The organism is Bradyrhizobium sp. 613_E4_N2_2 (genome assembly GCF_052075995.1).
In the GTDB taxonomy this organism is placed as follows: domain Bacteria; phylum Pseudomonadota; class Alphaproteobacteria; order Rhizobiales; family Xanthobacteraceae; genus Bradyrhizobium; species Bradyrhizobium barranii.
The window spans coordinates 5,873,423-5,929,791 of record NZ_CP197234.1 but is presented as its reverse complement, the minus strand read 5'-3'; the positions used below and the strand labels follow the sequence as shown (position 1 = coordinate 5,929,791).

The 56,369-nt window shown below is 61.1% G+C and carries 53 protein-coding genes (2 of these 53 running past the window's edge); 36 read left to right on the top strand and 17 right to left on the bottom strand.

What is annotated here, in order from left to right; translation table 11 throughout:
• Positions 1 to 791, bottom strand: the 5' portion of a protein-coding gene (locus AB7290_RS28575; protein ID WP_244623229.1) for a helix-turn-helix transcriptional regulator. 160 nt of this gene lie to the left of the window's left edge; the window shows 791 of its 951 coding nt (coding positions 1-791); its start codon is at positions 789 to 791; the stop codon falls past the left edge of the window.
• A 52-nt stretch (positions 792 to 843) separates the two neighbouring features.
• Positions 844 to 1,797, bottom strand: a complete 954-nt coding sequence (locus AB7290_RS28570) for a helix-turn-helix domain-containing protein (protein ID WP_085401724.1) — start codon at positions 1,795 to 1,797, stop codon at positions 844 to 846.
• A 449-nt stretch (positions 1,798 to 2,246) separates the two neighbouring features.
• Here AB7290_RS28570 and AB7290_RS28565 point away from each other — a divergent pair, with 449 nt between their 5' ends.
• Positions 2,247 to 3,176 (top strand): helix-turn-helix domain-containing protein, encoded by a 930-nt coding sequence (locus AB7290_RS28565; protein WP_085401723.1) that lies wholly within the window; start codon positions 2,247 to 2,249, stop codon positions 3,174 to 3,176.
• Positions 3,177 to 3,184: 8 nt separating this feature from the next.
• Here the strand turns inward: AB7290_RS28565 and AB7290_RS28560 are convergent, their stop codons facing one another.
• Complete coding sequence (locus tag AB7290_RS28560; protein WP_085401722.1) at positions 3,185 to 4,108, bottom strand: catalase; 924 nt, start codon at positions 4,106 to 4,108, stop codon at positions 3,185 to 3,187.
• A gap of 445 nt (positions 4,109 to 4,553) precedes the next feature.
• Here AB7290_RS28560 and AB7290_RS28555 point away from each other — a divergent pair, with 445 nt between their 5' ends.
• Genes AB7290_RS28555 through AB7290_RS28535 form a run of 5 tightly spaced genes read left to right on the top strand, consistent with a single transcriptional unit; the run spans position 4,554 to position 9,690 of the window.
• On the top strand, positions 4,554 to 5,504 hold the full coding sequence (locus AB7290_RS28555) for a PDR/VanB family oxidoreductase (protein ID WP_085401721.1): 951 nt from the start codon (positions 4,554 to 4,556) through the stop codon (positions 5,502 to 5,504).
• Positions 5,505 to 5,521: 17 nt separating this feature from the next.
• Positions 5,522 to 6,862 (top strand): Rieske 2Fe-2S domain-containing protein, encoded by a 1,341-nt coding sequence (locus AB7290_RS28550; protein WP_085401720.1) that lies wholly within the window; start codon positions 5,522 to 5,524, stop codon positions 6,860 to 6,862.
• A complete protein-coding gene (locus AB7290_RS28545; RefSeq protein ID WP_085401719.1) occupies positions 6,859 to 7,335 on the top strand; it encodes an aromatic-ring-hydroxylating dioxygenase subunit beta in 477 nt (158 codons plus the stop codon). Before AB7290_RS28550 ends, AB7290_RS28545 begins: the two co-directional genes overlap by 4 nt.
• Before the next feature lie 7 nt (positions 7,336 to 7,342).
• Entirely contained in the window at positions 7,343 to 8,959 is a 1,617-nt protein-coding gene (locus AB7290_RS28540; RefSeq protein ID WP_167768111.1) for an ATP-dependent acyl-CoA ligase, read from the top strand.
• Positions 8,960 to 8,961: 2 nt separating this feature from the next.
• Positions 8,962 to 9,690, top strand: a complete 729-nt coding sequence (locus tag AB7290_RS28535) for an SDR family NAD(P)-dependent oxidoreductase (RefSeq protein ID WP_085401717.1) — start codon at positions 8,962 to 8,964, stop codon at positions 9,688 to 9,690.
• A gap of 79 nt (positions 9,691 to 9,769) precedes the next feature.
• Here the strand turns inward: AB7290_RS28535 and AB7290_RS28530 are convergent, their stop codons facing one another.
• From AB7290_RS28530 to AB7290_RS28515, 4 genes are all read right to left on the bottom strand, one after another.
• Positions 9,770 to 10,252, bottom strand: a complete 483-nt coding sequence (locus AB7290_RS28530) for a MarR family winged helix-turn-helix transcriptional regulator (protein ID WP_063984247.1) — start codon at positions 10,250 to 10,252, stop codon at positions 9,770 to 9,772.
• Positions 10,252 to 10,746 carry a MarR family winged helix-turn-helix transcriptional regulator gene (locus AB7290_RS28525; RefSeq protein ID WP_085401716.1) on the bottom strand — a complete coding sequence of 165 codons (495 nt, stop codon included), beginning with the start codon at positions 10,744 to 10,746 and terminating at the stop codon, positions 10,252 to 10,254. The genes AB7290_RS28530 and AB7290_RS28525 overlap by 1 nt, the downstream gene beginning before the upstream one ends.
• A 155-nt stretch (positions 10,747 to 10,901) precedes the next feature.
• Positions 10,902 to 12,467, bottom strand: coding sequence for an indolepyruvate oxidoreductase subunit beta family protein (locus AB7290_RS28520; RefSeq protein WP_085401715.1), 1,566 nt, complete (start codon positions 12,465 to 12,467; stop codon positions 10,902 to 10,904).
• On the bottom strand, positions 12,464 to 14,623 hold the full coding sequence (locus tag AB7290_RS28515; protein WP_085401714.1) for a thiamine pyrophosphate-dependent enzyme: 2,160 nt from the start codon (positions 14,621 to 14,623) through the stop codon (positions 12,464 to 12,466). Before AB7290_RS28515 ends, AB7290_RS28520 begins: the two co-directional genes overlap by 4 nt.
• A 127-nt stretch (positions 14,624 to 14,750) precedes the next feature.
• Here AB7290_RS28515 and AB7290_RS28510 point away from each other — a divergent pair, with 127 nt between their 5' ends.
• Genes AB7290_RS28510 through AB7290_RS28485 form a run of 6 tightly spaced genes read left to right on the top strand, consistent with a single transcriptional unit; the run spans position 14,751 to position 19,019 of the window.
• The gene (locus tag AB7290_RS28510; protein WP_441254220.1) at positions 14,751 to 15,605 is read left to right on the top strand and encodes a carbon-nitrogen hydrolase family protein; all 855 of its coding nucleotides are present in this window, start codon (positions 14,751 to 14,753) and stop codon (positions 15,603 to 15,605) included.
• A gap of 15 nt (positions 15,606 to 15,620) precedes the next feature.
• Positions 15,621 to 15,767, top strand: coding sequence for a hypothetical protein (locus tag AB7290_RS28505; protein ID WP_441254219.1), 147 nt, complete (start codon positions 15,621 to 15,623; stop codon positions 15,765 to 15,767).
• A gap of 52 nt (positions 15,768 to 15,819) precedes the next feature.
• Positions 15,820 to 16,926: a cupin domain-containing protein gene (locus AB7290_RS28500; protein WP_085401712.1), complete on the top strand. Its 1,107-nt coding sequence runs from the start codon at positions 15,820 to 15,822 to the stop codon at positions 16,924 to 16,926.
• A 43-nt stretch (positions 16,927 to 16,969) separates the two neighbouring features.
• Positions 16,970 to 17,878 (top strand): fumarylacetoacetate hydrolase family protein, encoded by a 909-nt coding sequence (locus AB7290_RS28495; protein WP_085401711.1) that lies wholly within the window; start codon positions 16,970 to 16,972, stop codon positions 17,876 to 17,878.
• Entirely contained in the window at positions 17,878 to 18,315 is a 438-nt protein-coding gene (locus AB7290_RS28490; RefSeq protein ID WP_085401710.1) for an acyl-CoA thioesterase, read from the top strand. Before AB7290_RS28495 ends, AB7290_RS28490 begins: the two co-directional genes overlap by 1 nt.
• Positions 18,312 to 19,019, top strand: a complete 708-nt coding sequence (locus AB7290_RS28485) for a hypothetical protein (protein ID WP_085401709.1) — start codon at positions 18,312 to 18,314, stop codon at positions 19,017 to 19,019. The genes AB7290_RS28490 and AB7290_RS28485 overlap by 4 nt, the downstream gene beginning before the upstream one ends.
• An 886-nt stretch (positions 19,020 to 19,905) precedes the next feature.
• Here AB7290_RS28485 and AB7290_RS28480 read toward each other — a convergent pair.
• Entirely contained in the window at positions 19,906 to 20,298 is a 393-nt protein-coding gene (locus AB7290_RS28480) for a hypothetical protein (protein WP_063984238.1), read from the bottom strand.
• Between the two features lie 271 nt (positions 20,299 to 20,569).
• On the opposite strand from AB7290_RS28480, the gene AB7290_RS28475 reads away from it, so the two are divergent.
• From AB7290_RS28475 to AB7290_RS28440, 8 genes are all read left to right on the top strand, one after another.
• The gene (locus AB7290_RS28475) at positions 20,570 to 20,785 is read left to right on the top strand and encodes a dodecin family protein (RefSeq protein ID WP_063986511.1); all 216 of its coding nucleotides are present in this window, start codon (positions 20,570 to 20,572) and stop codon (positions 20,783 to 20,785) included.
• 144 nt (positions 20,786 to 20,929) lie between these two features.
• Positions 20,930 to 21,235, top strand: a complete 306-nt coding sequence (locus tag AB7290_RS28470) for a hypothetical protein (protein WP_085401772.1) — start codon at positions 20,930 to 20,932, stop codon at positions 21,233 to 21,235.
• Between the two features lie 147 nt (positions 21,236 to 21,382).
• Positions 21,383 to 21,562, top strand: a complete 180-nt coding sequence (locus AB7290_RS28465) for a hypothetical protein (protein ID WP_085401708.1) — start codon at positions 21,383 to 21,385, stop codon at positions 21,560 to 21,562.
• 151 nt (positions 21,563 to 21,713) lie between these two features.
• Positions 21,714 to 22,355, top strand: coding sequence for a glutathione S-transferase family protein (locus AB7290_RS28460; protein WP_085401707.1), 642 nt, complete (start codon positions 21,714 to 21,716; stop codon positions 22,353 to 22,355).
• 83 nt (positions 22,356 to 22,438) lie between these two features.
• A complete protein-coding gene (locus AB7290_RS28455) occupies positions 22,439 to 22,768 on the top strand; it encodes a GcrA family cell cycle regulator (protein ID WP_085401706.1) in 330 nt (109 codons plus the stop codon).
• 655 nt (positions 22,769 to 23,423) lie between these two features.
• A complete protein-coding gene (locus tag AB7290_RS28450) occupies positions 23,424 to 23,621 on the top strand; it encodes a hypothetical protein (RefSeq protein ID WP_135217343.1) in 198 nt (65 codons plus the stop codon).
• Between the two features lie 17 nt (positions 23,622 to 23,638).
• Complete coding sequence (locus tag AB7290_RS28445; protein ID WP_085401704.1) at positions 23,639 to 25,108, top strand: DUF692 domain-containing protein; 1,470 nt, start codon at positions 23,639 to 23,641, stop codon at positions 25,106 to 25,108.
• A 34-nt stretch (positions 25,109 to 25,142) separates the two neighbouring features.
• Positions 25,143 to 25,475, top strand: coding sequence for a hypothetical protein (locus AB7290_RS28440; protein WP_144030760.1), 333 nt, complete (start codon positions 25,143 to 25,145; stop codon positions 25,473 to 25,475).
• A 116-nt stretch (positions 25,476 to 25,591) separates the two neighbouring features.
• Here the strand turns inward: AB7290_RS28440 and AB7290_RS28435 are convergent, their stop codons facing one another.
• A complete protein-coding gene (locus AB7290_RS28435; RefSeq protein ID WP_144030759.1) occupies positions 25,592 to 26,734 on the bottom strand; it encodes a hypothetical protein in 1,143 nt (380 codons plus the stop codon).
• 579 nt (positions 26,735 to 27,313) lie between these two features.
• Between AB7290_RS28435 and AB7290_RS28430 the strand changes: the two genes are divergently transcribed.
• Positions 27,314 to 27,727, top strand: coding sequence for a hypothetical protein (locus AB7290_RS28430; protein WP_245328455.1), 414 nt, complete (start codon positions 27,314 to 27,316; stop codon positions 27,725 to 27,727).
• 415 nt (positions 27,728 to 28,142) lie between these two features.
• On the opposite strand, the gene AB7290_RS28425 is transcribed toward AB7290_RS28430, so the two are convergent.
• The 3 genes from AB7290_RS28425 to AB7290_RS28415 form a co-directional block, all read right to left on the bottom strand.
• Positions 28,143 to 28,709, bottom strand: a complete 567-nt coding sequence (locus AB7290_RS28425) for a hypothetical protein (protein ID WP_085401701.1) — start codon at positions 28,707 to 28,709, stop codon at positions 28,143 to 28,145.
• A 27-nt stretch (positions 28,710 to 28,736) separates the two neighbouring features.
• Positions 28,737 to 29,105: a hypothetical protein gene (locus tag AB7290_RS28420; RefSeq protein WP_201266186.1), complete on the bottom strand. Its 369-nt coding sequence runs from the start codon at positions 29,103 to 29,105 to the stop codon at positions 28,737 to 28,739.
• Positions 29,106 to 29,270: 165 nt separating this feature from the next.
• A complete protein-coding gene (locus tag AB7290_RS28415) occupies positions 29,271 to 30,242 on the bottom strand; it encodes an alpha/beta hydrolase family protein (RefSeq protein ID WP_085401700.1) in 972 nt (323 codons plus the stop codon).
• 120 nt (positions 30,243 to 30,362) lie between these two features.
• Here AB7290_RS28415 and AB7290_RS28410 point away from each other — a divergent pair, with 120 nt between their 5' ends.
• The 4 genes from AB7290_RS28410 to AB7290_RS28395 all read left to right on the top strand — a co-directional run bounded on the left by AB7290_RS28410 (position 30,363) and on the right by AB7290_RS28395 (position 34,253).
• On the top strand, positions 30,363 to 31,172 hold the full coding sequence (locus AB7290_RS28410) for a LytTR family DNA-binding domain-containing protein (protein WP_161495844.1): 810 nt from the start codon (positions 30,363 to 30,365) through the stop codon (positions 31,170 to 31,172).
• A 180-nt stretch (positions 31,173 to 31,352) separates the two neighbouring features.
• Positions 31,353 to 32,312, top strand: coding sequence for a helix-turn-helix domain-containing protein (locus AB7290_RS28405; protein ID WP_245344104.1), 960 nt, complete (start codon positions 31,353 to 31,355; stop codon positions 32,310 to 32,312).
• Between the two features lie 137 nt (positions 32,313 to 32,449).
• Positions 32,450 to 33,163 carry an SDR family NAD(P)-dependent oxidoreductase gene (locus tag AB7290_RS28400; RefSeq protein WP_085401699.1) on the top strand — a complete coding sequence of 238 codons (714 nt, stop codon included), beginning with the start codon at positions 32,450 to 32,452 and terminating at the stop codon, positions 33,161 to 33,163.
• A 10-nt stretch (positions 33,164 to 33,173) separates the two neighbouring features.
• Positions 33,174 to 34,253 (top strand): NAD(P)H-dependent flavin oxidoreductase, encoded by a 1,080-nt coding sequence (locus tag AB7290_RS28395; RefSeq protein WP_085401769.1) that lies wholly within the window; start codon positions 33,174 to 33,176, stop codon positions 34,251 to 34,253.
• A 200-nt stretch (positions 34,254 to 34,453) separates the two neighbouring features.
• Here AB7290_RS28395 and AB7290_RS28390 read toward each other — a convergent pair whose 3' ends face one another.
• Entirely contained in the window at positions 34,454 to 34,876 is a 423-nt protein-coding gene (locus AB7290_RS28390; RefSeq protein WP_085401698.1) for a DUF805 domain-containing protein, read from the bottom strand.
• Positions 34,877 to 35,076: 200 nt separating this feature from the next.
• Between AB7290_RS28390 and AB7290_RS28385 the strand changes: the two genes are divergently transcribed.
• On the top strand, positions 35,077 to 35,880 hold the full coding sequence (locus AB7290_RS28385) for a ThuA domain-containing protein (RefSeq protein WP_244623528.1): 804 nt from the start codon (positions 35,077 to 35,079) through the stop codon (positions 35,878 to 35,880).
• 162 nt (positions 35,881 to 36,042) lie between these two features.
• On the opposite strand, the gene AB7290_RS28380 is transcribed toward AB7290_RS28385, so the two are convergent.
• On the bottom strand, positions 36,043 to 36,930 hold the full coding sequence (locus AB7290_RS28380) for a haloalkane dehalogenase (RefSeq protein WP_085401697.1): 888 nt from the start codon (positions 36,928 to 36,930) through the stop codon (positions 36,043 to 36,045).
• Positions 36,931 to 37,247: 317 nt separating this feature from the next.
• Between AB7290_RS28380 and AB7290_RS28375 the strand changes: the two genes are divergently transcribed.
• Positions 37,248 to 40,115, top strand: coding sequence for an ATP-binding protein (locus tag AB7290_RS28375; protein ID WP_135217211.1), 2,868 nt, complete (start codon positions 37,248 to 37,250; stop codon positions 40,113 to 40,115).
• 136 nt (positions 40,116 to 40,251) lie between these two features.
• Here the strand turns inward: AB7290_RS28375 and AB7290_RS28370 are convergent, their stop codons facing one another.
• Complete coding sequence (locus tag AB7290_RS28370; RefSeq protein WP_085401767.1) at positions 40,252 to 40,902, bottom strand: FMN-dependent NADH-azoreductase; 651 nt, start codon at positions 40,900 to 40,902, stop codon at positions 40,252 to 40,254.
• 203 nt (positions 40,903 to 41,105) lie between these two features.
• Here AB7290_RS28370 and pdxR point away from each other — a divergent pair, with 203 nt between their 5' ends.
• The 3 genes from pdxR (at position 41,106) to AB7290_RS28355 (ending at position 43,537) form a co-directional block, all read left to right on the top strand.
• The gene (gene pdxR, locus AB7290_RS28365; protein ID WP_085401766.1) at positions 41,106 to 42,527 is read left to right on the top strand and encodes a MocR-like pyridoxine biosynthesis transcription factor PdxR; all 1,422 of its coding nucleotides are present in this window, start codon (positions 41,106 to 41,108) and stop codon (positions 42,525 to 42,527) included.
• Between the two features lie 127 nt (positions 42,528 to 42,654).
• Positions 42,655 to 43,110 carry a carboxymuconolactone decarboxylase family protein gene (locus AB7290_RS28360; RefSeq protein WP_063984223.1) on the top strand — a complete coding sequence of 152 codons (456 nt, stop codon included), beginning with the start codon at positions 42,655 to 42,657 and terminating at the stop codon, positions 43,108 to 43,110.
• 106 nt (positions 43,111 to 43,216) lie between these two features.
• A complete protein-coding gene (locus AB7290_RS28355; protein ID WP_085401694.1) occupies positions 43,217 to 43,537 on the top strand; it encodes a DMT family transporter in 321 nt (106 codons plus the stop codon).
• A gap of 210 nt (positions 43,538 to 43,747) precedes the next feature.
• Here the strand turns inward: AB7290_RS28355 and AB7290_RS28350 are convergent, their stop codons facing one another.
• Positions 43,748 to 44,977, bottom strand: a complete 1,230-nt coding sequence (locus AB7290_RS28350) for a cupin domain-containing protein (protein WP_071915263.1) — start codon at positions 44,975 to 44,977, stop codon at positions 43,748 to 43,750.
• A 221-nt stretch (positions 44,978 to 45,198) separates the two neighbouring features.
• Here AB7290_RS28350 and AB7290_RS28345 point away from each other — a divergent pair, with 221 nt between their 5' ends.
• The 6 genes from AB7290_RS28345 (at position 45,199) to AB7290_RS28320 (ending at position 53,384) form a co-directional block, all read left to right on the top strand.
• A complete protein-coding gene (locus tag AB7290_RS28345; RefSeq protein ID WP_144030758.1) occupies positions 45,199 to 45,519 on the top strand; it encodes a hypothetical protein in 321 nt (106 codons plus the stop codon).
• A gap of 195 nt (positions 45,520 to 45,714) precedes the next feature.
• Positions 45,715 to 46,845: a murein L,D-transpeptidase family protein gene (locus AB7290_RS28340; RefSeq protein WP_354133603.1), complete on the top strand. Its 1,131-nt coding sequence runs from the start codon at positions 45,715 to 45,717 to the stop codon at positions 46,843 to 46,845.
• Between the two features lie 943 nt (positions 46,846 to 47,788).
• Positions 47,789 to 48,193 carry a nuclear transport factor 2 family protein gene (locus tag AB7290_RS28335; RefSeq protein ID WP_085398148.1) on the top strand — a complete coding sequence of 135 codons (405 nt, stop codon included), beginning with the start codon at positions 47,789 to 47,791 and terminating at the stop codon, positions 48,191 to 48,193.
• Between the two features lie 1,212 nt (positions 48,194 to 49,405).
• A complete protein-coding gene (locus AB7290_RS28330) occupies positions 49,406 to 49,624 on the top strand; it encodes a DUF1127 domain-containing protein (RefSeq protein WP_434057411.1) in 219 nt (72 codons plus the stop codon).
• A 995-nt stretch (positions 49,625 to 50,619) separates the two neighbouring features.
• Positions 50,620 to 51,696 (top strand): hypothetical protein, encoded by a 1,077-nt coding sequence (locus AB7290_RS28325; protein ID WP_441254218.1) that lies wholly within the window; start codon positions 50,620 to 50,622, stop codon positions 51,694 to 51,696.
• Positions 51,697 to 52,121: 425 nt separating this feature from the next.
• Positions 52,122 to 53,384, top strand: a complete 1,263-nt coding sequence (locus tag AB7290_RS28320; protein WP_071915260.1) for a patatin-like phospholipase family protein — start codon at positions 52,122 to 52,124, stop codon at positions 53,382 to 53,384.
• 63 nt (positions 53,385 to 53,447) lie between these two features.
• On the opposite strand, the gene AB7290_RS28315 is transcribed toward AB7290_RS28320, so the two are convergent.
• Positions 53,448 to 56,369, bottom strand: the 3' portion of a protein-coding gene (locus tag AB7290_RS28315; protein WP_441254217.1) for an adenylate/guanylate cyclase domain-containing protein. 438 nt of this gene lie beyond the right edge of the window; the window shows 2,922 of its 3,360 coding nt (coding positions 439-3,360); its start codon lies beyond the right edge, outside the window — the gene reads right to left on this strand; its stop codon occupies positions 53,448 to 53,450.

The following is a 56,369-nucleotide window of genomic DNA, read 5'->3' as shown; positions in this document are numbered from 1 at the left end:
TGGCGCAGCCAGCTATGCGGCGAAAGACCGGTGCTTTCCTTGAAAGCACGACAGAAGTGGAAGCGCGACAGGCCGGCGTCCGAAGCGAGCGCCGCAAGAGAGACGTCGGAATCGCTGTCCGAACGCAAGCGTTCGATCGCGCGTCGCAGAGCTTGGGGAGCCAGCCCGCCTATGATCGGCTCGATGGCGGTCGGCTCGCCGATGTGCGCGGCCAGGATGCGCGTGGCGATGATATCGGTCAGTCGCTGCCTGAAGAGTGCATCCAGAACCGCGTTGCCCTCCAACACATCCGCCCCGCTCATCAGCAGTCCGGATGTGACAGGGTCGAGATGCCCGGTTCGCTCCAGAAGATCACCGGGAATGGGCGCGTCGGCTTCGCGGGCGACGCGTTCGAGCGTTGCGTGCGGAAGATACAGCTGGACGACATCGACAGGACCGGGAATATCCCATCTGGCGCTCGAACCAGCCGGGATGATCGTCACGACTCCGGAACGGGCCGTTCCAATCGCAACCGATTTTCCGGCGCGTCGCTCCAGGCGCTGAACGCCTGTGGGGTACGTCATGATGACGTGGTCGGTCATGGGCTCGACGACGTCGTGCAGAGCGCCGTGCTTCCAATGCGCGATGCCGCCATTGGAGGGGTCCGAGGCCATCTGGAGCGGCGCGGTCTTCAGGATGCGCGCCATCTCCACATCGGCACGCCGCCGCTCGACGTTCGGCGAGTCGCTGTGGCGCGCAACGGGTGCGGCAAGCAGAGCCCCCAAAGGATCGTGCAGGATTGGCTTGTCCATGGAGTTAGTCTCGCGTTCGGAAGGCACTTCGGGACCCGCGGAGCGATTGCTGCTAACGCACGCGTCGTCGCCAATCGCTCGGCGTTTCGCCGTTCAATCGCTTGAACGCCGCGGCGAAGGCCGTTTGCGAGGCATAACCAAGCTCTGCCGCAACCAGGGCGATCGATGTGTCGGTATCGCGGAGCAGGTTCATGGCTTGCTCGAGCCGGTATTGGCGCAGCCAGGCGTGAGGCGAGAGCCCGGTGCTTTCCTTGAATGCGCGGCAGAAGTGGAAGCGCGACAGACCGGCATCGGAGGCGAGGGCATCGAGGGAGACGTCGGTATCGCTGTCCGAGCGCAAGCGTTCGATGGCACGGGCCAGGACCTTGGGCGAAAGCCCACCGATGGTCGGCTGGAATGGGGCTTGCGAGCCGGTATGGGCAACCAGGAGACGCATCGCCAGGAGGTCGATCAACTGATGCCTGAACAGCGTGTCCAGGGCCGCATTGCTCTCCAGCGTGTTGACCGCGCTCAGGATCAATCGGGACGTAATGGGATCAGGATGCGCCGTTCGCTCCAGGAGTTCGCTCGATGTGCCGCTCGCGGCTTCGTCGGCGACGCGTTTCAGCGTTGCGTGGGGGAGATAGAGCTGAACGACGTCGACAGGCTTCGGAATATCCCATCGGGAGCTCGATCCTTCGGGAATGATGATCACAGCCCCGCGACGAAACGTTCCAATCGCAACGGACCGTCCTGAGCGCCGCTCCATGTGCTGCACCGCTCCGTTATAGGCCATGATGACGTGATGGCTCATGGGCTCGACGACGTCGTGCAAGGGTTCGTGTTTCCAGTGGGCGATCCCGGCACCGGAGGAGTCCAATGCCACGCGAAATGGTTCGGTGTGGAGCACACGCGCCATCTCGGCGTCAGCGGCACGCCGCCCGGTCGCCGACGACTGGCCTTGGCTTGGCTCGGATGCGGCCGGAGGATTTTCACGCGCAGAATTGTGCGAGATCGGTTTGCTCATTGGACGTGCTCGTCTCAGGGGCCTTGCACTCGCGGCGCTGAGCGCGATTTGCGCGCCCGGCGTGAAGCCATCGCTTCTTTTGCGCCCGTACGGGTGCCGCAGCGCGCCGCGAGCGCTCGGTGTGGTTTTCTAGGCACGTGGGACTACGGGGTCTTTCCTGAAACCGCGGTGCTTGTCCTGATTCTGCTCAAAGCGCTCGGACGCGAGATCTTGTGATCGGCGATCCCTGGACGACTGCGGAGAATCAAGCTCACGATTTACGCATTAGATGTTGAAATCGCTTCTGAAAATGGCTTTGCCACAATCGGCCGCGGCGCCCCGTCGCAATCGCAAATCACGCCGCGACGCGACTGGACCCCCGTACTCCGAAGCGGATAATGCTACCGACCTCCAGGGCGACGGCAGTCAGATGGGTTGCCTGGTCAGAATTCCACGGATGGGTCGATCGAATGGCACTGGCGGGCACCTTCGGACAGAGGGTCAAGCGGCAGTTGAGCCTGGCGGATGCGCCGCCTTCGCTGATCACGCGGTCGCGGCGAGGCGTCGACGTTGCGGTCACCGAAACCCTGAACAGTGAGCCGGTCGAGGGTCTTTCCGGCTCGCTTGCCGACGACGCCTATCTCGTCAGCCTGAAGCTGCAGGATTATCCTGACTGCGAGCTCTGGGAGCACGGCAAGTGCTTTGCGAAGACGAATGTCAGAGCCGGTACGACCTATCTGTACGATCTCCGGCACGATCCGCGCTTCGTCATCGACAAGCCGTTCCATTCCGTCCATTTCTATCTTCCTCGTCTGACGCTCGACGGAATCGCGCGAGAAGCCCGCACGCCGCCCATTGGCGACCTCGCGTGCCGGTATGGTTTCGGCCATGACGACGAGATCATGCGCCATATCGGCGCCTTGATGTTGGAAGGACTGCGTCGTCCGGCAGAGGCCAACCAGCTCTTCATCGACCACATGATGCTCGCGTTCACGGCCCACATTGCCCAGACCTATGGCGGATGGCAGCGCGTCGCGGATGCGGCCCGGGGCGGTCTTTCCCCATGGCAGGTGAGGCGAGCCTGCGAAAGGCTCGACTCGGATCTCGGCGGGACGCTTTCACTGCAACAGATCGCGGCCGAGTTTGGTCTCTCGGTTAGCCATTTTTCCCGCGCGTTTCGAATCTCGACCGGCCTTCCGCCTCACCAGTGGCTGCTCCGCCAGCGTGTAAAGGCGGCAAAGCAGTTGATGACCCTGCGCGACCTGCCGCTGTCCGAGATTGCGATCTCGGTCGGGTTCGCCAATCAAAGCCATTTGACGAAGGTGTTCTCGGCGCAGGTGGGCGTCAGCCCGGCGGCATGGCGCCGCGAAGCGCTTGGCATCAGGGACAGCGAGACGTGATCGTCCGATCAGCGGCGCTGCGCCAGTGAACCGGCGTAGGCGGCGCGGCGCGCCGCGAAGATCTCGTCCGGCGGATAACCGATGCCCTCCGCAAGATTTGCCGGATCGAAGCCGGAAGTATCGCACGTCTCGTCCGCTTCGATCGCGGTGATCACGATCGTTCCGAGCCGTACGGCTTCCCGGCTGTCCTCATCCGGCCACCGGATCGTGACATCCTGCGTCGGGTCATCGGGACGGCCGAGCAGCGCCATCAGGCTGAACCGGATATCGCGTGTCGCGATCCTTCCTTTGAGATCGTTGTGCAGGACGTCGGCGGACGTCGTCCTGGCCTTGCCCTCGATCATCGCAAGTTCGCCACCGACCGGGACGACCTTGAATTTGATGAACTGCGTCTCGCCCTTCGAATTCGTTGCGGGGAAGGCGTGGACGGCCCAGTAGGTCGTGCCGGCAAAGCTCGGGGGAGGCGGATGCGCGGCGATGTAGTTCGCCTGACGCAGCGTTTCGGGATTGGCGGTGGAGAAGGCCTTGATCTTCTCCAGGTCCGGCCTTCCGTCGCGACCGGGCATGCGCGAGGTGAGGAATGCCAGCATTTGATCGAGCGTCCTCGCATAATGAACCGGAGCGCTCTGTGTGAGGATGTCGGAGCGATGCTCGTCGTTGCCGAGCCTGAAGCTGAAGCCGCGCAGCGTGAGATCCCTGGTCTCGGATTCGCGGGGACCGCCGTCCACCGAGAAGCGCGCCAGCACGCGCGATGGTGTTGTGAAGCTCCGCGACTTCGTGACCTCGTCGGCCCGATCCGAAGGGATGTAGGTCCCCCTGACGCAGCGGCCTTTGGCAAAGCTCGCGCGTGCCTTGGGTGGATTGCCCAGAACGGCTTTCTGAGCCTCGACAATGGAGGCGGGTGTGGCGGTGCCGCTCGGGGACAGGGACATGGCTTGGTCTTGGATTTGCTCCCCTCAACCGTTAGCGGCGTGGATGCTTCCCCGCTCCAGAGCGATTGCTGTGCTTGCAGCGCGATTGCTGTCTTCTTGCGCGGTCACCAGGGCACTGAACGCGGCGTCGGCAGGTCGTCGGCGATGGAATATCTCAGCAAAATGAATGGCTTGAGTTGAAATCTTCCCACGGCCCATGATGGATCGGGGCGGGCGCTCAAAGGCGGCGTGTGCACGGGCAGCAAAGTCCATTGAAAGCACGGCCGGCCGTTCTTCGGAGTGATCTGCTGAGGCGTGGGCAACCTCGGAGGGGCCGTGCCAACCGTCCTGCACCAACGAGACGTGCCTGGGACTGCAATCCGAGCCTGAGCCCGCGCCGGCGATTGACAGCTAATTATTACATGTCTAAAAATATGCAAATTCATATAATTCGTGAGATGCCTGAATGGACACGCATCCGCTCAAGCTCAAGGTCAGATCGTATGCCGCGGAGACGCCGTTCATACGGAGCCTTGTGTTTGGCGTGGAGGACGGCGTCGCGCCGCGATGGCAGGCGGGTGCACATATCCGCGTGGCGCTCCCGAATGGAGGCGACCGGCCGTACTCGCTGATGGCTTTGCCGGGCCTTCCCGAAGGTATGCTGGCGCTTGGGGTGCTGCGCGAGGAGGCATCGACCGGCGGCTCGCAGTTCATGCACGCGCTGAAGATCGGCGATGTCGTGAAGGCAACGGCGCCGGTCAACAATTTTCATCTGCATGAGGGAGCGGCGCCCGCGCTGCTGTTCGCCGGCGGCATCGGTGTCACGCCGATCCTGTCGATGGCGGCGAAACTCGCGGCCCGAGGAAGCCCGTATCGCTTGCACTATGCGGGCCGCACGCAAGGCCTGCTCGCGTTCCTGCCGCACCTGCAGGAGATATGCGCCAAGGGCCTGTCCATCCACTACGACAGCGACGAGTCCCGCCTGGACATCGCAGCGGCGCTCGGCGATGCCGCTGCAAACGCCCACATTTACGCCTGCGGTCCGGCCGGCATGATCGAAGCGGTGAAGGCGGTTGCGCTCGGCAGGGACATTCCGGCAGACCGTATCCACTACGAGCTCTTCAAGGCCGAGCAATCGTCCTCGGCCGACTTGCCGTTCGAGGTCGAGCTCAAATCGACCGGGCAGGTCGTCAGCGTGGCGGCCGGTCAGACCATCATCCAGGCGCTGGAGGCCGCGGGTCTCGACGTGCTCTACGACTGCCAGCGCGGCGATTGCGGCATCTGCCAGTGCGGCGTGATCGAAGGGGTGCCCGACCATCGCGACGTCATCCTCAGCGACGACGAGAAGGCGTCCAACAAGGTCATGCAGATCTGCGTATCACGCGCGAAGTCGGAACGTCTGGTGCTGGATCTCTAGGGGAGGCGAGGGACGTCATGGCGAAATACGGACAGAATGCCGACGCGATCGCGGCGCTGGTGCGCGAGGCCGAGGTGCATCGCGACGTCTATGTCGACCCCGAGATCTTCGAGCTCGAGATGGAGCACCTGTTCCCGAACAGCTGGATCTATGTCGGGCACGCGAGCCAGTTGGGAAAGCCCGGCGATTTCATCACAGCCAATATCGGCCGTCAGCCGGTGCTGGCGAGCCGCCACACCGACGGCTCCATTCACGTCTTCTACAACCGCTGTCCGCACAAGGGCGTGAAGATCGCCTCCGAGCCCTGCGGCAACACCGGAAAGTTCTTCCGCTGCCCCTATCACGCCTGGTCTTTCAAGACCGACGGCTCGCTGCTCGCGATCCCTCTGAAAAAGGGCTACGAGAGCACCGGCTTTGGCGACACGCAAGCGAATGAGGGATTGTCGAAGGTCAGGAACGTCGTGATCTATCGCGATTTCATCTTCGCCCGCCTGAGCGACGACGGCGTGTCCTTCGAGGATTATTTCGGCGAAAGCCTTTCGACCATCGACAACATGGTCGACCGCTCGCCGGAGGGGAAGCTCGCTGTCCAGGCGACGCCGATCCGCTACATGCACACCTGCAATTGGAAGATGCTGGTCGAGAACCAGACCGACACCTGCCATCCGATGGTGGCGCATGAGAGCTCGGCCGGTACCGCGGTCAAGGTCTGGAAGCGCGAGCAGGGCGATTCCACGGAGACGCCGATGGCGGTGCAGCTCTACGGTCCCTTCATGAGCCCGTACGAGTTCTACGAGCAGAGCGGCATCAGGATCTGGCCGAACGGCCACGGCCATACCGGCGTCGCCAACTCCATCCATTCCAACTATTCGGACATCGAAGGCTATGTCGGCCAGATGGTCGCGGCCTATGGCGAGGAGCGGGCGCACGAGATCCTCGGCGAGGTCAGGCACAACACCGTGTATTTCCCGAACATCATGGTCAAGGGCGCCGTGCAGATCCTGCGCAATTTCATCCCGATCGCGGTCGACAGGACGCTGGTTGAGAGCTGGGTCTATCGCCTGGTCGGCGCGCCGGACAAGCTCTACGAGCGGGCTCTGATGTACAACCGCTTCATCAACGCGCCGACCTCGATCGTCGGGCACGACGATCTCGAAATGTACGAGCGGGCGCAGGAAGGACTGAAGTCGAACGGCAACCAATGGGTCAATCTGCGGCGCCTCTACGAGAGCCATGAAGAGCAGGACGTCACGGCCGTGATCAACGGCACGTCGGAGCGACAGATGCGAAACCAGTTCCATGCCTGGTCGAAATTCATGACCATGGACATGGACAAGCGTGCCGAGGCCGCGGAATGATCGACGAGAAGGCCATCACGGACTTCATCTATCTGGAAGCCGAGCTGCTCGACACGATGCAATGGCAGGCCTGGCTCGATCTGTTTCACCCCGAAGGGCGCTACTGGATGCCGCTCGAATGGCAGCAGCAGGATCCGGTGCTCCAGCCCTCGTTGATGTACGAGGATCTGCTGCTTCTGAAGGTCCGCGTCGAGCGGCTCTCCGGCGAGCGGACCTTCAGCCAGAAGCCGAAGAGCCGTTGCCATCATCTTCTCCAGGCACCGCGGATCGTGGCGTGCGACCCGGCTGCGGGCGTCTACAAGGCGCGGACGTCCTATATCTACACCGAGACCCGCGGTGATCTGCTGGAGCGGTATTCGGGATGGGCGTCGCACGAATTCGTAGAGGTCGGCGATGCCCTGAAGATCAAGCTCAAGCGAGTCGATCTCGTCAATTTCGACGCGCCGTTCGGCAACATCCAGCTTTTCATGTGAGTACGCCTTGACCGCTGCGACCACAGTCTACGCCCGCTTTCGCGAGACCGCCCTTCGCCGGGAGGAGGCGGGCTTCCTCAACGTGCTGCCGGAGACCGCCGATATCTATGGCATCGCGGCAGGCGAGATTTCCTACCGCGCCATGCTCGACCGGGTCGAGCGCTGGCGCTCGGCTTTTGCAAGCCGGGGCTATGGCGAAAGCCACAGGGTCGGGCTGCTGCTCCAGAACAGGCCGGTGTTCGTCGAGCTGTGGTTCGCGCTCAACGCGCTCGGCGTGTCCGTCGTGCCGATCAATCCCGATTTGCGGCTCAGCGAGCTCGAGTACATCATTGCGCATTCCGAGATGAATGCGGCGTTCGTCCTCGCCGAGCGGCGCGACGAGGTCGAGACCGCGGCGCGCCAGGCCGGCCGGCCGATCCCGGTCGTGACTGATCAGGACGACGTTCCCGTACCCCTCGGAGGTGCGCGGCCTTCGACCGCCGGAAACGAGGCGAGCGAATGCGCGCTGCTTTATACGTCTGGGACCACGGGTCAGCCCAAGGGCTGCGTGCTCACCAACACATATTTCCTGCATTCCGGAAACTGGTATCGCGATGTCGGCGGGCTGATCGATCTCAAGCCCGACTGTGAGCGCATGATCACGCCGCTGCCGCTGTTTCACATGAACGCGATGGCGGTGTCGCTGATGGCGATGTTGTCGGTCGGCGGCAGCCTCACCATGCTCGATCGCTTCCATCCGCGTACCTGGTGGGCGTCCGTCCGCGACAGCCGCGCGACCTGTCTGCATTATCTCGGCGTGATGCCCTCGATGCTGATGAGCGCGCCGCAATCGGAGCAGGACCGCGCCCACACCGTGCGCTTCGGCTTCGGCGCCGGCGTCGACAAGCTCCTGCATGCGCCGTTCGAGGAGCGCTTCGGCTTTCCGCTGCTGGAGGCCTGGGCGATGACCGAGACGGGAAGCGGCGGCGTCATCGCCGCCAATATCGAGCCGCGCAAGATCGGCACGAGCTGTTTCGGACGCCCGGGCCCCGAGGTCGACATTCGTATCGTCGACGACAGCGGCAACGACGCGCCGGTCGGGACGCCGGGCGAGCTCCTGGTGCGGCGCGCGGGTGCGGACCCGCGTTACGGTTTCTTCCGCGAGTACCTGAAGAACGAGGCCGCCACCGCCGAGGCGTGGGCCGGCGGGTGGCTGCACACCGGCGATATCGTGTCGCGCGATGCGGACGGCGACCTTCATTTCGTCGACCGCAAGAAGAACGTGATCCGGCGTTCCGGCGAGAACATTGCCGCAGTCGAGGTCGAGTCCGTCCTCAACCGCCATCCCGCAATCAGGCAGGCCGCGGTTGCCGCGACGCCCGATCAGGTGCGCGGCGACGAGGTTGCGGCGGTCATCATCGCCGAGGAGGCCGGTGCCGACCGCGCGCGCGCCGAGGAGATCGTGCGCTGGAGCCTGGAGCAGATGGCCTATTACAAGGCGCCGGGCTGGATCTGTTTCGTCGACAGCCTGCCGTTGACCGCGACCGAGAAGATCCAGCGCGGCGGCCTGAAGGATTTCGTCGCCAGGCTGATGTCTGACGGTGCGTTCTTCGACCTTCGCGACCTCAAGCGGCGGCAGGTTTGATCATGAGCGAGATCCGCACCACACTCATCACCGGCGGCAATTCGGGGATCGGCGAGGCGCTGGCGAAAAGGCTCGTCGAGAGCGGGCAGCGCGTGATCTCGGTCGGGCTGGAGAAGCCGGACTGGACGCATGATCTGCTCGCGGCCTATCGCGCTGATCTCTCCGATATCGAGGAGACGCGCGCGATCGCGCAGGAGATCTGCCGCGATCACGCCGTTGATCGCCTCGTGCACAATGCGGGCGTGATCCTGCCGAACCTGCTGCCCGATGCGAAGCCGGAAGACATTTTGATGCTGGCGCAGCTGCACCTGGGCGCGCCGATGCTGCTGACCCAGGCGGCGCTGGAGGGGATGCGTGCGCGCCGCTTCGGCCGCATCGTGTTCGTCAGCTCGCGAGCCGCGATGGGCGCGGCGACGCGGTCGGCCTATTCGGCGACCAAGGCCGGCGTGCACGGCATGGCGCGGACCTGGGCGCTGGAGCTCGCCGCGAGCGGCATCACCGTGAACGTCGTGGCGCCAGGGCCGATCCTGACCGACAATTTCTGGGGCATCATTCCCAAGGGCTCCGAGCAGCAGGAGCGGATGGCGCGCAACGTGCCGGTCGGGCGGCTCGGCTCGCGCGAGGATGTCGCGCACGCCATCAGTTTCTTCCTCGACGAACGTTCGGACTTCGTCACTGGCCAGGTGCTCTATGTCTGCGGCGGCACCAGCCTCGTCGGCCTTGGCCCGTAGAGCATGATCCGGACCCGGAGGGCCGCGTTAGCGCAAAGTGAAGCGGTTTTCCGAAAAGATCATGCTCCAATAAACAAGATCAGATCTGGTTCTGGCGGATATTCTCGACCATCTTGGCCAGCACGCGCGCACAGACCTCGATGTCGTCGGGCTCGATGCCTTCGATCAGCTTGTCGTAGTTGCTCGCCATGATTGGCCAGATCTTGCGCAGCAGCGCTTCGCCGTCCGGGGTCAGACCCACGACGCGGCGGCGCTGGTCTTCCTCCGCGATCTCGCGCTTGACGAGGCCCGATGACACCATGGACTCGACCATTCGGCTCGCCGTCGACTGCTCGGTCACCGCGAGAACGGCGACCTCGTTGACCGTCAGGGTCTTGTAGATGAACAGGACCGACAGCGTCCGGAACACGACATTGTTGATGCCGTGGTCGCTCAGGTCGCGGTTCTGATCGAGATTCCAGCGATTGGCGAGCCGGTTGAACAGATACGGGATGTAGGTTTGCAGCTGGTCCCGCGTCCTCGGCGGACCCGACTTCCATCTGCTCTTGGATTCTCTGGCCATTATCTCTTGCGACTTTGCTTCTTGCTCTCGGTATGAAGTTTTGAAGAAAGGGATTTCAGTACGGACAGCGCACCGTCCAGCTCCCGGGCCGAAACATTCTCGAGCCGTTTGCCGAGATGCTTCTTGTGGACGTCGGCTGCCTTCCTGAACAACGCTTCGCCCTTTGGCGTCAGGCGCACGATGAAGGAGCGCCGGTCCTCGCTCGACATTTCCCTGCTGATGAGGTCGTCGGCGAGAAGACGCTGCACCAGCCCCGAGACGTTGCCGCCGGTGACTTTCAGATTTTGCGACAACTGCCCGAGCGCGAGGCCATCCCGGTAGCGATCGAGCTGGGCCAGCACGTCGAATTTTGCGAGCGACAGGCCGAACTCGGAGTTCAGCATCGAATTCAGCGACGCGAACAGCTCGCCATGCAGCGACAGCAATTGAAGCCAGAGCCGGGTTTCGATCTGCCCAGGGACGGGAACAATGTTCTCTTTGAGTGCTGCCGGCATTGCATGACCATCGAGTACAAGATGTCTCGTCGATTGGAGGGATTATCGCGGGTCTTTCGCTCCGATTAACAATTTGAGAATCGTAGTCAAGTCGCCTGTTCCTGACGTCTTGGGGGGCGAACGGCAATCCACTCCCGCGTTCCCCTCCGATGGAATCATGCAAAAGTCTTGATGGTCTGGATCACGCCGTCGAGCTCCTTGCCGGCGCTGTCCTTCAGCGCGGCCTCGCGCAGGCGGCGCGCCCAATCGGCCGCATCCTCGCGTCGTTCGACCAGCTTGATCGCCGCCAGCGTCTTGTCGAATTTCGACAGCCCGCGGCTGTGGGTATCGGAATAGCCTTTCACGAGGCGTCGGCATTGCAGGATCTCGACACCGAGCTGGTAGTTGGCGGCGACCGCATCGGTTGCGGCCTTGAGCCATCCGTCCCGATGCGCGGTCTCGACCGCGTGACGCAGCGAGCGGCGTCGCAGGCCGCGTAGTCCGGCCACGACGTAGAGGGTCAGGAACCAGGGTAGCGAGTAGGTCCGCACCCGGCGCCCCCGGTTGACGCGGCGATCGAGCCAGCCGAGCAGGCGCGGCCGCGCGCCGAGCCAGCGGCTGAAGCCCGCGGGCAGCACGCCCATGACCTCCTCCATGCGCGGATGCATGAACTCGGTGGTCTGGAGCACCTGTCCCTCGGACATCTCGAGCTCGCTCTCGATGCGCGCGCGGCGACCGGCGCGCGTCTTCAGGTCGGCCACGCGGATGACGTCGTCATAGGTCATGGCGTTGGCGAGATACTTTGCCGCGGCCTCAGTGAAGGCATAGGCGCGCGCACCACCGCCAGCGTTTCGGTCGGCCGTGTGCAACGTCCTGAGAATGTCGAGATACTCGGCGCCATAGGCGACGTCCTGGAAGTCGACCACCTTTTTCAGGCCGGCGCGAGCCATGGCGAGCGGGGGCTCGGGCAGCTCCTGCTTCAGTCTTGCGATGAGCCCGGCAAGATCTGGATCGGGCGTTGCGGGAGAGGGGACGTGATCGGCCTGCTTTGATGGCGCTGATGCCGCGACCTCGGGTGCGCCGGTCTTGACCCGGTCAAAGGCGGCCTCAAACGTCTCGACGCTGGCCTTCGCACCTCTGCCGCCGGCACGGATGACGTCGAGATAGCTGTCACGGCTGAACGGCAGCACAGCGGCCGCCGCGAGCGCACCGAACATCGCGGCCGAGATGACGCTGCCATGCGCGATCGCCAGCGCGTTCAGATCGAAGATGATCTCGGTCTTGGCAGCAACCCCGATGGCGCCGGTGACGGCGCCGCCGTCGGCGATGCCGTTGCCCGGTGCGATCTTCTCGCCGATTGCAAACGACCGGTGGTTGGATGCGATCAACGTGGTGCGATCCGGCGTCACGAGGCCGCGCAGGATCGACCGGCCGGCCTCCATGAACTCCGCCGCCATCACCACGTCGACGTCGCCGGGCGTCGGCATCAACGACAGGATCGGCTTGCGGCCGTCGAGCGGCGGCATCGCCTCGATATAATAGATCGTGGCGCCGGTGCGCTGGGCGACGCCGGGTACCGAGGTCGATTGCGCGACCCAGCCATGGTTCTCGGCCAACTGAACGATCCAGTCGGTCAACACGCCGCCACCCTGGCCACCCATCGCGACGATCGCGATGGAGATCGGCCGCTCGGTCGCCTCGCCGGCGGCGGGGAGGGCCAGCCGGACCGTCTCGTCTCTCATGCCAACGCCTCGAGCGCCGGACGCCGGCGATCACGCCGCCCTTGCAACCAGCTGATCACGGCCATCGCGACCTTGGATTTGAACCTGTCCCAGCCGGTCGGATTGTGAATGACGTCCGCGCGATAGAACGAGGGGCAGAGCACGGCGGCCTCGGAGACCTCGCCGCAATTGCCGCAGCCGACGCAGGAATTGTCGATCGCCGCAACGGGATCGTCGCGCAAGGGGTCGTCCAGCTGCTTCACCGACAGCGACGGGCAACCCGAGAGCCGGATGCAGGCGTGGTCGCCCGTGCAGACGTCCTCGTCGACACCGAAGCGCTCCTTGACGGTGCGTAACCCGTCCTTGATGGCCTTGTTGATCTGCGGCTTCACGCGGCGCTGCTTGTTCAGCATGCATTCGGAGGACGCGACGATGACCTTGGGGCCTTCCTCCTTGGTCGTCAGCGCTTCCTTCAGCGTGTCGCGCATCTTGCCGACGTCATAGGTGCGGTCGAGCTGGCGCACCCACTGGCCGCCGATGCCCTTCACGGCCTTGACGATCGAATTGTTGGTGTCGCGCCGCTTGTTGGTCGCGCGCGACGACAGGATGTCCTGACCGCCGGTCGCCGAGGTGTAGAAATTGTCGACGATGACAAACACGCCGTCGTGCTTGTTGAACACGGCATTGCCGATGCCGCTGGTCAGTCCGTTGTGCCAGAAGCCGCCGTCGCCCATCACCGCGATCGAGCGCTTGTCGGCCTTGACGTTGAAGGCCGAGGTCGAGGCCGGGCCAAGGCCGAAGCCCATGGTGGTCGCGCCGATATTGAAGGGCGGCAGGATCGAGAACAGATGGCAGCCGATGTCGGCCGAGACATGATGCTGGCCGAGCTCTTCCTCGACGAGCTTCATGGCGGCGAAGATCGGCCGCTCCGGGCAGCCGGTGCAGAGCCCGGGAGGGCGCGCCGGCACAACCTGCTTCAGCTTCTCGACCGCGGGGTGATTGAGCACGGGAACGGCGTCCGGCGCCGGCGGCCGGTTGCCGAGCAGCCGCGGCTCGGTCTTCTCCAGGAAGTCCCTGACGCCGCCGAGCAGAACCTGCGCGGTGTAGTCGCCGCCCATCGGCAGCACGTCCTTGCCATGGATGCGCGCCTGGATGTCCCTGCGGCGCAGCACGGTGTTGATCGCCTGCTCCAGATATTCCGGCTGGCCCTCCTCGACGATCAGGACGGCGTCCTTGTCGACGCAGAACTCAGCGACCTCGGTGTCGATCACGGGGTAGGTGACGTTCATGACGTAGAGCGGAACCTGCGTGTTGCCGTAGGCATCCGACAGCCCGAGATATTGCAGCGCGCGGATCACGTTGTTGTACATGCCGCCCTGCATGATGATGCCGACCTTGCCCTGCTTCGGCCCCATCCATTCATTCAGCTTGTTGTCCCGGATGAAGCCGATCGCCGCGGGCATCCGCGTCTTGATCTTCTCCTGCTCGTGCTCATAGGCCGCCGGCGGCAGCACGATGCGGTTGACGTCGCGCCTGGGGTTGTTGAGCGCATCCTTGATGGTATGCGCGGGCTTGACGTTGTCCTTGCAGGCGAAGCTGCCGTGCATGTGACAGGCGCGGACACGAACCTCGAGCATCACGGGCGTGTTCGAGAATTCGGAGAGCTCAAAACCCTTCTCGATCAGATTGACGATGCATTCATGATCGGGGCGGGGATCGAGCAGCCACATCTGCGATTTCATCGCGAAGGCGTGGGTCCGCTCCTGCATGATGGAGGAGCCTTCGCCATAGTCCTCGCCGACGATGATCATGGTGCCGCCGGTGACGCCGCCCGAGGCGAGATTGGCGAGCGCGTCGGAGGCGACATTGGTGCCGACCGTCGACTTCCACGCCACCGCGCCGCGCAGGGGATACATCACCGAGGCCGACAGCATCGCCGCCGCGGCCGCTTCGTTGGCTGAGCTCTGGAACACGACGCCGAGATCGTCGAGCACGTCCTTGGCGTCGGCGAGCACGTCCATCAGGTGCGAGATCGGCGAGCCCTGGTAGCCGCCGACATAGGCGACGCCCGATTGCAGCAGCGCCTTGGTGATGGCGAGGATGCCTTCGCCGCGGAACGTATCGCCATCGCCGAGCCGGAGATCCTCGACTTCGCGAGCAAAAGACCGTTCAGCCATTGCACCCTCCAGAAATATGCGATAGCATACGTTTACATGTGAAGTAAGTCAACGCCGCGCCATGCTATCACGCTTGCGGACCTCTGCTCCTGCAAGGCGATCATGAGCCAGCGACAGGGTAGGGCCAATGCTGAAGCTGCCTCGCTTTAGAGCCGCCGCCGTCCAGGCTTCACCTGTCTATCTCAACCCGGGCGCGACAGCCGACAAGGCAGCTTCACTGGTCCGTGAAGCCGCAGCCAATGGCGCGAAGCTCGTCGCGTTCCCCGAAGTGTTCGTTCCCGGCTATCCCTACTGGAACTGGATCACCGACCCCGTCACGGGCAGCGCATGGTTCGAGAAGCTCGCCAAGGCATCGGTGCTGGTGCCGGGTCCGGAGGTCGATGTCGTCAGGAAAGCCGCGCGCGATACCGGCTGTTACGTCGTGCTCGGCGTGAACGAGCGCAGCCCTGTGTCGCTGGGTGCGATCTACAATACCTTGGTTTTCATCGGGCCGGACGGCGCGGTGCTTGGCAAGCACCGCAAGCTGGTGCCGACCTGGGCGGAGAAGCTGACCTGGACCGGCGGTGACGGATCGAGCCTGCGCGTCTATGATACCGAGATCGGGCGTCTCGGCGGCCTCGCCTGCGGCGAGAACACCAACACGCTCGCGCGCTTTGCGCTGTTGGGTCAGGGTGAGCTCGTGCATGTCGCCAGCTACATCTCGCTTCCGGTCGCGCCGCCCGACTACGACATGGCGGAGGCGATCAAGTTGCGTGCGATCGCCCATTCCTTTGAAGGCAAGATTTTTACGGTCGTCTCCTGCTCGACCGTGTCGGAGGAGATCATCACGGCGATGGAAACGGTCGTCCCCGACGCGCGTGCGCGCCTGCAGCGGAAGTCGAGCGCGTTCTCCGGAATCATCGGACCTGACGGCCGCGTGGTCGGCGATCCCCTGATCGACGATGAAGGCATCGTCTACGCCGACATCGATCTCGACCGCTGAATCCAGCCGAAGCAGATGCATGACATCGTCGGGCACTACAACCGGTTCGATATTTTCGATTTGCGCGTCAACCGACGTCCGCTGGCACCGCTCGGCCTCGCAGACAGTGAGGGCGATGACGCGGGGCAGGGCTTCACGCCGATCCCGCTGAGATCGGAATAGTGGTTGGGCGCGTCGATAAAGCGGCGCCACGAGACAGGACTTGGAGGATAGGATGCGCGAGAACGTCGTCGGCCGGGCCAATGTCGAAGATACCCCCGAGCTCAAGGCCTATTACAAGGACCTCGAAAAGTACGAAGCCGGCGCGCTGTGGACGGTCGCCAACAAGATCGAGCCATGGGCGCCGCAATCGGCGTCGGTTCCCGTGCTCTGGCGCTACGACGATCTGCGCGAGCACGTGCTGCGCTCGGTCGAACTCGTCTCGCCGGAGAAGGCGGGGCGGCGGGTGATCTATCTCAACAATCCAGGCCGCCGCGACGTGTCGGCCGCGGTCGGTTGGCTCTATTCGGGATTGCAGGTGATGCATCCCGGCGAGGTCGCAACAGCGCACGCGCACTCGGCTTCAGCCCTGCGCTTCATCATGGAGGGGTCGGGCGCCTACACCATCGTCGACGGGCACAAGATGACGCTGGGGGCGCGGGATTTCGTGCTCACGCCGAACGGCACCTGGCACGAGCATGGCGTCGAAGCCAACGGCTCGGTGTGCATCTGGCAGGACGGCCTGGACATCCCGCTGGTCAACGCGCTGGAGGCGAATTTTTTCGCGGTCCATCCCAAGGTGCAGCAGGAAGAGTCCGGCTATCCCGTGGACGACATGACCAAGACCTGGGGCAATCCCGGGCTTCGGCCGGCGGATTCGAAATGGTCGAAGGACTATTCCCCCATGTTCAAGTACGAGTGGGAGCCGACCTACGAGTCCTTGCGCAAATATGCCGCCGCGACCGACGGTTCGCCCTATGACGGCATTCTCATGAACTACGTCAATCCGATCACCGGCGGGCACGTGATGCAGACGATCGGCGCGAGCATGCAGTTGCTGCGGCCGGGCGAGAAGACGAAGTCGCACCGGCACACCGGCAGCTTCATTTACCAGGTCGCCAAGGGGCGCGGCTATTCGATCATCGCCGGCAAGCGCTTCGAGTGGCAGGAGCGCGACATCTTCTGCGTTCCCTCCTGGGCCTGGCATGAGCACGGCAATGCCTCGGGCAGCGAGGACGCCTGCCTGTTCTGCTTCAACGATCTGCCCGTCATCGAGAGCCTCGGCTTCTATCGGGAAGAGGCCTATGGCGACAATGCCGGCCACCAGCCGGTCGCCGCCTGACGTCCCCGCACAGAATTCAACCGAAAGAGCCGGATAAAGCTTCATGCGCCTTGTTACCTACACCTTGGGCTCCAGCGGTGCCCGCCTCGGGGTCCTCGTTGACGGATTGGTCGTGGACGTCGAGCACCTCGGTGCGTCGCATGGCTTTGGATGGCCGAGCGACATGCTGTCGTTCATCGACAACAGCGTGACGCTGCTGCCGGCGCTGAAGGAGCGTCTGGACGATGCCGATGGACGCTTGCCGGCCGGCTCCGCCGTTCCGCTCGAGGACGTGAAGCTACAGGCGCCCATCCCGCGGCCCCGCAAGAACATTTTCGGCATCGGGCTGAACTACCGTGCGCATGTGGCGGAGTCCGCCAAGAGCCTGGATACCGACAAGGACCTGCCGAAGCAGCCGGTCGTCTTCTCCAAGCCGCCGACGTCGGTGATCGGCCCGGGCGGCGCTATCCAGCACAATGCGAAGATGACGCAGCAGCTCGACTGGGAAGTCGAGCTCGCCGTCATCATCGGCAAGACCGCAACCCGCATCGCGACCGACAAGGCGATGGACCACGTCTTCGGCTATTCGGTCATGATCGACATCTCCGCGCGCGACAATCGCCGCGCCGGCCAGTGGATCTTCTCCAAGGGCATGGACACCTATGCGCCGTTCGGCCCCTGCATCGTGACCGCGGACGAGATCCCCGACCCGCATGACCTCCGGCTGTGGCTGACGAAGAACGGGGTCATGAAGCAGGACTCCAATACCAAATACATGATCTTCGACATCCCGGTTTTAATTTCCGACATTTCGTCGGGCATGACACTCGAGCCGGGCGACATCATCGCGACCGGAACGCCGGAAGGCGTCGGCGCCGGCAGGACTCCCCAGGAATGGCTGTGGCCGGGTGACGTGGTGGAAGCGGGGGTCGACGGGGTCGGTGTCATCAGGCATCCGGTCGTCGCGATCTGATGACGACGTTCTCGTTCGATCGCGAGCTCAGATTCGGAGACTGCGATCCTTCTGGGATCGCGTACTTCCCGTCTTACCTGAACATCCTCAATGGGGTCGTCGAAGACTTCTGGGCGAGAATTGGATTTCCATGGCCGGAGCTGATCACGGTCCGGAAGATCGGGACACCCACGGTGCATCTGTCCTGCGACTTTTCCCGGCCGTCGATGTTCGGCGATCGCCTGACGTTCAACTTGCATATCAGCCGGGTCGGCGGATCGTCGCTCCATTTGGAGCATGTCGTCTCCGGCGCGAACGGCATGCGCTGGCGCGCCCGCCAGATCCTGGCCGCGACGTCGCTGGTGGATCACCATGCGATCCCGTGGCCGGATGACATTCGCGCCGTGCTGATGGCGCATGTGAGCGCGGGCGAGGGCGCTGAGGCAACGCCCGCATGATCTCGCTGTTCATGACATTCTCCGATCCGGCAGGCGAACGGCGAATTCATCCCGACGAGGTCGTCGCCGCAGCGGAGCTGGTCGGATCGATCCCCGATATGACCGAGGGCTTGCTGTTCGCGCCGCTCGAACAGTCGGTCGATCATCCCTACAAGGCCGATGGCTCCGGCCCGGTGTTTGCGCTTCAACTCCGGTTTCCGGACCTGCTCGCCTGCGAGGCGGCAATGGACCGCGGTGGCATCCTTGCCGGTCTCGCGACGGGGGCCGGACTGGCGAGCCTCACCGGCTTGGACGTCACGCATCAGGTCATGCTGACGCGCGCGTTTCCCGTCGATGTCGCCGAACATCTGGCAGGCACGACCACTCCGTGCAGCTACCTCGTGCACTATCCCGGCCCGGCGGAGGACATGAACGCCTGGAACCTGCACTATCTCGAGCATCATCCATCGATCATGCGAACCTTCCCTGATGTTCGCCAGATCGAGATCTACACCCGGATCGATTGGGTCGACCGGCTGCCGTCGCAGCGCGTCGAGCACATGCAGCGCAACAAGCTAGTGTTCGACAGCCCGCAAGCCCTCGCGCACGCGCTCGGCTCCGACGTGATCCAGCGCATGCGCGCAGACTTCGTCCAGTTCCCGCCATTCGCAGGCGGCAACAAGCATTTTCCGATGCTGACGCGGGTGGTGCGGCCGAAGCGCTAGAGCCGAGAGCGTGAAAACGATGGCGTGAGCCGTGAATTGAGATGGATCGCCAGATGTCCGCTTTGGCCGTCAGATCGCGCCGGACTCGCTATGCCGGTAGCCTTTGTAAACACCCCAAGGTTGCGACGAAATTACCCAGCAATCTTAGCGCCTGTTCGTGTGAATTCTGCTATCATCGCAACGTGGGGCGACTCTGATGCGGGGATTGTCATGCCTCCAGGGAGGGACCGACCATGACTACGATAGCGAAACCATTTGCTCTCGTCGCCCTGGTTGCGACCATGAGTGTCGGAGCACTTGCGCTCAGCATCGCCTCTGCCTCAGCGCAATCGCCTGCAGCATACAAGAACTACTGCATCACCAGGATCAAGTGTAACAACGGCTTTCTATGGAAGTGCAACCGTTGTGACGGCCGCTATTCATGGCGGCAGGGGTGCCGTCCCACCTTTAAGGCGTGCTGACACTGACGTAGTTCGTAGGATGGGTAGAGCGAAGCGAAACCCATCAAACCTGATCCTCGCAACGGCATCGAGCTAAAGAATGACACGGGCGCTGCATCGGCGTGCCGGGGGCGATGGGTTTCGCAAGAGCTCTACCCATCCTGCATCTTGGCGCAAGCGACGCCGGTTTCGGCACGGCCTCTATTCGACACGATGGGGCGCGATTCCGAGTCTTGCCATCGCCTCCCGCTCAGCGCCACGCGAGCTCTTAGGATTGCAGCCGTCACCAACAGAGGCATAGCGACCGTGGTCACCGAGCGGGTTTGCCGGCATCGACGGTTGACGTCCGCTTTGGGGCAGATGCTGACAACAGCCGCGGCCCGCCTTGTCGGCGATGAGCCCATTTGCAGATTTTCGGCGTCGTGGGCGATGGCGATCCCTGCGAACTATGGGGACGGCAAATCGAGGCCGTTGGGTAGCCTGATCCAAAGAACGGTTTGCTCGTCTGGGGAATGACGAGACAGATGGCCCTTTCCGTGTGTGTCCTCCACCAACACGAACTCGCCCGCAGAGACGTGCCGCACCTCGCCGTCGCTCGTCTCGTATTCGACCGCGCCAGTCAGTCTCACAGTCAATACCCGCGCGGGAACGGTGTGCCAATCGACCTGTCGCATACCGGCAGGAATTTGAGTAACCTCCATGCTTGACGCGGGGTAGCGCTGGGACACCTGAAACGGCTTGGCACCGGGAGCGACGGTCAGCTTTGCCGTCATGGGGATTTCCACCTCACCGAAGTGAGATTCACCGTCCGGCGTTGCGTATATCCGAAGACACTTCATCGGCTGTCACCTTTGGCTCGCCAGCAAGAACAAGACCACCCTACCATGACCGCGGCGAGGGTGATCACGGCTCTGATGGGATGGTCCGCTACGGGCGACGGCCTGCTTCGGGCCAAAAGCCGCCATCCCCGCCAAATGCGGTTTGTCCTTATCGGGCCCCCGGGCGGCGTCCGAGACCGTATCGCGTCGTATCAGCGCCGACATCCTGATGCTAGATTTCACAACGGCGGGGAGCAGCTGCTTCCTGCTTCAGACCGAACAGGAGGACGATATGCCTGATAGCGTCTACAAGGTCATTGAACTGATCGGTACCAGCAGTGACTCATGGGAGAAGGCGGCCGCCAATGCGGTCGGGCAAGCTGCAAAAACTCTCCGTGATCTTCGCATTGCAGAGGTCGTCAAGCTCGATATGCAACTGGATGAGAAGGGAAACGTCGAGTCCTATCGCGCCAAGCTCAACGTCTCGTTCAAGTTCGAGGGGTCCTGAGCCTCGGCACCTCGCCCCCGCTTGCGGGGCGAGGTTGGCTCGCTGGAGAAAGGCGCGCGGTCGTTCGGGAAGCAGCGCTCTGGTCCAACCGGGACCCGGTATGCTTTGATGCGTGGGGCGGGAACTGTAACGCGCGGTGACCTCATGTACATCGTCATTCGCAAGTACACCAAGGTTCGTTCGGTCGCGGACGCTGCTCGTCGCGCCAAGAGCGGCGTCGGTCAGATCCTGAAGCAATCGCCCGGATTCAGATCTTACTACGTGCTGGATGGGGGCGACGGCGTTGGTGTCGCCGTGATGATATTCGAGGACCGCGAAAGCGCCAATGCAGCGAACGCCAGGATAATGGAGTTTATTCAAGCAAGTCTGCATGACCTCGATCTTGGGGATCCCGAAATCACTGCCGGCGAAGTGCTGGTAAATATAGAACCTGATGCGTCCTCGGCATGAAGTACTCGTAAACGTCGCCAGTTGCGTGGGGTGCCGGCCCCTGCCACTGCTGTGGATCTGATCGCCGTCGCGCAGGGGCGATCGCGTCCTGGACATCCGGATGTCGTCGGTCAGGAATATTCGACATGGTTTTCGAGGAGTAACAACATGAGGCAACACGATTTCGAAGCATTTTTCATCACAGCGACCGTCTGGACGCCGCTCGTAGCTATGGGCACCGCGATGCCGCCCCGAGATCCTGATGAAGACGAGGAGGACGAAGAGGGCGACGACGACGAGGATGAAGCCGACGAGCCGGCAGTCGTCCGCGAGCCGGATGAAGACTAGGCCGTGAACCCATAAAGCGAGGAGGACCGGCGCTGCATGATGCCGAGTATTCGACGAACCTTGTGCATATCGTGTCAGAGCGATAGCAGCAGGTGTGGAAATCTCGCTCCTGCGAATTAAGGCACTTAAGCCAACGTAAGGACGCTCAAGTATGCTCACCGTCTATGGCGAAGGTCGTGGGTTCCGTGTCGTTTGGCTGCTCGAGGAATTGGGGGTGGCTTATCGGCTACGCCCGGTCGATCTGTTCGCTATCGAGAATGATCCCGATTTTCTTGCGATCAACCCCGCCGGCTTTATCCCGGCGCTGCTGGACGGCGAGATGATCATGGTCGAGTCGATCGCGATCCTCGAATACCTGCTCGCCCGCCACGGCCCGAGCCCGCTCGCCGTCGCCCCGGATGATCCGGCTTTCGCCGCCTATCTGCAATTCCTCCATTTGGGAGAGGCCGGGCTCGCTGGACCAATGAACGCCGTCATCGTCGGTCGCGCATTCGCCCCCGCAGAAGAGCGAAACGCCCGGGTCACAATCTGGGCACTGGAGACCTTTCATAGCCGGCTGGGATTGGTCATCCAGCGTCTCGCAAATCGTCCATTTCTCGCCGGTGACCGGTTCACTGCTGCTGACATTTCAGTGAGCTACGCACTCCTGCTTGGTCTGCGAACCAGCAACTATACCCCGGGTTCAGTCGAGCGTGCCTATCTCGCCCGTACGACGACACGCCCCGCCTACGCCCGGGCGATGGAAATCTGCCAAGCCACCAAGGCTTGGGCGGAGAGATCACCGGCGTTGTAGAGCCAGGTCGTGAATCCATAGAAGGGATTCCCGCGAGCGGCCTGGACTAGCCAGTGTCGGTCAGTCCGCGCTATAATCTCTCCATGGGCTGGGATGCGAAAGACGTAGCGCTGCTCAAAAGGCTCTGGGCCGCAGGACAGAGCGCGGCACAGATTGCGCGCCGTCTCGGGTGTAGCCGTAACGCGGTCTGCGGGATGCTAACCCGTTCGGGCTTGAAGCGTGGCCACAAGCCGCCAACAGCAAGACCCAAGATAAGGCCGCCCCCGAAGCCAAGGCCGGCGTCGTCGGCCGCCCTGGTACGTCGAGTAGAGAAGAAGGTGTCGCGAAGCACCGCAGAGAGGCAGCAGCCCAAGGAATTCAGCAAGCAGCAGCTGTACGCCATTCTAGCTGAGGCGGTCAGGAACACTGGCTAAGCGCTAACCACGACGGGCGTTACGCTCCGCGTCCGTGTCCTGGTCCAACTCGAACGGTTCGGCTGTCGTGACCATTCCCCAAGCCTTGGTCTGCTTCGGGTCAATCGCGTCGGTTTGGTTCTCCCGTGACGACTTCCGGTCAGCCCCAGTCAGCGGACATCTTTAGTACCCCTCGCCAGGTCTCAAACGGGCCAGAAGCGGACCTCCCACTCCGGCTCCCGCAAAAAAGTTGAATATCCGGTCTCTCTTTTCGCCGTCTCAGGGCATTGACGATACGCCCATCGTCGGGGCTCGATCGGCGTCGAGCGAGCGGAGGAGACGAGATTGGACCTTTGTCGCGAGGCTCCAACCCAGCCGGTTACCCGACCAAGCTGCTCGCAGCTACCGGACCAATCGACAACTTTCCGGGTAGAATCCTCCTCTACTGATGTTCGCGCCTTCGGGGCGCACGGCCAAGAGCCGACATAGATCGGGAGAACGCGAGAAAGGACGTCGAATCCACCCGTGGCCGGATCAACGACTTATTTCAGGCCCTATGAGCTACTTCACATTCCAATGTCGGAAATGGCGTACGCTCGTTAATGGTTAACCGGACTAGCAGCTCTACCTTGGCTGGTTAGCGTTAGCCTCGACTAGATCATTCATGGAGGAACACATGAAGAGAATTACAGTACGTGTCCACGAGCACCTCAACCTGGAACAAAGTCAGAAAGTCTTGGCGTCGGTGCTGGGAAGGGCCGGGCATCCCACGTGCTACTCGGGTATCAACATCAGTTTTGAGAATGCCGTAAATCCGGCTGACACCATCATGATTGTGGAGAAGGGCAGCCAAAAAGTTATTGAGGTTGGCTAGGGCCATAGATCCCTCCCATGACATTTGAACCACCCCGGCTCGGCCCAGGCGCGATCTATTTGCGTTCGCTTGATGGCTTGTTCCGGTCACACGCCGATCTGATCAAGGTAGCGGAGATCGAGCCACAGAGTCTGTGGACGAAAGGTACTGCGCCCGGCTCGCTGCCGCGAGGCAGCCCGGGAGAGCTGCGCCATCTTCAAGCGCTGCCCCAAACCATTTTGACGCACGGAGTCGGTTGCCCGATCGGCGGAACGATCTGTGATCAAGCACGCCAAGTGCCGCAGTTTCGCGCTTGGACCGAAGCGCTGAATGCTCCGTGGACAAGCGAACATCTCAGCATTTTTCATGTGCGTGGCCCAAGCGGAGAACAGCCCTGCGGCTTCCTCATGCCTCCGCTGCAGACTGAGGCGGGAGTGAGCCTTGCCGCCAGGAACATCACGCGCCGCGCGGCCGCATTGGGAAAGCCGTTTGCATTTGAGACCGGCGTCAATTACTTCGCTCCGCGATCGTGCGAGATGCCGGACGGGGAGTTCTTCAGGGCAGTGGCCGAAGCTGCGGACTGCGGGATCCTGCTCGACCTGACCAACCTATGGGCGAACCATAAGAACGGTCGTGCTGAGATACACGACGTGCTGGTGCGCTTGCCTTTTGAACGCGTGTGGGAGGTGCATCTCGCGGGCTTGGAGTTTGCACACGGCCACTGGCTGGACGCGCATTCGAATGGAATCGACGATGAGTTAGTCGATATTGCATCTGACGTTGTTGCTGACTTGCCTAACCTCGGCGCGATCATCTTCGAAATCGCGCCCGACCGGATTGACCGATTCGGCGAGAGAAATCTGCTTCTGGAGATGGAAAAGGTGCATCTTCTCTGGGACAGGGCTCGAGGTGCGGCCCGATGCACGTCAAACACGAAAGTATCGGCTCGGCAGGCGCTTGCGGAGCCCGCCACGCTCTCGCCGGAAGATTGGGAACGGATGCTCGCGAACCGGATGCTGCAATCGGGAGGCCCGTTGCCTGTGAGTACGGAACAACTGGAACTGAGAAGATCGGATGAGCGGGCGTTTTCGCTTTACCTGCAACTCGTTGCTTCGTTCCGCAGAGGCGCCGTTGCAGAACTGATGGAGAATACGACACGATTACTTCTGCTCGGGATGGGAGAGTCGGAGCTTCGTTGGCTTATGGACCGATATGTCGCAGCGACCCCGCCGGTGGCTTTCCCGACCGATGAAGCTCTGAGTTTCCGGCGGTTCCTTGAAGAAAACCCGCTCGCAATTCCGGGGCTTGAAGACCTCTCGAAATTCGAATCGACACTGATTGCTGCTGCGGCGGACGGTGGGTCGATGCAGGTGGAACTCTCGAAGGATATCGATGCGATGCTCGACGAAATCGCAATGGGAAGATTGCCGGGGCCCTCGACGGACCGTCCCGGCACGGTGCTCGAAATCGCGGTGGACCCGGTGCCGGTCGTGCGAATGATTCACTAAGGAGAAGGTCGTCGCGATTGATGAACTCCACCTGGTGGTCAAGGCCTGGGCGACCATGCAGGAATTATTGCGCAACGCCGAATTGAAACCAGCGGGACATTTCGCCGAACGCCTTCGCTTCACGATTTGGCCCATGGTGCCGATCTCCGCGCCGATGCTGCGATGCCACGCCATTCGAGCAGGTGCTGAACAGCCATTGGTAGCAAAGCTGTTTACGGTGACGGAACGTTCGCGGCGTTGGAAATGCGATATCTTGCGTCAAGGTAGCAGCCTGCGGCCGGCGCGATCCTACGTTCCTGGGAAGAGCCTTGTCGATCGATGGACGCAAATGACGGCTATGGGTCAAAATGCGAAGAACTCAGAGTGAGCAAAGTCAGTCCGCTCTACCCCACCAAGCGGACCTCAATGAAAGGTGTCGCCACTTCGCTGATGGGCCAATAGTCGACATCGGTCGAATTGCGGTCAGCTCAATCTGGCGTCCGCTCAGTTCAATGTTTCCGACAGGACTTTTGCCTTGATCGAGTCGGGTGATCCGTGTGGTTGCTCCACCCAGGTAAAGGCGATATGGGAGCCGCCGGAGTTGTCCACCATCGGCGAGGCAGACATCTGGCCGCCGACATCGGTGGTGCCGACCTGCCTGACGCCACTTAGGGCCAGGAAGTCCGGTGGACCGCCCGCCACCACGACGATGGCGGCCATCACCCTGGTGCCGAACTTGCCCGTCGTAGCCACCGGCTTTTGGGTCCACGTCACGACAGAGCCGCCGTGGGGCAAAGCCTTCACGAGCGGTTCGAAATTGACCATGTCGTCACCGCTAACGGTCACACCGAGGGAAGTACCGTCCCGAACGAACAGCTCTGCCGTGAGCTTTTGCCCCTCAATACTGTTGATACCACCTAGAACGCTTATGAACTCCCTCGGATCTTCGATGTTCCCCCCGAAGGTGGCTGGCGCGATTTCGCCGACGCCAGGGCCCCTCGGTGCGATCTCCGGCCCCGACTTCTTTCCGTCAAAGTTGAACAGCTGAAAGCGGCTGCGGAAGATTCCATTCTCGCCACCCTTCCACGCGATTGCGAAGGTGACGTCGTCTAGCCCGGCCCCGGCAAACGCCACGACGGAGGGAGCGAAATGGGATCCCGAGGAACTGTTGACGGCAATCTCGGGGCCGACCCTTCCACCGTCCTCGCTGTTGAAAATAGCCGCGCGCACTTGAGGATCGGGCAGTGCCGCCACCCAACTGATGACGAAATTCCCATCCAGAGTGGACGCGACCGCAGGCGCTCGCATCCGCGTGAGATCGGCGGCAACATGGTTGTTGCTGACGACACTTTCAGGGCCGGCTTTTCTTCCGTCGAGACCAAACCTCTGGAACACCAGCTTTGCAGGTGGGAACGCGACCCATGCGACGACAAAGCCGCTCCGTATCCGCTCGACCGTGATCAAGCCGAAGATTCCCGGCGTCGTGTTAACCTGAAATTCGGCCCGCTTGTTGCCCGCGAGGTCGAACCTTGCTCCACGCAGGTTCTGGTCGCCAGGTTCGGTCCATACGACGACGAACTCCGACCCGAGCCCCACTACGGCCGGCCGGCCGCTCCCGTGCTTGGTGGTGACGAGGATTTCATCCATTTGCATCTCCATCGGTGGGGGGCCTTGGAGGCCGACATGCCGTCCGCTCACGTCTTTCGGAAATGTATTGGAAATTTAACGGGATCCCCGATTCGTCTGGCGCGGTGCGCGTCGAGGGTGGGCGGGCTTCTTGTCAGGCATGACTAGTCTCCGCTGTAGAGACCGTTACCACGCGCCGAACTCTACGCTGGTGAACTAGTTCACATAACGCGAAAGCGATTCTTGCCGTCTGAATATCCCAAGTGGGCCCGGATCAAAACGTCCAGGACATAAAATGACGCAAGTACAAACCATGGCGCCAATGTCCGTTGTGGGTCAAAAGCAGCAGTGGGCGCCAAGCTGTATCGGCGTCCGGTTTGCCCCTGACAGCCGACATGACACGCGCTCAATTGACCTTCGGCTGAGGGCCATAAGCGAGCGCGGCAAAACATGCCAGCGCATGCTCCGGCAAATGCTATTGGTCCATGCCTGGGCGGGGTTAACGCTGCGCCGGCGAGCCAGAAAGTCCTTGACGCAACAGAACACCACGGATTTGGATCGGTCGGAAGACCTTGATTGGACGATGGACGGAGCCGACCCGTGGGATTTTTGCTGAGAATTATGCTCGTAACCGCTCTCGTGAACCTTGCTCCAGCCGTCGCCCAGGCGCCGAAGAAAGCCGTCGCTTCTCCTGCCTTGCAGAAGGAATTCGATGGCTTCATCGAGAAGTTTCGCGCGGCGCTGAGGACAAACGATTCCGCCGCCGTCGCCGGTATGACACGATTGCCGTTCATGAACGACAGCGCAATTCGCGACGCCGCGCAATTTCGCGCCAAGACCTATCCGACCTCGTTCACGCCGAAAAATCGCGCGTGTGTCCAGCGCGGCAAGGCCGTCTACGATCGCGATCAAGAGAACAATGACAATTACTTCGTCTTCTGCGGCGAGCTCATCTTCGTCTTTACCAAGACGCCGGCGGGGTTCCTTTTTACGGACGTCGGCGCGAATGACTGATCAGGCAACAATGCTATCCACTGCCGTCGGACGTATGATCGGTCGCGTCGCTCAGCGACATATTGGATGCAGCAACCTAGGCGATGGGCCGACTCATCAACGGAAAGACTCGCCGCGAGCAGAACGAGTCGGCTCAGCCCCCCATTAACGGACATGCATACGGACAGCGGCGACTTCGCCTTCGGGGCACACCCGGAAGAACTCGGGCTGAGCATATCAAGTCTGCTTCACCCCCAAGGAGCGGACATCTAGCGGACATCTAGCGGACATGCCGGGTCGACCGCTTGGGGCCACAAGCGGACCATCTGACCCAAATTACGAACAGAAGAAGAGCCCAGCTGTGGTGGGCTGGGCTCTCGTTCAGCGATTGATGGCCGCCTCAACAACCATCTTTACGGCGACATCGGGTTCAGGATCATTTGATTTCCCAGGACGTGTTGTGCGGGATGTCCATCGCAAAATAATCGCCAGAGCCAGCCAGCGCAGGCATAGCTATGCACGCAAATGGTTCGCTTCCGGTGATGCCCTTATACTTACCGGTGCCGCCGGTGATGATATGCGTTCCACAATCCATCTTCGGCTGGGCCTTGTCGAGGTCTCGAGTATCGAAGGTCGAGAAAATCTTGTCGCCGTCGCTGTCGGCGAGCACGCAAGCGCCGTCAATGTATTTCTTGTCTCCGGACGCGACGTTCAGCGCCACGCAGCGTGCTGACATCTTGTCCAGCATCTTCTCTCCCTTCATGTTTTGAGTGGTCCCGACCGCCTCCAGCGTAGTGGCCTTGCCGAGTTCGGCGGTGTCAATGCTCATCAAGGGCCGAAAAATAAAGTGCGTCACATAAGGAGTAGTCCCCTTCTTTTCAATCGGCTCTCCCGCGACAGCCGCGGGGGCAAAGGACACGAGCGCAGCAGCAAAAGCCGCTGCTTTGGTGAGTCTCATCGCTGCGGTGACTGTGGGGACTATGCGCACGTTGATGGAGTTCATGAGTGCCTCCTTAGATCAAGCGGCGGTTCAGGTCTCCGCCGTGAACTGCCGCGAGTTGAAATCGACCTGCGTATGCTTTCTCCTGTCAAATCGAGTTTGCACGCCGGCGCCGAGCGTCAACGTGATCATGCTTTCTTGATGCTTCGCCTTGGACTGACGAAGTATGTGGGGATGGTGGCTCCAATCATCGGTTTTGACCTCAATACAAGGCTCGACCGAACGACCTGGAATATTAGCATAATAGCATGGAACGCGGCGAACGTCAGCGTCATGCCCGGAATACGCAGCGCGCACCGTCAGCTGTCCTGACCGAATGCGCTGCGAAAAATGCAATTCTCCTGTTGTTCGGATGAAGCACGGGGCGCATGGGTGCAGCGACTCTGTGCCGCTCTTCATGCTTTGCGTCGTTCCGCTTGCAACTCAGGAGGTGAGCATTGAGTCACGTCGATTTCCACAGCCACCAATATCCGTAATGTCCGCTTCGGGTCACAAGGGGACGTTCGCTCTGAGCGCGGGAATATCAACTAACGGCCAAGAACGGACATCCCACTTCAAAACCTGCTACTGCAGCGTCCGCTTGAAGAAGGCGACGATGTCGTGATCGAAGCGCTCATGAAACGCAGCGCGGTCGAAGCCCGGCTTGCTTGTGCAGATTGCCGGCATGCGGGTTGCCAGGTCCGCAGAGCACGGCTTCAGAAAGTCGTAGTGCCCGGCGTCAGCCACGACGTGCGTCTCGGGTGGTGTCGGCAACGCGAGCCGAACGGCTTCCGCATAATAGGGGTGTGGTAGCACTTGATCATCCTCGGCCCGCCAGAGCTGTACCGGCTGGAGGACCGCCGCCAGACCGTTGGTCCCGAAGGCAAAACCGAGAGCGGGCGCGGCGGAGACCACCGCCTTGATTCGCGGATCGTGGGTCCAGACGATATCGCTATCCGGCAGCAACGGGTGCTCTTCCATGATCTGACAGTCTTCGAAGGCGGGATGCGCCTTGCAGTGACTCGGAAGGGTCCGAAGGTCCGGCTCGCCGCCGGCGGCCGCCAGCACCGTCAAGCCGCCAGCCGAGAAGCCGAACGCGCCAACGCGATTGGCATCGAGGCGGGCGTGGTCGCTCCACGCGCCCAGCATGTAATCCGTGAGCAGCTTCAATTGCCGTGGCCGTTCCCAGATTGCGGTAGGACGGCTTTGGTCGCGCCAGCTATCGCCATTGTGCGTAAGAGCGGCGACGACGAACCCTGCATTGGCCAGGGCCGTGGCGGTGTCGAGGTGCCCGGCATAGGAGCCTCCGTGACCGTGCGATATGACCACCAGCGGAAGACCGGTGCCCTCAACCGGCGCGTCGCGGGCGACCATCTGTTGATCGGACTCGACCGCCTCCGGCTTCGGGGTCATCGTGGTCGGATACCAGACGCCCACCTCGATAGGTGGGCCTTGCGGATCGTCGATGCTGAAATGCCGGAACCCGACCGCGGCGTCGGCCTGGCCGGCGGTGACTGCGATGAGTACGGCGAAAAAATATGCAATCGTGTAGCGCATGGGAACCTCTCGGCGAGTGGGACGCCAAGGATCCAGCAAACGGCACAGGCCTGCGCCAGCACTTGTTCGCCAACGGGCGAATGGGTTCGCCGGCGGGCAAACCGCCACTATAATGGCCTTATGAGCGAAGCGCGTCGGAGTGACTTTCTGCGGGATTGGGCCGTTGACCTCGCGATCGCGAGCGTCTGCGCCATCTTTTTCGGCCTGATCGGACCGTTTGGTAGCTATCTGAACGGACCGACCTGGCAGCGCGTGGTGTTTCAACTCGCCTGCTTCTTACCCGGAATCCTGCTTTTCGGATCGCTCATCCGGGTGGTGCTGCGGCTCCGCCTGAACCCGGCAATGACCTGGATGTCGATCTTTCTCGGCGTCGTCATCCTGAACGCGCCATTCCAGATCTGGGTCGCGTCGATCGCCGTATCGATATGGCCCTTCCTGAAAATCTTGCGACCGCTCGATTGGTACTTGCAGGGGCTGATCACCGCCTTGCCGATTGTGCTCGGTTTCACCCTTCTTATGCAGGCCCGGTTACATCGCCGGCAACAGGCCAAGGAAGCCGGCGAAGCGCCGCCAACCGCTTTCGGGCTACTCGGTGCGCCACCTTCCGCGGTGCTTTGCCTGCAGATGGAGGACCACTATGTGCGCGTCCATACCGCCGGCAACTCTCGCCTTGTACTGGCAACGCTCAACCAGGCGATGATGGCGCTCGAAAATGCCGATGGCCTGCAGGTACATCGCTCCTGGTGGGTCGCGAGGAAGGCGGTCGTGCGGGCCGTTACCGAGGGTCGCAATCTGCGACTGCAACTCGTCAATGGAATCACGGCCCCGGTCGCCCGGTCAGCCGTCGCCATCGTGCGGGAGGCGGGCTGGTTGACGAACGAGAGCTCGACGGGGGGCCGCAGCCCCGAAACAGAAATATTGCCCCTATGACGGAGGCCATGTCCGTTGTGGGTCAAAAGCTGGCGGTCGGCAGCAGCGTGGCAACGTCGGTTGGGGGCCAATAACGGAAGTGAGCGGCTACACTGCTTGATCGCAGATGCGTGATAGGGCGGGGGCGAGAGTTGCGGTCAGCCACGAGTCCGACCACATTGACGCCGTCGAGCCCGCAGCATGTCCAAAGGTGACGCCGGCGTGAATTTATTTGGCCGAAATCAGGAATTGACATCTCGGCCGTCGCCGTCAGGCGAACGCAGCCCCAACAAATACGGCCTCGCCGGGCTGCTGGCCTCATCCGCCGCGCGAGGTTGGTCAAATCTCACGGCAGAGCTTCGCAGCCACCGCGGTACGGTTGCCTGGAATAACCCCCAGCCTGATGCCGAGATCTGCGTTGATGTGCGCGGTAGTCGGTCCGTTGTCACGCGTCGGCTGGACGGGGCCATCGACTCGACCATCTCCGAACGTGGAACCATCTGGTTTCGTCCGGCCGGCGTGCAGCAAGGCCTGATCGACATGTCCGAGCCGGTGCCCGCGATCTTGCATCTTTACCTACCGACTGGCTTGTTCTTGTCGCATGATCTGGGTGAAGGGTTCGACGCGACGGCGATCGATTCACTCCGCCACAAGGGCGGCTTCCGCGATCCACTGCTTGCCGAGATTGCCTTTGCCATCATGCTCGAACTGGAACACGAGACGTCCGCGGGCAGGCTGCTCGCCGAAACCCTGGCATTCAGTCTGGTGGCAAGATTGATCCAGAACCATGCTGCGCCGCGGTCCGGCCTGGTCATGCCGGCCGCAGGGGAAGGGCTCGACCGACGCAGATTGGCGCGCGTGCTCGACTATATCGAAGCCAATTTGGAGGGCGATCTGACGGTAGCGCGGCTGGCTTCGGTTGCCTGCCTGAGCGAGTTTTATTTCGCGCGCGCGTTCAAGGCCGCCATCGGTAAATCGCCGCATCGGCATGTCAGTGCAAGGCGCCTCGAACGCGCCAAGGACCTGCTCTGCGATGCGGACCGGGCCTTGGTCGATATCGCCCTCGGGCTCAGGTTTTCGTGCCAGGCCAATTTCACCCGCGCATTCCGGCGAGCCACGGGCCAGACGCCGGCGCAATATCGGCGAAACCGGCTGGCTTGACTTTGTTACCGATGTAACGATCTGCATCCACCGACGGCAGGAAATGACAATAGCTGAGCAGGCGATGCAAAGCGGCATTGCCTCGATCAGGGTAACTGTTCGCCCATCCATGCACTTTGCGTGAAGGAGAAGCGAATATGACGTCCGAACGGAAGGTTGCCATCATCACCGGAGCATCGCGCGGCATTGGCGCAGGATTGCTCGAGGCCTACCGGGATATCGGCTACCACGTCGTTGCCAGTTCTCGTTCGATCGGCAGGAGCGACGATCCGTCGATGCTCGCGGTCGATGGCGATATCGCCAGCGCAAAGACGGCCGATCGCATCGTGGAACTGGCCATCGAGCGCTTCGGGCGGATCGATACGCTCATCAACAATGCCGGCCTGTTCATTGCGAAGCCCTTTACCGATTATTCTGAGGCCGACTTCGCCAAGATGGTCGGTGTCAATCTCGCGGGCTTTTTTTATCTGACGCAGCGGGTGGCGGCGAGGATGCTGCTCGCGGGCTCGGGTCACATCGTCAATATCACGGCCACGATCGCCGAGCAGCCGATGGCGTCCCTGGCGGCGGCGCTCGCGGCGCTAACCAAAGGCGGGCTCAACGCGATCACCCGCTCGCTCGCGATCGAGTACGCAAGCCGGAATATCCGTGTGAATGCCATATCGCCTGGCGCGATCGCGACCTCAATGCATGCGCCGGAGGCGCATGGCTTCCTCGCAAGTCTTCAGCCGATGGGCCGCATGGGCGAGATACAGGAGGTCGTCGACGCCGTGATGTATCTTGAGCGAGCGGCTTTCGTCACCGGCGAGATCATGCATGTCGATGGCGGCGCGTCCGCCGGCCGCTGGTAGGAGGTGTGCGATGTGGTCTAACCGACGTCTTGTTGAATTGTTCAAGATCGAGCATCCGATTGTGCTGGCACCAATGGCCGGATTGGGCACGGTAGACCTTGCAGCCGCGGTCTCGAATGCCGGCGGCATTGGCTCGATCGGCTGCGCTGTCTTGACGCCTGAGCTCATTGCAAAGACCGTTGCCGAGCTACGGCGACTGACGAAGAAACCAATCAATCTCAACTTCTTCTGCCACGATGCGGCAAAGGTGGACGCCGCTCGCGAGCGTGCCTGGCATGAGAAGCTTTCGTCGTATTATCGCGAACTGGGCATCGCCCCCGCAACGGTTACACCGCGCCTCGATCTCGCTCCGTTCGGCGATGCCGCGTCCGCCGTAGTCGAACAGGTCCGGCCGGAGGTGGTAAGCTTTCATTTCGGTTTGCCCGAGCCCGGATTGGTCGATCGGGTCAAGGCAGCCGGCTGCAAGGTGATCTCATCGGCGACGACAGTCGACGAAGCATGCTGGCTCGAAAAGCATGGTGCCGATGCGATCATCGCTCAGGGGTACGAAGCCGGAGGACATCGAGGCTCATTCCTCGATTCTAACAGCGAGCGCGCGATCGCCTCACAGGCCGGCACGTTCGCCCTTGTGCCACAAGTCGCTGACGCCGTCAGCGTGCCCGTGATCGCAGCCGGCGGGATCGGGGATGGGCGAGGGATCGCAGCGGCGTTCGCACTCGGTGCCGCCGGCGTGCAGGTGGGAACCGCCTTTCTGCTTTGCGCCGAGTCGGCAACGCCCCCACTCCATCGCGAGGCCCTGCGAAATGCGCGGTTGAACCAGACTGTCGTGACAAACGTGTTCTCCGGGCGACCGGCGAGGGTTCTGGTCAATCGCCTTGCCGCCGAGATCGGTCCCTGGTCGGACGCGGCACCGGACTTTCCGCTGCCCATGGGCGAAGTGTCGCCGCTGCGTGCTGTGGCTGAGCAGAATGGAAGCTCCGATTTCACGCCACTCTGGTCAGGTCAGGCGGCGGCGCTTGCCCGCGAGATACCCGCCAAAATGTTGATGGACGTCCTCGTGCGGGAAGCCACCAAGTCTGGAGGCAGCTGATGTCCGGCTTGGGATACCAACCAAAGTCCGAATTGGGTCGAAGTCCGGCGTGGTTCGCTGCGGATCGGCGCGCCGGGTTTACCCTGCGAAGCTGACCTGTCGTTGAGGAGCGCTGTCGGCAGGGATGGACCATCAGCAGACATTGCGGCTGACTTTCGCGCCACCGTTCAAACGCCCGGCCGGTCTGCTTTGGGCGCGCGCTAGACGCGCGTGCGCGGTAGCGAGGTCGAGCCGAACCGATTGTCGCCAGGCCGTCCGGGAAATGCACTCAGGATTGCCGCCAATAAAAGATAAGGAAGCCAATACGGAATGCTGAGCGCGTCGACGAGGAGAGGAATTGCGAGGATTGTGAGCGCCCACCAACCCGAGATGTTGAAGTCATGTAGTCGCTTCACAAGGATTGCAGCGAGCGGCCAGAGCGAGATAAAGAGGACAGCCGGGACGATGGGCCAGTCGAGCGGAGGGTTGACGCTATAGTATTGGGGTCCTGAATCAGTGAGCTTCCTCGCGATGCGCACGACGAGCATGTCGACTAGCACAAGTCCCAAAAGTCCCAATCGAAATTCCTGCGGACCGATGCGGCCTTTCATGGATAAGAAATACCAAATGAAAGCTGAATGCATGCGCCTCCGAGATCATCCTGTCCGATAGCTGTAGTGCAACGCTTAAGCAGCATAGGCTATACAGCCCAACACTATCCCAATAGATAACCTAAAATTGTGCGCACGGGCGGACAATCGCCGACAGTCACAATAGGATCAGGCCAGCAGCGTTGCATAGGACGCGAGAGGGCGATGCCCCCCGGTCGGCGCTGGGCTGATCTGTGCTAGGCTTCTTCAACACATGGTTGGTTTTGGCGGAGGCGATTGTGAGGCGACGTGAGTTCATCGCGCTCCTCGGCGGCGCGGCGGCAATCCGACCACTCGGCGCGCATGCGGAGCGTCCGCGAGAGCGCATCCTCTATTTCACATACTCCGCCGGCTACCGGCATGATGTCATACCGCTTTCTAAGGTTATCCTGACCCAGCTCGGAAGCCATTCGGGTGTTTTTGAAGTCACTGCAACGGAAGACACGTCCGAATTTTCTACCGAAAACCTCGAGCGCTACGCAGCGGTGATGTTCTATACGTCAGGAGAACTTCCGATGAGCGACGCGCAAAAGAGAGCTCTTCTCGACTTTGTGCGCTCGGGCCGCGGGTTCCTCGGCGTTCATTCGGCGACGGACACATTCTACACTTGGCCGGACTATCTAGATCTGGTCGGCGGCTACTTTAATGGTCATCCTTGGCATCAGGCCGTGAAGATCGAGGTGGTTGATCCCGGCGATCCCCTGGTGGCATTTCTTGGGAATGCGTTGCAAGTCGAGGACGAGATCTACCAAATCAGCGACTTCGACTATCGTGGTTCACGCGTGCTCCTGCGCCTCGACCCAAGCTCGGTGGACCTTGGCAAGACCGGCGTACATCAACGATTTTATGGCTGGCCTCTCACCTGGACCCGATTCTATGGCGAGGGACGAGTATTTTATTCGGCGCTAGGCCACGAGCCGTCAGTTTGGCGGGACGCCCGCTACCAGCGAATTCTCACGAACGCTATCCTGTGGTCTATGCGAAGGTCGCCCTGGTAGACGCCGCGGCACTTCGCATTTGCGCCACCGCCGGATTCGTTGGCTGGTGTCCATGCCTGAGGTTCGGACCGTCTTGGTCTGCGACTTCCGCTCCGGGTCAAAATGCGAAGAACTCAGAGTGAGCCTTGATGATCCTGACATCGCAGCCCTGCATGGCCGCCGTCAGCCCAACGCCTCCATCCAGCCGGCGACGGCCCGTCCGATCTCGTCCGGCGAATCTTCCTGGACAAAATGGAGTCCCGAGATCGTCACCTCGGTCTGTGCCGGGAGGCTGCGGGCCAAATCGAGAACCGGGCCATGGGCGAGGATCCCACCGGGCTCCGCCCTCAGGAACAACTTGGGTATATGGCTCGTCTTAAGCCAGTCGGCGTAGGCGGTCACGATCGCAGTCACGTCGGCGGGCTCGCCCTCGATGGGGATTTGCCTGGGCCACGTCAGCGTCGGACGCCGGCCCTCGCCGGGCTCGGCGAAGGGCCGTCGGTACTCCGCCATATCCTCGTCGGACATTTTGCGAAGGATGGCTCCCGGCAGGATCTTCTCGATGAAGAAATTGTCTCGCAAGACCATTTCCTCGCCTTTCTCGGAACGCAGCCCTTGCAAGGCGTGACGCATTTCGAACTTGTCCCAGTGGTCCCAGTATTGCGGCCCCATGATCGCCTCCATGTACGCGATACCCTTCACTGCCTCGCGGTGGCGGTTGGCCCAGTCGAAGCCGAGCGCCGAACCCCAGTCATGGATGACGAGGGTGACCCGTTCGCGCACGTCCAGGGACTCGAGCAGGGCGTCGAGATAGCGGCGGTGCTCGACGAAGCGATACGAGTTGGGACCGCTGTCAGGCAGCTTGTCGGAATCGCCCATGCCGATCAGGTCGGGGGCGATGCAGCGACCCAGCGGCTTCAGGTGCGGCAACACATTGCGCCAGAGATACGACGAAGTGGGATTGCCGTGCAGCAGTACGATGGGGTCGCCCTTTCCCACCTCCACATACGCCATCTCGCGGCCGAGGACCCGCCGCCGCTGCTTCTTATAGGGAAATGCCGCAGAGATCATGTTCGCTCTCCCGTTTACATTTGGGCGCAGCGACACCGCGAAGCCTGCGCAACAGCGCGCCGCTGGGCTCGAGAGTGATCTTACTAGGGCCTTGCATCAATCGCTTGCCCGCCATTGATGCTGTTATGCTAATCTTGCTCAGAAGATCACCCAAGCAGATGCTGGGTATCAAGCCATTGATATGCCGCGCGTTAAGCGGATAGTTCGACGGCGCTTGCCCACTGCCCAGATCAACGTTTAAGCTGCTTTCCTGGAGCGGTTCCCTGATCTGATGCTGAGAGTTTCTTAGGATTACTCAACCGACGGGGCAGGCCGTGATGGTGGAGCAAGGCCTACGAGCCGTCTATGAGTCGAACGGGTGGGAGATCGATCTTACCCAGCGTGAGCTGCGGTCCCGAGGTGTTTCCGTTCCGATCGGGAACCGCGCATTCGAGATTCTGGAGATTCTGGTTCAGTCGGGTGGCGAGCTTGTCACCAAGCGCGATCTTATAGATCGGGTGTGGCCGGTTGCGACGGTCGAAGAAAACACGCTCCAGATTCATATATCCGCCATTCGCAAGGCGCTTGGCGCCGATCGCGAGTTGTTGCAGACGGTGTCCGGCCGCGGCTATCACCTGCGCGGCATCTGGACCATGCGGCCAGCAACCGGACCGGGACATCCACTCTACCTAAAGGAAAGTGCGTCGGCGCAGCCATTAGCGTCGACCAACCTGCCGCAGCCGGTTTCAGCGTTGATCGGCCGCACCGCCGAGGTCGAGGAAATCTCGAAGCTTGTCCGTGCCGGCCGGCTCGTCACCCTGACCGGGGCGGGGGGCATCGGCAAGACACGGCTCGCGCTCGCGGTCGCCCGTGAACTGCTGCCGCATTTTCCAGAGGGCGTGTGGCTGGCCGAGTTCTCGCCGCTCGCTGATCCCAGTCTGGTTCCCATAGCGCTCGCTGCCGCGATCGGACTCAAGTTCGGCGGAGGTGAAATTTCGACGCAGCGCGTGGCGCTGGCACTGGCAGCGCGGCGCTTGTTGGTGGTGTTGGACACCTGCGAGCATGTGATCGACGCCGCGGCGAGGATGGCTGAGGGCGTGCTGCGAGCCGGATCCTCGGCTCAGATCATCGCAACCAGCCGCGAGCCGCTCCGGGCCGAGGGGGAGCAGGTCTACTGGGTGCAGCCACTCTCGATTCCGACGGAGGACGCGGACGATCTCCTGGAATACGGCGCCGTCAGACTATTCATCGAACGTGCACGAGCAACCGAGGCAGGGGCGGTTCTGGATGGCTATCAGGCAAAGACGATCGCGGCGATCTGCCGGCGTCTTGATGGCATACCGCTCGCGATTGAAATGGCGGCGGCACGTGTCACGGCACTCGGTGTCGAAGAACTCGCCGCTCACCTTGACGATCGCTTTCAGCTGCTGACCGGAGGGCGGACGGCGCTGCCGCGGCACCAAACTCTGCGGGCGACCTTCGATTGGAGCTACGAGCTACTGACTGAGCCTGAGTTGGTGCTCCTCCGCCGGCTCGCGGTCTTCGCCGGTGCCATCGACCTGGAGGCGATCTGCGCGGTGGTAACGGGCGCCGGGATCGCTTTGCCGGACGTGGTCGATGGAATTTCCAGCCTGGTTTCGAAGTCGCTGGTTGTGGCGGAAATCGATGCCACCACGGCGCGCTACCGCTTATTGGATACGACCCATACGTATGCCCTCGAAAAGCTCGGCGAGAGCGGGGAGCGGGAACGGCTCGCACGTCGCCATGCCGAATATTACCGGGACTTGTTCGAGCGGGCTGAAGCGGAGCTGGAGATGCGCCCCACGGTCGACTGGATGGGCGACTATGGACGGCACATCGACAACCTGCGCGCGGCGCTGGGTTGGGCCTTTTCACCCAGCGGTGACGTGCAGATTGGCGCGGGGCTGACCGCGGCCGCAGTGCCCCTATGCGTCCATTCGTCGTTGCTGGAGGAATGCCGCGGCCGCGTGGAGCGGGCGATCGCCGCCCTTGGGGCTGCCGTCAATGGCGACGCGCGCCTCGAGATGAAGCTGCATACCGCGCTCGGTACGACCCTGATATTTGTCACCGACGCGAAAATTCCCGCGCTCGGCGAAGCCTGGACAAAGGCGCTGGAGCTTGCAGAGAGGCTTGACGATGTCGAGCACCAATTGCGGTCGCTGCTAGGCCTGTGGTTCTTTCACCGGGTTGCCGGCCGCCTTCGCGCCTCCTTGACCGCCGCGCAACGATTCAGCGCCCTTGCGGCAAGCCGGTCAAATTCCAACGATCGGCTGATCGGTGAGCGATTGATCGGCATCTCGCAGCAATGCCTCGGCGATCAAGCGAGCGCGCGGTATCACCTCGAACGCATGCTCGCGCACTATGTTCCTCCAGTCCAAAAGTCGCGGATCAGCCGTTTCCGGAGCAACCAGCGGGTGACCGCCGGCGCCTTTCTGGGCCGGACCCTATGGCTGCAGGGATTTCCGGATCGCGCAATGCACGTCACCGAAACATACCTGCATGAGGCATCTGCCAGCAGACACGTCAACTCGGTGTGCTACATCGTCGCCAACGCAGCATGCCCGATCGCGCTGTGGAGCGGCCATATGGATGTCGCAGACCATTACGTGGCAAGGCTGATCGACCTTTCGACCAGGCATTCGCTGATGCGCTATGTTGCCTTTGCCCGCAGCCATCAAGGACTGCTTGCGATCAAGCGCGGAGATACCCCCGGCGGATTGCCGCTGCTGCGGTCAGGCATCGACGAACTCGGCGACGAAGTCAACGCATCGCATCGCTATTTCCTGTTCGTTGGTGAGATGGCGGAAGGCTTGGGGCGCGTCGGGCAAGTGGGCGAAGGACTTTCGGTGGTACACGATGCGATCGCGCGCGCAGAGGAGACCGAAGAACGCTTGAGCATCGCCGAGCTGCTGCGCATCAAGGGCGAACTGCTGCTGTTGCAAGGTGCACCCGGCGCTGCGGCAACGGCCGAGGATCAGTTTTTCCGGGCGATGAAGTGGGCGAGCCTGCAGGGCGCTCTGTCCTGGGAACTACGCGCCGCCACAAGCTTGGGACAGTTGTTTCGCGATCAGGACCGACCGGCTGAAGCGAAGGCGCTGCTGCAACCGATTTACGACCGGTTTACCGAAGGTCTCGACACCGCCGACCTTAAGCGAGCAAAAGGTCTCTTGCGTGATCTCAGTTAAGCCAATCTCCGTTCTTAGCGAGGCTCTGATGTTTGGGGGAAGTTTTGCTTGCGCAATTGAGGAGGCAAGTACCTCAGCTTCCCGGGCGCTGTATTGGTCTCGCTGGTAGGGAATCCCGCGAGGTGCCGTTGCCCGTTCATACAGCTTGCTGAAACGCCCCCGTTGAATGGCGCGCGAAACGGAGGAAGAACCTCTGCACTGCCTGATCCGCTTTGGTTCGGGCTGCGACCAATGCATCAGGACCAAGGGCCGATCCTTCGACGGAGAAGAACGTCAAATCATGCAGCCCGATAGTACCGAGGATAGCTTTTAGATACGGCGTGAGAAAATCGGGCTGATGCGCGCGATCGCCGGAAAATCGTCCGCCCGAGGACACTGAGACAAAAACCGGGCGGTCGCGCAACGCCCCCAGTTTTCCTTGGGCAGTCACGTCGAACGTTCGACGGACTCGAACGACGTGATCTATCCACGCTTTGAGAGCGGCAGGCACGGTGAAGTTGTGCATCGGAGTTGCGATGACGACGAAGTCCGCGCTCTCCAGTTCCTGGATCAGTTCTTCGGACCGGGACATGGAACCCTCGACAAACATTTCCAGGTACGATCGCTCGGTCGCGCCAAGAGCAGTTGCGTAGCTTTCATCGATATCGGGGACGCCGCTGATCGGTCGGATTATGACGGTTGCCGTCGGCTCGCTATCCAGCAAGTAGCCGACGACTTTCTGAGATAGCCTGTAACTCTCCGAGGCTTGCCCGCGGGGGCTGCAAGTCAAATGCAGTATTTTCGTCATCTGCTTTCCAATCGCTGCTGTCCGAACTCTGATCATCAGCAAAGAGCAATTTCGGCCTGCATCCAAGGACCATGAATGAGCTTTGCGACTGGTCCATGATTTGCCGGCGCAGGCTCGACCGCTGCAGCGTGCGAGGAGTGGAGACCAATCCGAACCGTTATGGCATAGTGGGTTTTTTGTTCATCGAAAGATCGGATCGGGCCATGCCTGCCGCGAATCCCCGAAAGCTCCCGCCGCTTGATCCGAAGGCGGCAGCACCGTTCTACCGGCAGATTTACGATCGGTTTCGCGACGCTATCGCCACTGGAATGTTGAAGCCTGGTGACCGCATTCCGTCGGCACGGGCGTTGACCAAGGAATTGGGGCTGGCCAGAGGTACCATCGACACGGCTTATTCCTTGCTGGCCGCTGAAGGGTATGTCGAGGCGCGCGGGCAGGCAGGAACCATTGTAAGCCCAGACCTTACGCCGCGAATATCCATTGCGAACCCGACGCCGCGAGCGGATCCCCGGATGGATGCAGTCAGTTTTCGTCCGGATTCCATCCTGCCATTCCAGATGGGTTTGCCCGCCCTGGATGCGTTTCCCCGGAAGATCTGGGCGCGCCTTGGCGCGCGTAGTGCGCGGGCCATGCAGCCTTCCGATATGATCCATCCCCCTGTGTCCGGCTTGCCTTCGCTGCGTGCTGAAATCGCGAGATATCTCCAGGTCTCGCGTGGGATCAACTGCTCGCCGTCTCAGGTGTTCGTTACCTCGGGATACCGCCAAACCGTGGAACTGATCGGTCATGCCCTGCTGAAGGCGGGCGATCGCGTCTGGCTCGAAGACCCGGGATATCCGCCCACGCGAGAAATTTTCGAATATATGCAGATCGAAGGCATCTCGGTGCCGGTCGATGCGGAAGGCATGGTCGTTTCCGATGCCGTCAAGTTCGCGCCCCGGGCGCGCGCAGCGGTGGTCACGCCTGCGCATCAGAGCCCGCTCTGCATGTCCCTGTCGTTACCCCGGCGTCTGGCGTTGTTGGACTGGGCCGCGCGAAACAAGGCATGGATCATCGAAGACGACTACGATGGCGAATACCGCTATGTCAGCCGCCCCCTCCCTGCATTGAAAAGCCTCGATCGTGACGGGCGGGTGCTCTATGCGGGTACCTTCAGCAAGGTACTTTTTCCAGGCATGCGGCTGGCCTATCTCGTCGTGCCGGAAGCGCAGGTCGAGCGGTTTGAGGAGGTCACCGAAAGCCTTTCAACCGGCTCTCCGGGGCTTACGCAAACCATCGTCACTTCATTCATCGCCGAAGGACATTTTGCGCGCCATATCCAGCGGATGCGGAGGCTCTATGCCGAGCGCCGCGCGGCAACCGCGGCAGGGCTGGAAAGCGTGCTGGGAAAAAATGTGCGAATAGATCTACAGCCGGGGGGCATGCACCTGATCTTGCGTCTGCGAGGCAACCGTTCAGATCGCCGGCTCGCTGCGAGCATGCGGGAACAAGGCCTGTACGCGGAGGCACTTACGGATTGGACGAGGCGCAATGATGGGGCTTCCGCCCTTCTTTTGAACTTCACGAATATCGCCTCGCGGCGCATGGCCGAAAATTTCGGACGGCGCATCTTGGGATTGATGTGACTGAAGTTCGAGCGTGATCTGCTGGATTATGGAAATCATGGCCCAGCTACAAACGCCTATCATGGTCCTTCTTGAATAGGCCAAGATGCGAAACGATGGAATCCTTCAACCAGATGAGGATTCGATCATGAACAAGCGCATCGATTACGCCAAGGCTTCACCGGAAGGCTTCAAGGCTTTTGGAGGGGTCTACGTCTATCTTCAAAAAAGCGGCCTTTCAAAGCAACTTGTCGATCTCGTGTATCTGCGGGTTTCGCAGATCAACGGCTGTGCCTACTGCATCGATATGCACTCCCGCGACCTGCTCAAGTCTGGTGTCGCCGCGGACAAGCTCGTGCTGGTGCCTGTGTGGCGAGACGCGGGGGAAGTCTTTAGTGAGCGCGAACGCTCTGCGCTGGCCTGGACCGAAACTGTGACGAGGGTGGCCGAAACCGGCGTTCCCGATGCCGACTACGAGGCCGCCGCCGGCGAATTCAGCGACAAGGAACTCGCTGACCTCACCTATGCCATCGGCTTGATGAGCGCGTTCAATCGATTGGGAATTTCGTTCCGCTCGATTCCCGCTGCCGCCAGTAAGGCTTGAGGCGCCCATCAGCAAGCATGTCGCGCATGGAATCCTCCATGCGCGTCCAGCCCCTCACAAGCGGCCCGGCCGTAACGCCCGGTGACCAGCGAATGGATTGACCCACATGGCATGGATGATATTGGCCTCCGCCGGCCTTCTCGAGATCGGATTCGCCTTCGGCATGAAGTGGTCCGCAGGCTTCACGCTGCTGATACCCGCGCTGTTTACGGCTGCCACCGGTTTGTCGAGTATCTTTCTTCTCTCGCTGGCGCTCCGCACACTTCCCGTAGGAACGGGGTACGCGGTCTGGACCGGTATCGGTGCCGCGGGTACCGCCGTTCTGGGTATCGCAGTGCTGGGCGACTCTGCGTCGCCGGCGCGGATACTTTGCATTGCTTTGATTGTGGCCGGCGTGATTGGACTAAAGCTTGTCTCTGCAAACTGAGGATGCCACTGACGCTTGGGTGCCCGTTTCGGCCTGACCGTTTGATGCTAAGGCGGATCCGGCGACCACCAACGCAGGGCGGCCCAGGTCAGAACATTCATGGCGTTCTCCTTCTGCAGCCGGAGATGGCGCAATCTTGCCGGCGGTCCGCCAGCGGCCTGCCCACCGGGCGCCGGACGAGTGCGCCGCGATTCACTCCGACTTGGGCGGTTATTCCGGCACGACCAGAGCCTTGTTCGTGCGCAGCGCGCTCATCACCTTCGGATCGAGTTTGAGATGGGCTTGCACCAGTCCCGGCGGTGTTGCCGCCATCCAGGTATCGAGAGAGAAGTCGATAAAGCGGTCACTCTTGAACGTCTCGAGAAATCGAAAGTTGGTCGAGCCGGTATTCTCGAGATAGTGGCCCATCGCCACCGGGACGTAACCAACGTCACCGGCCTGCAGATCAAATGTGCGCGCCTGCCCCTGGCCGGCAAACACACCCATGCGCGCCTGTCCCTCGATGACGTAGAGCCACTCGTCTCCGTTAGGGTGCCAGTGCACCTCGCGCAATCCGCCAGGTTCGAGTTCAACCAGGGCCGCTGCGGTCGTGGTGCTGATTGGAAACAAACGGGAATCGGTGATCCGCACCGTTCCGCCCTTCGTCTTGATGGGCACCTGCTCCATCATCCGCCACGTGTAGCTCGTCTCCGACGCCTTTGCGCCCGATATGGCTTCCGATCCGAGCGGCCCCGGCAACGGAGCCAGGAAAATATAGCGCTCGCTTTCATCGGGGGTGTGGCCGAACAGCGAGGCAGGCACTCCGAAATTCTTGCCCAGCACATCGGTCGGTATGCGCTTGAACCAGTCGTTGAGCAGGAAGGTGTTGTCTTCGTCGAAATCGCCATCGTCGAACACGAGAAGAAATTCGCAGCCGTCGGGGCCGAGGCCCTGGATCGAGTGCGGGGTTCCGCCCGGGAAGAACCAGAGATCTCCGACGCCGACGTCATCGACGAAATAGCGTCCCTCGGAATCGACGGCCGTCACGCGAGCCGTGCCATAGAGCATGTAGGCCCATTCTGACGCCTTATGCCAATGCAGCTCACGCACACCGCCCGCGTTCAGGCGCATATTTACGCCGGCCATGGACTTGGCAATGCCTAGCTCACGCTGCGTGACCTGGCGGGTCCAGCCGCCCGGCTCAAGCCGCATATGGGCGTCCGAGAACGAGAAGCGCAGGTTCGGCAAGGTACCATGATCAGTCGACGGCGGAACCAGCAGATCCGGGTTCTGCCGATCCCGCATGAGATTGCGCGGACCGGGATCGGTGCCGCCGTGACCCGGTCGCTGTGGCTGAGGAATCGCGCCGTCCGCGGTTTGCGCGTGCGCCAGCCCAACGCTCGTTAGCAGACCTCCGGTAGCGGTCGCTGCCAACATATGGCGACGAGAAATGGAATCCATGCGCGATTCTCCCATGATTCCAGGCTACAATGCTTCTGCGCACGACACCTGCGCCTGACGTCTCCGAGCGTCGTCCGTTGGAAGCGGTTCACACTATCAAAGCAGTACACTTCGATATTTCTCGTTAGCACGAGTTCCGGCGGCTTCCGGCAGGGCGAGCGCCAACATTGGCGCTGTCCGCCTCGATGTTTCGATAGCCGTATCGGTTTTCGAACCAGGCCGTGAACCCATACCCCCGCTGCGATCGACGAAAGACCCGCGATCACGATGCGGTGCTCTATGCTCGTACGGATGCCATCCACGATGCCTTTGGCGGACAGTTGGCTGCCTTCACTAAGGACGGCGAGGACAACAAAACGCTGTTCGCTAAGACCGGAAAATTGCCGATGCCGGTCTTGGCTATCGGTGGCGATCACTCCGTCGGCACATTGATGAACTCCGACTTGGCCGATGTCGCGAGCGCCGCCAAGAATGCTGTCATAACCAATGCGGGCTTTTTGCCTAATTGTCTCCGGAACTGCTTGAGGTCAGCTTTGGGTTAAAAGAAGTCCTCGGCTGAACCGATCGGGCAGGTCAGCTATGGGCCAGAAGCGGACGACGAGACCGAGCGTCTTGGCATCCCCAAGGCCAACGATAAGCTCGAACTTCTCCGGTGGCTGCGTCCATCTGGGCTTGCCTTACGAACCCACTGACTACACGCTACCCAAATGAGCAGATTCCACGCCCGAGGTAAGGTCATGATCGGCGCCACGGCACTCCGTGCGCTTGTGCTGACTGCAGCTTTTTTCGCGGCGTTGTCGCCGGCCACCTGCCTTGGCGAAAACAGCAACCGCTTGCCGGCCAAGGCTACAAAGGAGCTACCACCCGAGTTGCTCTCGCTGCTCCGACAAAAGAAGATGCCAAAATACTCGCCTATCCTTGTGCGCGTCTTCAAGCAAGAGGCGGAGCTCGAAGTCTGGAAACAGGACACCACCGGCCTCTTCAAAATCCTCAAGGTGTACCCGATCTGTCGGTGGTCGGGGGATCTCGGGCCGAAACTGAAGGAGGGTGACCGTCAGGCTCCAGAGGGGTTCTATACGATTACTCCCGAGCTGATGAATCCCAACTCCGATTACCATCTCGCGATCAACGTCGGCTTTCCCAACAGCTTCGACAAGGCAAACAATCGCGACGGCAGCTTACTCATGATCCATGGCGACTGCTCATCGAGCGGTTGCTATGCCATGACCGACGAACAGATAAGCGAGATCTATTCGCTAGCGCGGGACTCCCTCGGCGGCCGACCGTCCTTTCAGGTCCAGGCTTATCCATTCCGCCTGACGCCGGCAAACCTGGCGCAGCATCGAAATAGCCCGAACCTCTCCTTCTGGAAAATGCTCAAAGTCGGCAACGATCACTTCGAGAGGACGCATCTCGAACCTAAGGTGGACGTGTGCAATCGACGCTATGTGTTCGATGCGCAAGCTCCACCAAATTCGCCGTATCCTCTCGTGTTCAGTCCCACCGATAAATGCCCCGCGTTTGTCGTGGATTCCAAAATTGCGCGGCGGGCGCTTGAGAAGCAACGTACCGACGAACTCGAATTCGCGCGATTGCTCAATGACAACGTGCCGGCAGCCCCGATCTATAGCGGACTGGACGGCGGAATGAACGAGGCTTTTCTTGCAAAGTATCTGGTCAGAGTGACGCTTGCGAAAGTGATGCCGTATGCATCTTATCTGCCGCAACTGCCGCCAATCCCCTGGGTCACCAACGATGGTTCGTTGACGAGTAGATGGTTTGGCACCTCGTTCTCGAAACCGATTGCATGTGATCTGGCTCGTTCCAGCTTCCTGTCGACCGTCGTGGAAGGAGACGACGGGTGCTAGAGCGCCCGGTCTACTTCAGGCTTGCATCCAGAGTCAGCTGCCGGGTCACTGCCAGACCTCGCCAATGCTTTCTCAAGGTCTGAATACGCCCGGAAGCGGAGTGCGATGAAGCGCTGCGCGAGTCGGCTCGGGATAGGTGTGGACCCATGCGTCTCAGCTAAGAGCGAGTTATTCGATCAACTCGTCGGCGCGGGTGAGCAATTTCGGTGGGACGCCTTCGCGCAAATTAAGATTACGAAGTGCACTAGCGCGTTAACTGCTTTCCATCCCGCTGCCACTGCGAGGTTAAGGCGGCCACTCGGCGAATGCTCGGGTGCAGGTCTGCTATGGGTCATTCGCGTCATTTTTGGCCTGTTTGCCGGATGTCTGCTTCTCCCCTGACAGCAGCGGAATAGCACACATCCACCAACCGCTGCTTGGGGCCAATAGGCGACATCGCCGATCAGCCTTTTGCATTCAATGACCTCGTCGTTTCCATCAACACCTGACTGGCAGGTGAGCTTAACCATCCAGAATCGGTCAAGTGCATTGCCCCTTCGGTGCAAACTGTCTTCTGGCGAGAGATGGGCGTCAACGGTAACATTGCGCACACTGTTGGAGCGGGGAGAGACGAATGATCTCTGCTTGTTGGCTTGCCGTTTGGATCGCGTGCTTCGGCTTAGGAATGGCCGTGGTCTTCCGGACAGGGCTTGGTATTGAACGTTGGTCTCCCGCTCTCGGCTTGGCCTATCTCGTAATCATTGGCCCTTCAGTTCCAATCGTAGCTTGGTTGGCCGCGGATCAGATCGTAACTGTAGAGCAGGCCAGTTGCGCGGAGTTGGACCCAGCAGCGGATCGGCTGAACGGCATGTCGCCATCCGAATTCCGCGTGCGCTGTATCGCAACCCAAGACAATTCGGGTTGGCTTGCTCGTCGCAGAACATGAAAGCTCTGGAGACAAATCATGCCGGAAGCGCTTGAAGTCGAGATATCTGCCTTCTTCAACAAATACATGGAGACATTCACCACCTGGGATGGTGATCAAATCGCCAAACTCTACTGCGCTCCCTGCATCACCATGCGGGGTGACGGGTCGATACATTGTTTTCAGTCACGTGACGAGATTGCGCGGTTTTTCCAAGGAGTGGCCGACACCTACCGACGCGAAGGGGCCGAAAGTGGAACTCTGCACGATGTAGTGGCTGTTCCTATAGGCGAACGCAGTGCTCTCGGAACTGTAACGTGGAAAAACCTCCGACCGGATGGAAGCGTCACAAGGCAATGGCGGCAGTCGTACAACCTTGTTCGCTCCCCCGACGGCTGGCGCATCCTTGCTACGACATTTCACCTAAGCGGGGTACCGAGCTAGTGATTTCCGCTTTGGGTCAAAAGCTGCGGTCAGCCCAACCATCGTGTGACGTCCGCTTTCCCGTAGACAGCCGACATCGCGACGCCTCTTGCGCTGGTCGGCTGGCGTGATTCTGCTTAACCAAAAGCGGTCATGTGTCGATCTCGGTTCTGAAGATGAATGGAGCTCGATGAGATGTTTCGCATTTTATGGCACAGGTAACCCTTGCGCGCCGGTTTCGCCGAGCGCACTCTTGCAGAGCGCTTTCACAAGAACTACGGAGGGTGCGATCATGCCACGGGTCAAGCAAGCTTCGAAGCAGAAGCGCACAGCCAAAGCCGCCACCGTGAAGGTGCTAGGTGCGGCCGGACTGGGTCTTTCGCTGGCGAGTAGCGCATCCGCATCCACGATGCCCGCTACCGGTATCCCGCAATCCAACACCTCGCCAAATCAGCGCTTCTTTCTTGGCGAAGAGGAAATGGCCGACGTCAGTCTGGCCACGTTTCATCTTTTCGATAGAGAAAACTTTGGCGGCGGCGTGCAGCTAGCGCGGGGGTGCGGTGGTTGCGGGTGCGGCCATGGTGGCGGGGGGTGCGGCGGCGGCCGAGGTTGCGGCGGCGGCGGGTTTGTTGGCGGCCGAGGTTGCGGTGGTGGTGGGTTTGTTGGCATCCGAGGTTGCGGTGGTGGCGGGTTCGTTGGCATTCGAGGTTGCGGTGGTAGCGGGTTCGTTGGCATCCGAGGTTGCGGTGGCTTCCGTGGTTGCCGTGGCTTCCGTGGTTGCGGTTGCGGCGGCTGCGGGTTCAGCATCGGATTCTATGACGACATCGGGTTCGATGACTGGGGGTATGGTGGCTGGGGGTTCGGTGGTTGCGCGGGTTGCTGCGGATCCTGGGGAGCGTGCCGCTTGTGCTAAGTCCCACCAAGGACTCTGCTAAGCTGCGATCAGCCTCTCGCTGGTTACGAGTTTAAGGTCGACTTCGGGTCAAAATGCGAAGAACTCAGAGCGAGCAAATCCAGTCCGCACCGCCTCGCTAAGCGGACCTCCTTGAGCGGTGTCGTCACTTCGCTGATGGGCCAACATCGGACTTCCCAAGAATACATGACGCAAAGTGATTGTCAGCCGAAGCCGGGGCATCTCCGTTCCTTGGGCCAGAGATGCTACCTGCTGCTGACAGTATGCTGTCAGTAGCACAGCGATACAGTCCTCCCGAACTTATAGGGGGAGATAAAGCTGTGAAGTTATCTTCAACACGCCTGATCTCCGCTGATATCAAGGCTCTCGTCAACCTCTACGAGGTTTGGGCCAGCGTTGGCGCGACCCTTCATCTCTGGCGGCAGCGTTATCGCAATCGCCGGGAGCTCGCGCGCTGGACCGAGCCCGACCTGCACGATATCGGCGTCTCCCGGAGCGACATCGCGCACGAACTCGAAAAGCCGTTTTGGCGGGCCTAGCGACGGCAGCCGCGCCGGTACCGGGTTAACGGGATTCGAGGTTTAGCCGCCCCCATAAGGTGCTGCCTGCACGTTCCCGAACCTGTTGAAGTTGTTCTCCGGATTATACCCGGAGTCGCGCAGGTTCTTGATGTACATCTCGCGGTCGTTGGAATTACCTGGGCCCACGGCATATGGGCTCAGCCCCCTCGACCCCTCGCTCGGCGACGGCGCAGGCGACGCGCGGCCATGATGGGTCCTCTGTGCGGCCAAAGCGCCAGAAGTAGAAATTGCGAGAATAGCAACGATGACAAGAATGCTTTTGGCCATAGATCAGCTCTTCGATAATCCACGGGACTGGCATGACCGGCACTCGTCGGCCATGGTCGAGGGATGATTGCCATACCGTACCAGGGGCTCGCCCTGGCACCCGTACCCGCGCCCTTCCGCCCAAGCAGGCGACGCAAGCGCGGCAATCGCCAGTAGTCTGGTCTTTTCGTGGCTGGCGATTTCTGATCACTATACGATGGGGACGACCGCTCTGTCTGGCAACACGAGGTCCTTCAAACTAGCGCGAGGACCGGTCGAGCCTAAGCCCAATGCCTGCGCGGCGAACGGGTGGTCCGGTCTGGGTCAAAAGGCGACCTTCGGGCGCGGCTGATTTAGGTCCGTTCAACCCTCAACAGCGGACATCGGAACACTGCCGCCGCAGGTCCGAAAAGTGCCATAAGCTGCCATTGAAGACGAAGGCACAGTTTTTTCTCGATCCTGACCGGCATTCTTCCCGATGTCCTAAAGTCTATCTTGGTTGAAAAGACACGAGAGGCAGCGAAATGCTACCGGCACCAATCACTTGTTGCTTCTACCGTTGTCGCGGACTCTGCCTTCAGACTTGGATCGTCGCGACTTTCGCAATCATGATGGCCTCCGCTCCACTGCAAGCCTCAACAGCACCAAAAACGTCAGCGTGCGGATACCTCGCTGGTCTAATTGATAAGGCACCGCCATCAGGGCCGTTGTTCCTGCCCAGCTATCCGACCGTCGAATCGGGGCCTCTGCATGGCGCCGCCTACCTCTATGACAATGCGGTAGCCGCCATCGCGTTGGTCGGTTGCGGTGAGCAAGACAAAGCGTATCGGATTGGCTCGGCGCTTCTCTGGGCCATCGACAACGACCGCACCTGGCATGATGGACGGCTCCGGAACGCTTACGCCGCGGGCGTGGTGGGGAATGGCCCCGTCAAACTTCCGGGGTGGTGGGACAATACTCAGAACAAATGGTTAGAGGATCGATATCAGGTGGGCAGCGATGTTGGTAACATGGCATGGGCCATGTTGGCGTTGCTGTCGCTTGATGATGTGAACGCCGGCCCTCGGTTCCGCGATGGTGCAGCACGGCTTGGCGCCTGGGTCGCGCAATGGGCCGATACGCGCGGTACTGGCGGTTTCACGGGTGGTACGTTTGGGCACGAACCGACGCCGGAAGTGCGGGCGTGGAAATCGACTGAACATAATACTGACCTCGCCGCCGCGTTTGGCCTTCTTGCGATCCGTACAGGGGATTCGCGCTGGCGCGATAAGGCAACGGTCGCTGAGTACTTCGTAAATACGATGTGGGATCCGGCATGCGCCTGTTTCGCCGCAGGTACCGCTGAAGACGGTGTCACGCACAATCCGATTTTGGCTCTCGATGCTCAGGTCAGGCCTTTAATAGCGCTCCACGGAGCGGCCGAGAAATTTGCATCGGCAATTACGACCGCCGAACAGCGAATGAGTGTCGATGAGGGCTTTTCTTACGGTGAAGACCGAGACGGTGTGTGGACCGAAGGAACGGGCCAAATGGCTCTCTTGATGAAATTGCTCGGCAGGACTGGGAGAGCAGACTCGTTGATCGCTGTAGTCGAATCCCAGAGGTCGCCGGATGGTGGGTTCTATGCCACAACTGCCCGCGAGTTGCCGACCGGGTTCGTGTTGGACACCGATCCGACCAAACCGCGGCTCTATTTCCGATTGTCACATCTTGGCGCAGCTTCGTGGGCTGCCCTCGCGGAACGTGGGTTCAATCCCTTTACGGTGACAAAAGGACTCCCGTAGTTGAGTCGCGGTGCTTCTCGTCCGTTTCGGTCTGTTTTGATTTCGATATGTCCGTTCCGGGTCACAAGCCGACATCTGAGCAAAGACTACAAAGCGTCCGCTTTGGGCCAATAACGGAAGTCGCGATTGGACAACAGGTCCGCGGCCATGGGCGGCAATAAGTATCGTACGTGAAGTGGTTCACAAATGGACGGTTCAGACCGCGATAGGCTAAGCAGGCTCTTCGTGCGCCAGTGGGATCAGCAGATTCGAGATCGAATATCGACGTCCACCGCTCCGTCGCACGTATCGTATTTCGCAATGCTGGCTCTATGAACTGTCAGATTTGGTTCGATGGCATTCTGTGCGGCCGAGAGCCCAAGAATGACCAATCTCTTCACGCAATTCAGAAAGTTGATTGGAGAATAAGCCACACGATAAATCAGATGGAGGATCCGATGGTAAAGAGAGCGATTGCGCTCGGCGGAGGCGGTCCGGCAGCAGGATTGCACATCGGGGTTCTGGAAGCCCTTGCCAACGAAGATATAAGGTTTGACGTGTGGGCTTTGTCCTGCATCGGCGCTTGGGTTGGGATCGTCTACAATCAGTTTGATGGAGTTGAAAACAAAGCCAGGGCGGAAAAGACCTATCAATTCTTCAAGAATGGCGTGTTTCGAGACGACGAAGGCTATAAGCGCTTCCCCATAAACACCGTGTTTGGTCCGGATTGGGCAGGAAGCATGAGCAGGGCTCTGACCAGCTTCGTCATGGATCCCAAGAACTATCTGCATTTATGGGACCCATCGACCATGGTGAATGCCTTCAGGGATTCTATGTCGCTCTGGTTCCCTCAACAGAAGTTCACGATCCCGGACGACGGAGACATCAACAGATGGATCCTTAATCAGGTCCTGGCACCCAATCCCTTCGTTCGCTATCTCACGTCAATGATGTACTTGTCCCATGTCACTGGCCTCTCCAAGATCAACTATCCGAATAGCCAGTTCATGAAGAGCATAAAGTTCGAAGCGCTCAAAGAGCCTGGAAAGCCCGTCATATTTCACAACGCCTGGAATCTTGATGACCATAAGCTCGCGTTGTTTTCCAACCGACCAATGATCCAGCAAGCCGACAAGAAAGAGTACAAAGGGCCAATCAGCGCGTCCAGCCTATGTGCGTGCTCAGCTCTTCCCTTCATCGAAGAAACAGTTGAGATCGACGGAGTTACGTACTGCGAAGGAGCGCTGATCGACACGGTCAACTTCGAGAGCTTGCTCGAGGAGCACCGTGATCTGGACGAAATATGGGTGAGCAGGATCGTCGATTCGAAGCAGGTCCGCAAACCGAAAGACCTTCATGATGCCCTGGCGAATCTTTGCCAATTATTCGCAGCGACCGTTGGCGAAGACGACGTCAGGATCTTCAAATATCACGTGCAGTACGACGAACCCAAATGGGAAGGCATAATCGTCGAGATCCAGGTGCCGGGGCACATCAATTTCAAATGGAATCACAGCAACCTCTATAACGGGCGAGTGTTGGGAAGAGCCGCTGCGGAACAAGCAATCAAGAGGTATCACGCACATGCAGACCTCGACCCGCATGAAGGGCCACACTTCATAAATGAGCATCCAGAGAAGAACGACAAGGAGGGATGGCAAAAGGTGAAAGATACGTATCGTAAATGCCAAGAGCGAGCGGATGCCTAGTGCCAAAGGCAAGTAGCTCTGCGACCGCTGAACCAGACTCCAATATCTGTGATCCGGGAAAAATTACTGCAGTCGATCGAGCAGTGCCTTCGCTTGCTTTAGATCCTGCGTTTCAAAACCCTCGGCGAAGCCGGCGTAGATGGGCGCGAGCAGATTGAGCGCGTCCTTGTGTCTGCCCTGATCGACCCACAAGGCGCCGAGGTCCACTGCAACTCGAAGTTCAAGGGCCTTGGCGTGTTGGCTTGTTGCAGTTGTCAGTGCGCGCTCGAACAGTGATTGCGCCTCGGTGCCGGCTCCCGGTACTTCATCGAAGAGCAGCGCGCGCGCCTTCAGTCGGTACAGTTCGGCCTCAAATATCCGCTCGCTATTGCGGCTGGTTGTGGCAAGGCCCTGTTCGATCAGCTCGAGCGTGGCTTCGCGCTGACGGCTCGACAATAGGGCCGGGCTCAGGAGCACGTATAGGGCCGTGATGCCGAGCTGATAGCCCGCGTTGCGATATTCGTTCATCGCCCCCTGGATTTCCGCGAGCGCGGCGGACGAAGGATCAAGAAAGGTGGCACTTATCCCTCGAACGGCGCGCGCCAATCCTCTCCATTGCCGGAATCCGTGCTCCTCCGACAAGGCAAGACAGCGTTCCGCATAGCCGTGCGCAGTCAGGAACTCGCCCCGAAGAGCGTGGAGAATGGACGCATAGTAACATCCATAGGCCTGCGAATGCGGATGACCAATGGCGTCGGCACGCCGAATGGCGGTATCCAGTCGTGCGAGCGCGGTATCGGGGCGGCCCAGCAGCCAGAGCACCCATGACATCAGGGCAAGGTCGGCCACGCCCGCATCCTGGCCGGCGGCACGCGCCGCCAATCTGTCCTGCTCGTTGCTTGCCTCGAACGCTTCGAAGGCCCGTACGATCACTTCGTGGGCTCCTTCGAGATGTCCCATGAAAAGTCGAATCATGCCTTGTCCACGCATCGCGTTGAGCAACGTTGGTCGATCGCCGCGCGCCTCCGCGAGTTCGAGCAGCGCCGAGATCATTTCTTCGGCGACCGGCAACTCACCACGAATGACGCTCGCGGTGGTCAACCAGAACATGATTTGTAGTTGCTCGGGGGGATCGGCGAGGCGCTGGCACAGCTCGCGCGCGCGAGCGAAGATCGCCACCGCATGTGGCGATGCCGGTCCCTGGGTAGCGATCAGGCATGGTCCCAGCGCGAACTGGAAATCAAGCTCTCGTCTGTCCTTCCGAGCACCGTCGGCCAAATGGGCCAACACCTCGATGCCCTTCCGCAGGTGTGCGATAGCTTCGAGGTTGGCGGAGCGCATGGCCGCCTTCCTTCCCGCCTGAAGCCAATATTCTCCTGCCTTTTCGAACAGTCCCGCCTCCGTGAGGTGGAGCGCGAGAGTCTCGGGTTGAGCCTCCACGATTTCCGGGAACTGTTGCTCGAACACGTCCGCGATGGTGGCGTGCAGCGTAGCGCGTCGGCTCTTCAGCAGCCCGGATTCTGCAGCGTCGCGTACCAGCGCATGCTTGAAAGTATAGACAGCCCGGGGTATCTCGCCCCGGCAGAATATCAGCTCCGCCCGGACAAGCTGGGCAAGCGCTTCCTCCAGCGTCTGCCTTGGCAACTCGGCAACGGCGCTCAGCAGTTCGTAGGAGAACTCGCGCCCCACGACGGCGCCGATCTGAGCCACGTATTTCACAGGAGCCAATCGGTCGAGCCTGGCCATCAGCGATGCGCTCAACGTCGTCGGAATCGCCATCGATGGTAGCGGACGGCTGAGCGTGTAATGGTCGTCCCGTTCCTGCAACAGCCCGGTTTCGAGCACGGCCTTCGTCAGTTCCTCGACGAACAAGGGTACGCCATCGGTACGGGCGAGGATTTGGTGCATGACCTCCTCGGGGAGCGTCTTGCCGGCGGTGACGCGCTCGACCAATGCCGCCCCGTTGCGCCGACTGAGCCGCGTGAGCGAGATCGTCGTCACATGGGCATGACCAGGCCAGGGCGGGGCGAACTCCGGTCTCGCCGTGATCAGCAGCAGCACGCGAAGCCGCGGCAGCTTTTCCAGTGTAACCGCGAGCAGTTCCAGCGACGTCGGATCCGCCCAATGGGCATCCTCGAATATCACGAACACCGGCTGACGCGCCGCCAATGCTTCGAGCTGGGCCAGGAACGCCGCCAGCGTCATGTCCTTGCGGGTTTGCGGAGTCATTTCGGGAAGGCGATAGCGATCGCAGAGCGGAAGCGACAGAAGATTGGCCAGGGCCGGCACCACGCGGTCTGCATCGGCGCCAAACCGCAAGAGCAGAGCTTCAAGCTTGGCAAACTTCTCCGTCGGCGTCTCGCCTCGCTCGAACCGGGCGGCACGTTCGAGGTTGACGATGAATGGATACAGCGCACTGTTGGCGTGGTGCGCCGAGCAGAAGTGCCGTACCGTAATGTGTGGTTCGGCCTGGAGCCGCTCTTGAAGCGCCAGCGCGATATGCGACTTACCGATACCCGGCTCTCCAGTTAGAACCACGACGCAGCCTTCGCCTGACGCGGCATGCCGCCAGCGCCGCAACAGCAGCTCGATCTCCTCGTCACGCCCGATTGGCGATGTCAACCGCGTCTTGTGCTGCGCCTCGAAGCGGCTTTCCACTCCACTGATCCCGAGCACCTGCCAGGCAGGTATTGGTTCCGCCCATCCTTTGAGCGCGACAGGGCCGAGATCGCGGTACTCGAAATGTCCATCGGTGAGCTGGTGGGTGCTCTCGGAAATCAGCACCATGCCGGGCTCGGCGAACTGCTGCAGGCGAGCGGCCAGGTTCGGTGTCTCACCAATCACCGCCTGCTCCTTGGCGGCGCCTTCGCCGGTCAGATCGCCCACGACGACCATTCCGGTGGAGATGCCAACGCGGACCTGTAGTCTCGTACCGATATCTGTCTGGAGATTGGCCACGGCATCGACCAGTGTCAGTCCCGCGCGTGTCGCCTGCTCGGCATCGTC

What these genes read in the sequence shown, in the direction of transcription:
- AB7290_RS28570 (WP_085401724.1), bottom strand. Translation starts at nt 1,797, where the DNA reads ATGAGCAAACCGATCTCGCACAATTCTGCGCGTGAAAATCCTCCGGCC.
- AB7290_RS28565 (WP_085401723.1), top strand. Translation starts at nt 2,247, where the DNA reads ATGGCACTGGCGGGCACCTTCGGACAGAGGGTCAAGCGGCAGTTGAGC.
- AB7290_RS28560 (WP_085401722.1), bottom strand. Translation starts at nt 4,108, where the DNA reads ATGTCCCTGTCCCCGAGCGGCACCGCCACACCCGCCTCCATTGTCGAG.
- AB7290_RS28555 (WP_085401721.1), top strand. Translation starts at nt 4,554, where the DNA reads ATGGACACGCATCCGCTCAAGCTCAAGGTCAGATCGTATGCCGCGGAG.
- AB7290_RS28550 (WP_085401720.1), top strand. Translation starts at nt 5,522, where the DNA reads ATGGCGAAATACGGACAGAATGCCGACGCGATCGCGGCGCTGGTGCGC.
- AB7290_RS28545 (WP_085401719.1), top strand. Translation starts at nt 6,859, where the DNA reads ATGATCGACGAGAAGGCCATCACGGACTTCATCTATCTGGAAGCCGAG.
- AB7290_RS28535 (WP_085401717.1), top strand. Translation starts at nt 8,962, where the DNA reads ATGAGCGAGATCCGCACCACACTCATCACCGGCGGCAATTCGGGGATC.
- AB7290_RS28530 (WP_063984247.1), bottom strand. Translation starts at nt 10,252, where the DNA reads ATGGCCAGAGAATCCAAGAGCAGATGGAAGTCGGGTCCGCCGAGGACG.
- AB7290_RS28525 (WP_085401716.1), bottom strand. Translation starts at nt 10,746, where the DNA reads ATGCCGGCAGCACTCAAAGAGAACATTGTTCCCGTCCCTGGGCAGATC.
- AB7290_RS28520 (WP_085401715.1), bottom strand. Translation starts at nt 12,467, where the DNA reads ATGAGAGACGAGACGGTCCGGCTGGCCCTCCCCGCCGCCGGCGAGGCG.
- AB7290_RS28515 (WP_085401714.1), bottom strand. Translation starts at nt 14,623, where the DNA reads ATGGCTGAACGGTCTTTTGCTCGCGAAGTCGAGGATCTCCGGCTCGGC.
- AB7290_RS28510 (WP_441254220.1), top strand. Translation starts at nt 14,751, where the DNA reads ATGCTGAAGCTGCCTCGCTTTAGAGCCGCCGCCGTCCAGGCTTCACCT.
- AB7290_RS28505 (WP_441254219.1), top strand. Translation starts at nt 15,621, where the DNA reads ATGCATGACATCGTCGGGCACTACAACCGGTTCGATATTTTCGATTTG.
- AB7290_RS28500 (WP_085401712.1), top strand. Translation starts at nt 15,820, where the DNA reads ATGCGCGAGAACGTCGTCGGCCGGGCCAATGTCGAAGATACCCCCGAG.
- AB7290_RS28495 (WP_085401711.1), top strand. Translation starts at nt 16,970, where the DNA reads ATGCGCCTTGTTACCTACACCTTGGGCTCCAGCGGTGCCCGCCTCGGG.
- AB7290_RS28490 (WP_085401710.1), top strand. Translation starts at nt 17,878, where the DNA reads ATGACGACGTTCTCGTTCGATCGCGAGCTCAGATTCGGAGACTGCGAT.
- AB7290_RS28485 (WP_085401709.1), top strand. Translation starts at nt 18,312, where the DNA reads ATGATCTCGCTGTTCATGACATTCTCCGATCCGGCAGGCGAACGGCGA.
- AB7290_RS28480 (WP_063984238.1), bottom strand. Translation starts at nt 20,298, where the DNA reads ATGAAGTGTCTTCGGATATACGCAACGCCGGACGGTGAATCTCACTTC.
- AB7290_RS28475 (WP_063986511.1), top strand. Translation starts at nt 20,570, where the DNA reads ATGCCTGATAGCGTCTACAAGGTCATTGAACTGATCGGTACCAGCAGT.
- AB7290_RS28470 (WP_085401772.1), top strand. Translation starts at nt 20,930, where the DNA reads ATGTACATCGTCATTCGCAAGTACACCAAGGTTCGTTCGGTCGCGGAC.
- AB7290_RS28465 (WP_085401708.1), top strand. Translation starts at nt 21,383, where the DNA reads ATGAGGCAACACGATTTCGAAGCATTTTTCATCACAGCGACCGTCTGG.
- AB7290_RS28460 (WP_085401707.1), top strand. Translation starts at nt 21,714, where the DNA reads ATGCTCACCGTCTATGGCGAAGGTCGTGGGTTCCGTGTCGTTTGGCTG.
- AB7290_RS28455 (WP_085401706.1), top strand. Translation starts at nt 22,439, where the DNA reads ATGGGCTGGGATGCGAAAGACGTAGCGCTGCTCAAAAGGCTCTGGGCC.
- AB7290_RS28450 (WP_135217343.1), top strand. Translation starts at nt 23,424, where the DNA reads ATGAAGAGAATTACAGTACGTGTCCACGAGCACCTCAACCTGGAACAA.
- AB7290_RS28445 (WP_085401704.1), top strand. Translation starts at nt 23,639, where the DNA reads ATGACATTTGAACCACCCCGGCTCGGCCCAGGCGCGATCTATTTGCGT.
- AB7290_RS28435 (WP_144030759.1), bottom strand. Translation starts at nt 26,734, where the DNA reads ATGGATGAAATCCTCGTCACCACCAAGCACGGGAGCGGCCGGCCGGCC.
- AB7290_RS28425 (WP_085401701.1), bottom strand. Translation starts at nt 28,709, where the DNA reads ATGAACTCCATCAACGTGCGCATAGTCCCCACAGTCACCGCAGCGATG.
- AB7290_RS28420 (WP_201266186.1), bottom strand. Translation starts at nt 29,105, where the DNA reads ATGAAGAGCGGCACAGAGTCGCTGCACCCATGCGCCCCGTGCTTCATC.
- AB7290_RS28415 (WP_085401700.1), bottom strand. Translation starts at nt 30,242, where the DNA reads ATGCGCTACACGATTGCATATTTTTTCGCCGTACTCATCGCAGTCACC.
- AB7290_RS28410 (WP_161495844.1), top strand. Translation starts at nt 30,363, where the DNA reads ATGAGCGAAGCGCGTCGGAGTGACTTTCTGCGGGATTGGGCCGTTGAC.
- AB7290_RS28405 (WP_245344104.1), top strand. Translation starts at nt 31,353, where the DNA reads ATGTCCAAAGGTGACGCCGGCGTGAATTTATTTGGCCGAAATCAGGAA.
- AB7290_RS28400 (WP_085401699.1), top strand. Translation starts at nt 32,450, where the DNA reads ATGACGTCCGAACGGAAGGTTGCCATCATCACCGGAGCATCGCGCGGC.
- AB7290_RS28395 (WP_085401769.1), top strand. Translation starts at nt 33,174, where the DNA reads ATGTGGTCTAACCGACGTCTTGTTGAATTGTTCAAGATCGAGCATCCG.
- AB7290_RS28390 (WP_085401698.1), bottom strand. Translation starts at nt 34,876, where the DNA reads ATGCATTCAGCTTTCATTTGGTATTTCTTATCCATGAAAGGCCGCATC.
- AB7290_RS28380 (WP_085401697.1), bottom strand. Translation starts at nt 36,930, where the DNA reads ATGATCTCTGCGGCATTTCCCTATAAGAAGCAGCGGCGGCGGGTCCTC.
- AB7290_RS28375 (WP_135217211.1), top strand. Translation starts at nt 37,248, where the DNA reads ATGGTGGAGCAAGGCCTACGAGCCGTCTATGAGTCGAACGGGTGGGAG.
- AB7290_RS28370 (WP_085401767.1), bottom strand. Translation starts at nt 40,902, where the DNA reads ATGACGAAAATACTGCATTTGACTTGCAGCCCCCGCGGGCAAGCCTCG.
- pdxR (WP_085401766.1), top strand. Translation starts at nt 41,106, where the DNA reads ATGCCTGCCGCGAATCCCCGAAAGCTCCCGCCGCTTGATCCGAAGGCG.
- AB7290_RS28360 (WP_063984223.1), top strand. Translation starts at nt 42,655, where the DNA reads ATGAACAAGCGCATCGATTACGCCAAGGCTTCACCGGAAGGCTTCAAG.
- AB7290_RS28355 (WP_085401694.1), top strand. Translation starts at nt 43,217, where the DNA reads ATGGCATGGATGATATTGGCCTCCGCCGGCCTTCTCGAGATCGGATTC.
- AB7290_RS28350 (WP_071915263.1), bottom strand. Translation starts at nt 44,977, where the DNA reads ATGGATTCCATTTCTCGTCGCCATATGTTGGCAGCGACCGCTACCGGA.
- AB7290_RS28340 (WP_354133603.1), top strand. Translation starts at nt 45,715, where the DNA reads ATGATCGGCGCCACGGCACTCCGTGCGCTTGTGCTGACTGCAGCTTTT.
- AB7290_RS28335 (WP_085398148.1), top strand. Translation starts at nt 47,789, where the DNA reads ATGCCGGAAGCGCTTGAAGTCGAGATATCTGCCTTCTTCAACAAATAC.
- AB7290_RS28320 (WP_071915260.1), top strand. Translation starts at nt 52,122, where the DNA reads ATGGAGGATCCGATGGTAAAGAGAGCGATTGCGCTCGGCGGAGGCGGT.